At 68.7% G+C, this 57,671-nt stretch carries 47 protein-coding genes and 1 pseudogene (1 of these 48 running past the window's edge); 26 read left to right on the forward strand and 22 right to left on the reverse strand.

Annotated features, from left to right (window positions below; translation table 11 throughout):
* Nucleotides 1-55: 55 nt before the first annotated feature.
* The 6 genes and pseudogenes from ABN034_RS25935 to ABN034_RS34600 all read left to right on the forward strand — a co-directional run bounded on the left by ABN034_RS25935 (nt 56) and on the right by ABN034_RS34600 (nt 4,522).
* Nucleotides 56-232 carry a hypothetical protein gene (locus ABN034_RS25935; RefSeq protein ID WP_349693584.1) on the forward strand — a complete coding sequence of 59 codons (177 nt, stop codon included), beginning with the start codon at nt 56-58 and terminating at the stop codon, nt 230-232.
* Between the two features lie 522 nt (nt 233-754).
* The gene (locus ABN034_RS25940) at nt 755-1,522 is read left to right on the forward strand and encodes a type IV toxin-antitoxin system AbiEi family antitoxin (RefSeq protein WP_349693585.1); all 768 of its coding nucleotides are present in this window, start codon (nt 755-757) and stop codon (nt 1,520-1,522) included.
* 7 nt (nt 1,523-1,529) lie between these two features.
* The gene (locus ABN034_RS25945) at nt 1,530-2,444 is read left to right on the forward strand and encodes a nucleotidyl transferase AbiEii/AbiGii toxin family protein (RefSeq protein WP_349693586.1); all 915 of its coding nucleotides are present in this window, start codon (nt 1,530-1,532) and stop codon (nt 2,442-2,444) included.
* Nucleotides 2,445-2,595: 151 nt separating this feature from the next.
* Nucleotides 2,596-3,141, forward strand: coding sequence for an HD domain-containing protein (locus ABN034_RS25950; protein ID WP_349693587.1), 546 nt, complete (start codon nt 2,596-2,598; stop codon nt 3,139-3,141).
* Nucleotides 3,142-3,687: 546 nt separating this feature from the next.
* Nucleotides 3,688-3,879, forward strand: a pseudogene (locus tag ABN034_RS34595) (ElyC/SanA/YdcF family protein); the annotation flags it as partial.
* Nucleotides 3,869-4,522: a WbqC family protein gene (locus ABN034_RS34600; protein WP_502879099.1), complete on the forward strand. Its 654-nt coding sequence runs from the start codon at nt 3,869-3,871 to the stop codon at nt 4,520-4,522. The pseudogene ABN034_RS34595 and the gene ABN034_RS34600, both read left to right, overlap by 11 nt.
* Here ABN034_RS34600 and ABN034_RS25960 read toward each other — a convergent pair.
* The 6 genes from ABN034_RS25960 to kdpF form a co-directional block, all read right to left on the reverse strand.
* Entirely contained in the window at nt 4,485-5,159 is a 675-nt protein-coding gene (locus ABN034_RS25960; RefSeq protein ID WP_349693730.1) for a response regulator, read from the reverse strand. The genes ABN034_RS34600 and ABN034_RS25960 overlap by 38 nt on opposite strands.
* Nucleotides 5,160-5,236: 77 nt before the next feature.
* Nucleotides 5,237-7,783, reverse strand: a complete 2,547-nt coding sequence (locus tag ABN034_RS25965; RefSeq protein WP_349693588.1) for an ATP-binding protein — start codon at nt 7,781-7,783, stop codon at nt 5,237-5,239.
* A 40-nt stretch (nt 7,784-7,823) separates the two neighbouring features.
* Nucleotides 7,824-8,420 carry a potassium-transporting ATPase subunit KdpC gene (gene kdpC, locus ABN034_RS25970; RefSeq protein WP_349693731.1) on the reverse strand — a complete coding sequence of 199 codons (597 nt, stop codon included), beginning with the start codon at nt 8,418-8,420 and terminating at the stop codon, nt 7,824-7,826.
* Between the two features lie 5 nt (nt 8,421-8,425).
* Nucleotides 8,426-10,564, reverse strand: coding sequence for a potassium-transporting ATPase subunit KdpB (kdpB, locus tag ABN034_RS25975; protein WP_349693589.1), 2,139 nt, complete (start codon nt 10,562-10,564; stop codon nt 8,426-8,428).
* The gene (kdpA, locus tag ABN034_RS25980; protein ID WP_349693590.1) at nt 10,561-12,222 is read right to left on the reverse strand and encodes a potassium-transporting ATPase subunit KdpA; all 1,662 of its coding nucleotides are present in this window, start codon (nt 12,220-12,222) and stop codon (nt 10,561-10,563) included. The genes kdpB and kdpA overlap by 4 nt, the downstream gene beginning before the upstream one ends.
* A complete protein-coding gene (gene kdpF, locus ABN034_RS25985; RefSeq protein ID WP_349328917.1) occupies nt 12,223-12,312 on the reverse strand; it encodes a K(+)-transporting ATPase subunit F in 90 nt (29 codons plus the stop codon).
* A 285-nt stretch (nt 12,313-12,597) separates the two neighbouring features.
* Between kdpF and ABN034_RS25990 the strand changes: the two genes are divergently transcribed.
* Nucleotides 12,598-15,789, forward strand: a complete 3,192-nt coding sequence (locus ABN034_RS25990; protein WP_349693591.1) for an ATP-binding protein — start codon at nt 12,598-12,600, stop codon at nt 15,787-15,789.
* A 23-nt stretch (nt 15,790-15,812) separates the two neighbouring features.
* On the opposite strand, the gene ABN034_RS25995 is transcribed toward ABN034_RS25990, so the two are convergent.
* On the reverse strand, nt 15,813-16,616 hold the full coding sequence (locus tag ABN034_RS25995; RefSeq protein ID WP_349693592.1) for an ABC transporter permease: 804 nt from the start codon (nt 16,614-16,616) through the stop codon (nt 15,813-15,815).
* Complete coding sequence (locus ABN034_RS26000) at nt 16,613-17,644, reverse strand: ATP-binding cassette domain-containing protein (protein WP_349693593.1); 1,032 nt, start codon at nt 17,642-17,644, stop codon at nt 16,613-16,615. The genes ABN034_RS25995 and ABN034_RS26000 overlap by 4 nt, the downstream gene beginning before the upstream one ends.
* A gap of 151 nt (nt 17,645-17,795) precedes the next feature.
* Between ABN034_RS26000 and ABN034_RS26005 the strand changes: the two genes are divergently transcribed.
* Together ABN034_RS26005 and ABN034_RS26010 are read left to right on the forward strand one after the other, a co-directional pair.
* A complete protein-coding gene (locus ABN034_RS26005) occupies nt 17,796-18,584 on the forward strand; it encodes an EI24 domain-containing protein (RefSeq protein WP_349693594.1) in 789 nt (262 codons plus the stop codon).
* Between the two features lie 157 nt (nt 18,585-18,741).
* Nucleotides 18,742-19,017, forward strand: a complete 276-nt coding sequence (locus tag ABN034_RS26010) for a hypothetical protein (RefSeq protein WP_349693595.1) — start codon at nt 18,742-18,744, stop codon at nt 19,015-19,017.
* A 9-nt stretch (nt 19,018-19,026) separates the two neighbouring features.
* Here the strand turns inward: ABN034_RS26010 and ABN034_RS26015 are convergent, their stop codons facing one another.
* On the reverse strand, nt 19,027-21,099 hold the full coding sequence (locus ABN034_RS26015; RefSeq protein ID WP_349693596.1) for a glycosyltransferase: 2,073 nt from the start codon (nt 21,097-21,099) through the stop codon (nt 19,027-19,029).
* A 93-nt stretch (nt 21,100-21,192) separates the two neighbouring features.
* Here ABN034_RS26015 and ABN034_RS26020 point away from each other — a divergent pair, with 93 nt between their 5' ends.
* From ABN034_RS26020 to ABN034_RS26030, 3 genes are all read left to right on the forward strand, one after another.
* A complete protein-coding gene (locus tag ABN034_RS26020; RefSeq protein ID WP_349693597.1) occupies nt 21,193-21,831 on the forward strand; it encodes a GNAT family N-acetyltransferase in 639 nt (212 codons plus the stop codon).
* A 175-nt stretch (nt 21,832-22,006) separates the two neighbouring features.
* Nucleotides 22,007-22,918 carry an aminoglycoside phosphotransferase family protein gene (locus ABN034_RS26025; RefSeq protein ID WP_349693598.1) on the forward strand — a complete coding sequence of 304 codons (912 nt, stop codon included), beginning with the start codon at nt 22,007-22,009 and terminating at the stop codon, nt 22,916-22,918.
* 188 nt (nt 22,919-23,106) lie between these two features.
* Entirely contained in the window at nt 23,107-23,400 is a 294-nt protein-coding gene (locus tag ABN034_RS26030; RefSeq protein ID WP_349693599.1) for an acyl-CoA-binding protein, read from the forward strand.
* Nucleotides 23,401-23,535: 135 nt separating this feature from the next.
* Here ABN034_RS26030 and ABN034_RS26035 read toward each other — a convergent pair whose 3' ends face one another.
* Nucleotides 23,536-24,915, reverse strand: a complete 1,380-nt coding sequence (locus tag ABN034_RS26035; protein WP_349693600.1) for an FAD-binding oxidoreductase — start codon at nt 24,913-24,915, stop codon at nt 23,536-23,538.
* Nucleotides 24,916-25,071: 156 nt separating this feature from the next.
* On the opposite strand from ABN034_RS26035, the gene ABN034_RS26040 reads away from it, so the two are divergent.
* Nucleotides 25,072-26,238, forward strand: a complete 1,167-nt coding sequence (locus ABN034_RS26040; protein ID WP_349693601.1) for a LuxR C-terminal-related transcriptional regulator — start codon at nt 25,072-25,074, stop codon at nt 26,236-26,238.
* On the opposite strand, the gene ABN034_RS26045 is transcribed toward ABN034_RS26040, so the two are convergent.
* Nucleotides 26,226-27,281: a glycoside hydrolase family 113 protein gene (locus ABN034_RS26045; protein WP_349693602.1), complete on the reverse strand. Its 1,056-nt coding sequence runs from the start codon at nt 27,279-27,281 to the stop codon at nt 26,226-26,228. The two genes, ABN034_RS26040 and ABN034_RS26045, sit on opposite strands and share 13 nt — an antisense overlap.
* A gap of 159 nt (nt 27,282-27,440) precedes the next feature.
* Between ABN034_RS26045 and ABN034_RS26050 the strand changes: the two genes are divergently transcribed.
* The 4 genes from ABN034_RS26050 (at nt 27,441) to ABN034_RS26065 (ending at nt 32,590) form a co-directional block, all read left to right on the forward strand.
* Nucleotides 27,441-28,070, forward strand: a complete 630-nt coding sequence (locus ABN034_RS26050; protein WP_349693603.1) for a TetR/AcrR family transcriptional regulator — start codon at nt 27,441-27,443, stop codon at nt 28,068-28,070.
* 171 nt (nt 28,071-28,241) lie between these two features.
* Nucleotides 28,242-30,668: a glycoside hydrolase family 65 protein gene (locus ABN034_RS26055; RefSeq protein WP_349693604.1), complete on the forward strand. Its 2,427-nt coding sequence runs from the start codon at nt 28,242-28,244 to the stop codon at nt 30,666-30,668.
* Between the two features lie 32 nt (nt 30,669-30,700).
* Nucleotides 30,701-31,492, forward strand: coding sequence for an HAD family hydrolase (locus tag ABN034_RS26060; RefSeq protein WP_349693605.1), 792 nt, complete (start codon nt 30,701-30,703; stop codon nt 31,490-31,492).
* A 105-nt stretch (nt 31,493-31,597) separates the two neighbouring features.
* Nucleotides 31,598-32,590 carry a GNAT family N-acetyltransferase gene (locus ABN034_RS26065; protein WP_349693606.1) on the forward strand — a complete coding sequence of 331 codons (993 nt, stop codon included), beginning with the start codon at nt 31,598-31,600 and terminating at the stop codon, nt 32,588-32,590.
* A 38-nt stretch (nt 32,591-32,628) separates the two neighbouring features.
* Here ABN034_RS26065 and ABN034_RS26070 read toward each other — a convergent pair whose 3' ends face one another.
* Both ABN034_RS26070 and ABN034_RS26075 read right to left on the reverse strand, forming a co-directional pair.
* A complete protein-coding gene (locus ABN034_RS26070; protein WP_349693607.1) occupies nt 32,629-33,144 on the reverse strand; it encodes a SemiSWEET family sugar transporter in 516 nt (171 codons plus the stop codon).
* Nucleotides 33,145-33,391: 247 nt separating this feature from the next.
* Nucleotides 33,392-36,157, reverse strand: a complete 2,766-nt coding sequence (locus ABN034_RS26075) for a helix-turn-helix transcriptional regulator (protein ID WP_349693608.1) — start codon at nt 36,155-36,157, stop codon at nt 33,392-33,394.
* A gap of 282 nt (nt 36,158-36,439) precedes the next feature.
* On the opposite strand from ABN034_RS26075, the gene ABN034_RS26080 reads away from it, so the two are divergent.
* On the forward strand, nt 36,440-38,428 hold the full coding sequence (locus ABN034_RS26080) for an ABC transporter substrate-binding protein (RefSeq protein ID WP_349693609.1): 1,989 nt from the start codon (nt 36,440-36,442) through the stop codon (nt 38,426-38,428).
* 9 nt (nt 38,429-38,437) lie between these two features.
* Nucleotides 38,438-39,859 (forward strand): N,N-dimethylformamidase beta subunit family domain-containing protein, encoded by a 1,422-nt coding sequence (locus ABN034_RS26085; RefSeq protein WP_349693732.1) that lies wholly within the window; start codon nt 38,438-38,440, stop codon nt 39,857-39,859.
* A gap of 34 nt (nt 39,860-39,893) precedes the next feature.
* Here the strand turns inward: ABN034_RS26085 and ABN034_RS26090 are convergent, their stop codons facing one another.
* Entirely contained in the window at nt 39,894-41,096 is a 1,203-nt protein-coding gene (locus ABN034_RS26090) for an MFS transporter (protein ID WP_349693610.1), read from the reverse strand.
* A 188-nt stretch (nt 41,097-41,284) separates the two neighbouring features.
* On the opposite strand from ABN034_RS26090, the gene ABN034_RS26095 reads away from it, so the two are divergent.
* A complete protein-coding gene (locus ABN034_RS26095; RefSeq protein ID WP_349693611.1) occupies nt 41,285-42,220 on the forward strand; it encodes a tyrosine-type recombinase/integrase in 936 nt (311 codons plus the stop codon).
* A gap of 62 nt (nt 42,221-42,282) precedes the next feature.
* Here the strand turns inward: ABN034_RS26095 and ABN034_RS26100 are convergent, their stop codons facing one another.
* Together ABN034_RS26100 and ABN034_RS26105 are read right to left on the reverse strand one after the other, a co-directional pair.
* A complete protein-coding gene (locus ABN034_RS26100) occupies nt 42,283-43,269 on the reverse strand; it encodes a carbon-nitrogen hydrolase family protein (RefSeq protein WP_349693612.1) in 987 nt (328 codons plus the stop codon).
* Nucleotides 43,266-44,372: a glycoside hydrolase family 172 protein gene (locus tag ABN034_RS26105; protein WP_349693613.1), complete on the reverse strand. Its 1,107-nt coding sequence runs from the start codon at nt 44,370-44,372 to the stop codon at nt 43,266-43,268. The genes ABN034_RS26100 and ABN034_RS26105 overlap by 4 nt, the downstream gene beginning before the upstream one ends.
* Nucleotides 44,373-44,529: 157 nt before the next feature.
* Between ABN034_RS26105 and dgoD the strand changes: the two genes are divergently transcribed.
* Entirely contained in the window at nt 44,530-45,678 is a 1,149-nt protein-coding gene (gene dgoD / locus ABN034_RS26110) for a galactonate dehydratase (RefSeq protein WP_349693614.1), read from the forward strand.
* 32 nt (nt 45,679-45,710) lie between these two features.
* Here the strand turns inward: dgoD and ABN034_RS26115 are convergent, their stop codons facing one another.
* The 5 genes from ABN034_RS26115 to ABN034_RS26135 all read right to left on the reverse strand — a co-directional run bounded on the left by ABN034_RS26115 (nt 45,711) and on the right by ABN034_RS26135 (nt 51,887).
* Nucleotides 45,711-47,096: a sulfatase family protein gene (locus tag ABN034_RS26115; RefSeq protein WP_349693615.1), complete on the reverse strand. Its 1,386-nt coding sequence runs from the start codon at nt 47,094-47,096 to the stop codon at nt 45,711-45,713.
* A gap of 39 nt (nt 47,097-47,135) precedes the next feature.
* Entirely contained in the window at nt 47,136-48,035 is a 900-nt protein-coding gene (locus ABN034_RS26120) for a carbohydrate ABC transporter permease (RefSeq protein WP_349693616.1), read from the reverse strand.
* Between the two features lie 11 nt (nt 48,036-48,046).
* A complete protein-coding gene (locus ABN034_RS26125) occupies nt 48,047-49,033 on the reverse strand; it encodes a carbohydrate ABC transporter permease (protein WP_349693617.1) in 987 nt (328 codons plus the stop codon).
* 84 nt (nt 49,034-49,117) lie between these two features.
* Nucleotides 49,118-50,692, reverse strand: coding sequence for an ABC transporter substrate-binding protein (locus ABN034_RS26130; RefSeq protein WP_349693618.1), 1,575 nt, complete (start codon nt 50,690-50,692; stop codon nt 49,118-49,120).
* A gap of 166 nt (nt 50,693-50,858) precedes the next feature.
* A complete protein-coding gene (locus ABN034_RS26135; RefSeq protein ID WP_349693619.1) occupies nt 50,859-51,887 on the reverse strand; it encodes a DUF418 domain-containing protein in 1,029 nt (342 codons plus the stop codon).
* A 119-nt stretch (nt 51,888-52,006) separates the two neighbouring features.
* Between ABN034_RS26135 and ABN034_RS26140 the strand changes: the two genes are divergently transcribed.
* The gene (locus tag ABN034_RS26140) at nt 52,007-53,170 is read left to right on the forward strand and encodes a sensor histidine kinase (protein ID WP_349693620.1); all 1,164 of its coding nucleotides are present in this window, start codon (nt 52,007-52,009) and stop codon (nt 53,168-53,170) included.
* Entirely contained in the window at nt 53,167-53,856 is a 690-nt protein-coding gene (locus ABN034_RS26145) for a response regulator (RefSeq protein ID WP_349693621.1), read from the forward strand. Before ABN034_RS26140 ends, ABN034_RS26145 begins: the two co-directional genes overlap by 4 nt.
* Before the next feature lie 85 nt (nt 53,857-53,941).
* Here ABN034_RS26145 and ABN034_RS26150 read toward each other — a convergent pair whose 3' ends face one another.
* The gene (locus ABN034_RS26150; protein ID WP_349693622.1) at nt 53,942-55,123 is read right to left on the reverse strand and encodes an ArsR/SmtB family transcription factor; all 1,182 of its coding nucleotides are present in this window, start codon (nt 55,121-55,123) and stop codon (nt 53,942-53,944) included.
* Nucleotides 55,124-55,192: 69 nt separating this feature from the next.
* Between ABN034_RS26150 and ABN034_RS26155 the strand changes: the two genes are divergently transcribed.
* The 3 genes in view from ABN034_RS26155 to ABN034_RS26165 are tightly spaced (at most 1 nt apart) and all read left to right on the forward strand, a layout consistent with a single transcriptional unit that may run on beyond the window.
* Nucleotides 55,193-55,567 carry a VOC family protein gene (locus ABN034_RS26155; protein ID WP_349693623.1) on the forward strand — a complete coding sequence of 125 codons (375 nt, stop codon included), beginning with the start codon at nt 55,193-55,195 and terminating at the stop codon, nt 55,565-55,567.
* A gap of 1 nt (nt 55,568) precedes the next feature.
* Entirely contained in the window at nt 55,569-57,407 is a 1,839-nt protein-coding gene (locus tag ABN034_RS26160; RefSeq protein WP_349693624.1) for an ABC transporter ATP-binding protein, read from the forward strand.
* Nucleotides 57,404-57,671 carry the start of an ABC transporter ATP-binding protein gene (locus ABN034_RS26165; RefSeq protein ID WP_349693625.1) on the forward strand. It continues 1,529 nt past the right edge of the window, so 268 of the gene's 1,797 nt are visible here — the first part of the coding sequence; its start codon is at nt 57,404-57,406; its stop codon lies beyond the right edge, outside the window. Before ABN034_RS26160 ends, ABN034_RS26165 begins: the two co-directional genes overlap by 4 nt.

Below are 57,671 nucleotides of genomic sequence, written 5' to 3' on the forward strand. Positions count from 1 at the left end.
TCATCGCGAGAACTCCTTCAGAAGCACTGTGGAAGGTCTTCCAAAGGATCACGCGATGACCGCCCTACACGTCTACGACACGCCCATCACCGAGCGCCTGCCGTACACCACTTTGCTGGACGCCACTGTTCTGCTGCGGCTTTTGTACGCACTGCCATGTGTCGAGCACACGAGCAGTGCGACAGTAATAGCAGTCGTTGTGGTGTTAGCGGTAGAGCGGCTCGTCCGGTGAATCGAAAGTTCCCAGCGGAGCCTTCCACAAGATCTCCTCGGCGCGAACCAGAGCGATGATTACGCCGAGCAACCCTCGTCGGTGCCATCGGGGTCACCTACCGACGACTGTCTCACCGACCCAGCGGGTCTTGCTGGACGACGCCACGGACCCGCCCTGGCTGGGACGAATAGGACGCTGGGCTCGGAACGATGCCGGATAGAACTACTCTGAACCGGACATAACGACTGCCCGGTGGCCGGTGGCCAAACCCTCGGATCGCTTGGGCATTCGAAGCTCAAAGGGTCAGCGATCTCGGAACGCCGCCGAGCGCAACTGTCTTGGCTGGGGAGAAAGCTGACACCGGAGTATGGAGGTTAGCGGCCAGGTGTCAACCACGTCAGCTTCTGCTCATATGGGTATCGGTTGCATACGCGGTTGACAGCAGATAGTGTCAATGAGGTCAGTACCACGCTTGTGGAGAGTTAGTTAGAGGCGCAGGTGACACCAACTAGGGCGATTCCTCGAGCTTTAGCGCCGGTCGTGACGGAGCTGGAGCTGTCTCGCCCTGCCGTTGTCACGAGTCGCCTTCTCAGCGATCTTGCCCGCTCGGCGGGGTTGTCGATGCCGGGGGAGCAGGTTGCTGCCCGCTTGCGCGCCTTGGGCTGGCTGCTACCGCTTCGGACCCGCGGGGCCTGGGAGTTTGCCCCGGGGGATCGTGCCGGCCCGTTGTCCGGCGGCGACACGTTCATCGAGCTGCGTGCAGAGCTGGCCGTACGCCCGGATCTTCGGATTGCGGTGGGCTACGAGTCTGCGGCCTTTCTGCGAGGGCTGGCTTCGCGCCAACCGGGCCGGCAGGTGATCGTCACCGCCCCCGGCACACCACGGTTGCCGGCGCTGCGTGCCTTCCGGCGCGTTGAGCTTGACCTGCCCGACGCTGCCCATAGCCAGGCAGATGGGCTACCGGTCCAAACAGTCACCGCGGTGCTGGCCGCGATCGCGATCCGCCCGGACGGTTTTGCCGACTGGCCCGGACTCGCCGAATGGCACACCAGTGCCGCGAGTGCGATCAACGTCGCCGACCTCCAGACGTTCCTGGCAGGCCGTGGCGCAGCGGCCTGGGCGCGAGCCGTCTACCTGCTCAAAGCCGGGGGAAACCTCACCGTCGCAGAGTCCATTTCCGCCAACGCACCAGCCGGCAACGGGCCGTTCTACATCGGACCGCGACGGCCAGGTGGCCACTTCGACGCGGCAACCCGCATTATCGACACCGTGGTGGCCCGATACTCCACTGCGCACCAAGGAAGCTGACATCCCGATGGCTCTGACTCGTGGGCACCTGTTGCGTCACTTCCAAGGCCGCACCGGCGGCTTCTACCCAGCAATGCTCGACGTTGCCCAAGACCACCTGCTCGCCCATCTGTACGGCCAGGGACTGTTCGATCTTGGGCTGGTGTTCAAAGGCGGGACGTCGCTACGAAAGATGCGGTCTGGCGCCGGGGGACGATTCTCCACGGACCTGGACTTCTCCACCACCGAACCGGATGTCGCATCGCTTGTCCTCGAGGCTGTAGACGGTGCTCAAGTCGGCCCGTTCACCTTCACGGTCGCCAACCGTGACGAAGCCTCCGGTCGTGCCGACCTGCATATCGTCGCGCCTTTCGGCCCTCAACCAGCGCAAACCGATGCGACTAGCATCGACCTCCCGGCCAAGGTAGAGATATCGTCCCGTCCACCGTGGCTGCCGTTCGAAAAGATGCCGTTCCTACGCCTCCCGGTGCACGCTAGCTACGACATCGCTGACCTGCCCGCGTTGCCCGTCGTGCGGGTAGAGGAAGCCATCGCCGAAAAACTTGCACGCTATGCGCGGGTGCCACTCGCCCGAGACCTGTTCGACCTCATCTGGTACGGCCACGCCGGCGCCATGAACGAACCACTCATCCGTCGACTCTGGGTGCTGAAGGTCTACAACGACCTAGTAATCGAAGGCCGCTGGTCCAAACGACGCTTTACCCCCTCCGCCATCCTCACGCCACGTGCATCACACGACATTGACGACGAGAACATCGGCTACCTCACCCAGCCCATCGACATCGACGGCTGGGAGAGAGAATTTCGCCGCCGCTACCGGTTCCTCGTCGACGTCACTGCGGAGGAACAAGTCTGGGCTGAGTGCCATGCTGGCCGCCGCTACGAGTTCACCCAACTCATCGCCAGCCTTTCCAGCGGCTGAGAATCCACCCTCACGCCACACGGCCCGACTCCGTTCGCTTTGCTACAGAAAACACGGGGACGTCTCTGGGACGTCCTGTCCCGACCAGGACGTCTTCAGGCGGCCCGGGACGCGGTGGAACGTCCCGCATGCCGACGGTTGACTAAACGTCATGACCCTCATTACTGACGCCCAAGCCACCGCAGCACGTCTTCTGCCACCACTCGGTGACCGGTGGCTCCACGGCCAAGCCGTCGGCGCCCAGGCCGCCGCGATCGCCAAGGCCGTTCCGCCGCAAGACCGCGAACTTCTCGTCGCATCCGCCTGGCTCCACGACATCGGCTACGCCACCGACCTGATCCAAACCGGATGCCACCCGATCGACGGTGCCCGCTACCTCGAAGGCGAAGGCTTCCCACCGCGGCTCGTCGCGCTGGTGGCGCACCACTCGTGCTCCCGTATCGAGATCGGCATCCGCGGGCTAACCACGGAGCTGCGGTGGCCCCAGGAGGACAGCCCGGTCGCGGACGCTCTCGCCTATGCCGACATGACCACGGGGCCCCAGGGTCAGCGGTTGACCTTCAGTGAGCGGATAGCAGAGATCCTCACCCGCTACCCGGCCGGTAGCGAGGTGTATCAACACAATGTGGCCGCGAAGCCGCTGCTCGCCGGCCATGTCGCTCGCGTAGAAGACCGCATGGGAGCCGAGGACCAGTGAGGTGCGTGTCCGCCTCGGGTTCAGTGAATTGCATCCGCCGGGGGAGAGGTCCGAGCGGAGGCCAGGCGGATCAGTCGTGGCGGGCCGTGAGCCGCATCCCCGTCGTCAGACAAGGCCGGCACGGGTGCCACCACCGGTCCTCACCGTCGACGTCGGGATCGCCGCCGAAGGTAATGCCCTGGCCCATGCAGCGGCTGCACAGTGGTCGCGGCCACCAATCCCGGTTCGGTTTGTGCACGTCACGGAGGTCCCGGACACGATGTAGAGCGGTCTTCATCGCCTCGGTGAGGTCTGGCCATGCGTCGGCGTCGGTGGGCTCGGGAACGAGCCGCTCGAAGGCATCGAGGGCTTCGTCCAGCTGCGCCGCTGAGGTCTCCACAGAGGGGCGGTGGGCCGACCGCGGGTTCAAGATCGCCTCACAGCCGCTGGTTCTCCTCGAGAGGGGCCTGTCCACTCGGTCGCCAGGATGCTGTAAAGCACCGAGTCGCGCCAAGCCCCGCGTTCGTGAAGACATGATCGCGGATTTGGCCCTCGCGCGAGCGGGCGATTGAGCTGGGCGTGCCCGCCGATGCTGTGCTAGTCGAACCCGCGGCCACGAACACTGGGGAGAACATCACTTTGTCCCGGCAGCTCCTCGCCGACGCCAGGATCGAAGCAGCCAACGTCATGGTGATCTCCATGGCCTACATGGAACGACGTGCCTACGCCACCTGCGTCCGACCGGTGGGTGGTCCTCGACAATGTCCAGTTCGTCCGCCGGGTCTACCAGCATCGATGTCGCGTTGGCACGCCGGGTGTCCCGGAAACTCATCAGTGGCTGTCGCTGCCTGTGCACCTGCCGGACGGGAGGTCCACACCCATCGACCGCGTCACGCTTGCTGATCCGAGGACAGCTCGACGACGCCTCGAAGGCATGCTCACCCAGCACTACGGTCGCGCCCGACACTTGCCGAGAGTCCGCGATGTCGTTCACCAGCTCACAGACCTCGTCGGATCGACCGACCGACTGGCCGACATCGCTCTCGCGTCCACAACAGCAGTGCTCAACCTTCTCGACTGGCCCGGCACCGCCGTATCCAGCAGCACCTTCGACGTCAGCCAAGAACGGTCTGCCAGACTCGCTGACCTCACCCACGCAGTGGGGCAGGTGACCTACCTGTGTGGAACAGGTGGAGCTCGGTACTTGGACGAGTGGCCCTTCCACCAGCGAGGAATCCACGTCGCCTACTGGCAGCTGCCGGCGGCGGAACCTCACTCGATATGGGTCGACGGTCGCCGACTGACCAGCGTCGCTGCCATCGTCACCCATGGGATCGGCCGAGTCAAAGCCGCGATGGAAACCGCTACGGCTGGAAGCGGTAGCCCATACCCGGCTCGGTGATGAGGTACTTCGGGTGGGCGGGATCGGGTTCGAGCTTGCGACGCAGCTGCGCCATGTAGACCCGGAGGTAGTTGGTCTCGGTGGTGTATCCGGGACCCCACACCTCCTGCAGGAGCTGGCGCTGGCCGATCAGCCTGTCGGGTGCCCGGACGAGTGCCTCCAGCAGGTGCCACTCGGTGGGGGTGAGGCGTACGTCGGATCCTTCCCGGCTGACCCTCTTGGCGGCGAGGTCGACGGTGAAGGCGGCCGTCGTGATGACCGGCTCGGCGTCTTCGCCGGGCAGGCTCCTGCGTACCGCCGCCCGTAGCCGGGCTAAGAGCTCGTCCATGCCGAACGGCTTGGTGACATAGTCGTCGGCGCCGGCGTCGAGCGCGTTCACCTTCTCGGTGGAGGAGTGCCGGGCGGACAACACGAGGATCGGCACCCGCGCCCAGCCGCGCAACCCGCCGATCACCTCAACGCCGTCCATGTCCGGCAGTCCGAGGTCGAGGACGACGACGTCCGGATGCTGGCGCGCGGCGACGTCGAGGGCGGTCCGGCCGTCAGGGGCCAGGTCGACCACGTAGTCACGGGCGCGGAGGTTGATGGCGAGAGCGCGGGCGAGGTGCGGATCGTCCTCGACGACGAGCACGCGGATGGCGTGGTCGCTCACGCGGGCTCCAGCTTCGCTGCGAACTCGCGTGCCGTGCTCATCGGTTCGCTCGCTCCGCTCACTCACGTGATCACTTCCGTTGCCTCGGCTGGTTCATCGATGAGGGTGTCGGGGCTGCGCCCGGGGGCCGGGAGGGTCAGGACCAGGGTGAGGCCACCTCCTGGCGTGTCCTCAGCGTCGAGTGAGCCGCCGACGGCTTCGGCGAAGCCGCGCGCCACGGCCAGACCGAGCCCGACACCGGTGCCGGAGGGTGCGTCGCCCAGCCGCTGGAACGGCTCGAAGATGCGGTCCTTCTCCGCGTCAGGTACGCCTGGACCGCGGTCGACGACCCGGATCTCCACCCGGTCGCGGAGGACGCTGGCGGTGAGCAGGACGGGCGTACCCGCCGGGTTGTGTCGTACGGCGTTCTCGACGATGTTGGCGATCGCGCGCTCGATGAGACCGGTGTCGACCCGGACCGTGGGGAGGTCCTCGGGGAGCGTCACCTTGACCGAGTCTGGCGGTACGCCGATGAGGGCGGCCGGGACTACTTCGTCGACCCTGACCTCGCGCAGCACCGGGCGCACCGCCTCAGCCTGCACCCGGCTCATGTCGAGCAGGTTGGAGACCAGCCGGTTGAGCCGGTCGGCGGAGTCTTCGATGCCGGCGAGGAGTTCGGCCCGGTCGTCCTCGGACAGTTCGACGTCGGTCTGCCGGAGGCTGCTCACCGCCGCCTTCACGCCGGTCAGCGGTGTGCGCAGGTCGTGGGAGACAGCCGCGAGGAGGGCGGTACGGATCCGGTTGGCCTCCGCGAGCTTTCGGGCGCGGCCGGCCTCCTCGGCCAACCGGCTACGTTCGAGGACGACGGCTAGGTGGTCCGCGAAGGCCCCGAGCACCCGCCGGTCGGCGGCCGGGAGCGCCCGCCCACGCAGGGTGAGGACGAGGGAGTCGGTGAGGGCGGCGTCGGCGTCGGACTCGGCCGGGCTGCTCGCCGGGTCGGCACCGACGCTTCCCAGGCAGGTCCAGCCGTCGCCGTCGCCTGCAGAGCGTTCCAGCAGTGCCGCCGAAGTCATGCCGAAGGACTCCCGAGCCTGCTCGAGCAGTGCTTCGAGGGCGCCTTCACCACGCAGGACGTTGCCCGCCAACGTGGACAGGGTCGCCGCCTCCGCGTTGGCGCGTGCCGCCTCGGACGTCCGCCGGGCGGCGAGGCCCACGACCGAGGCCACCGCGCCGGCAACCAGCGGGAAGATCAGAACGGCGAGCAGGTGCTCCGGCCTGCTGATGATGAGCGTGTGGTACGGCTCGGTGAAGTAGAAGTTCAACAGCAGTGCGCCGACCACCGCCGCGACCAGCGAAGGAAGAACACCGCCGATCAGTGCGACACCCACGGCGAGGGTGAGGAACAGCAGCATCTCGGTGGCAAGGTCGTGCGCGTCCCTGGTGGCCGTGAGTCCGGCGGTGAGCAAAGGAGGACCGAAGACCGCGAGCAGCCAGCTGCCTACCAGTCGGCGCCGGCTGAGCTCCCTTCGCGGCGGCACCAGTCGGCCTTTACCCACGTGTTCGTGGGTCACCAGGTGGACGTCGATGTCACCCGAGCGGGGGGTCACCAGCGACGCGACATCGGGTTGGAGCAGGTGCTGGAAGCGGTTGCGACGGCTGCTGCCCAGCACCAGCTGGGTGGCGTTGACTCCGGTCGCGAAGTCGAGCAGAGCGCTGGCAACATCGTCACCGACGACCTGATGGTAGGTGCCGCCCAGGCTTTCGACGAGGGTACGCAGCCGGCCGAGAGCACTGGGTGAGGCGTCGGCGAGCCCATCGCTGCGGGCGACGTGGACGGCGAGGAGTTCGCCCCCGGCGCCGCGGGCAGCGATCCGGGCGGCACGGCGGATGACGGTCTCGCCCTCGGGTCCGCCGGTGAGGGCGACCACGACCCGCTCCCGGGCCGGCCATGGTTGCTCGATGTGATGGTCGGCGCGGTACTTCACAAGGCCCTCGTCTACCCGGTCGGCGAGCCACAGGAGGGCGAGCTCGCGCAGGGCGGTGAGATTGCCGGTACGGAAGTAGTTGCCGAGGGCGGCGTCGATCTTCTCCGGCGGGTAGACGTTGCCGTGGGCAAGTCGGCGGCGCAGCGCCTCAGGCGACATGTCCTCCAGCTCGATCTGGTCGGCCCTGCGGACAACCTCGTCGGGGATGGTCTCCTGCTGCCGGATGCCGGTGATCGACTCGACAACGTCGTTGAGCGATTCCAGATGCTGGATGTTGACCGTGGTGATGACGTCGATGCCGGCGTCGAGGATCTCCTCGACGTCCTGCCAGCGTTTGGCGTTGCGGGTTCCCGGGATGTTGGTGTGCGCGATCTCGTCGACGAGCACCTGCTCAGGCCGCCTCCGGATGATCGCGTCCACGTCCATCTCGGTGAAGATCCTGCCGCGGTAGGTGAGGTGGCGGCGGGGCACGAGTTCGAGGCCTTTGGTCATCTGTTCGGTGAGGACGCGGCCGTGGCACTCGACGTAGCCGATCACCACGTCGGTGCCTCGGTCGGCCCGCCGGTGTGCCTCACCGAGCATGGAGTAGGTCTTGCCGACACCCGGTGCCGCACCGAGGTAGACCCGGAGCCTTCCACGCGCCATACCTGTCATTGTCCGCCCCTGCCGGTGCCGGAGGTCCGGCTCAGTCCCCGCCCGTACCGGCGCGCTGCGCGAGGGCGAGGTTCAACTCGACGACGTTGACGCCGGGTTCGCCGAGAATGCCGAGGCTGCGTCCGTCGGTGTGGCGGGCTACCAGAGAACGGACGCTGGCGGTGCTGAGGCCCCGTTCGCGGGCAACCCGGTTCACCTGGATTTCGGCGTATGCGGGCGAAATATGTGGATCGAGCCCGCTCGCGCTCGCGGTGACGGCGTCGGGTGGCACCGCAGATGGCGGGACGCCGTTCTCCTTCGCCACGTGGGCTCTGCGGAGCTTGACGAGCGTGACGAGTTCGGGGTTGTTCGGGCCGAGGTTGCTGCCCGAGCTGGCGAGTCCGTCGTATCCGTCCTCGCCGGCAGCGGATGGCCGCGGGCGAAACCACTCCGGGCCGTCGAAGCTCTGCCCGATCAGCCTGGAGCCGACGACCTGGCCGTCCCGTTCCATCAGTGAACCGGCGGCCTGGTCCCGGAACGCGACCTGACCGACCGCCCACACCGCAAGCGGATAGAGCAGGCCGACGATCACGGTCATGGCGAGCAGCGTGCGGAACGCCGCACCGAGTTGTCGCAGGGTCACTACCACGAAGCTCACCCCCTTCCCGAAATGAGAGTGCCCGGAATGAGTGAGACGACGAGATCGATGAGTTTGATGCCGGCAAAGGGAACGAGGATGCCGCCGAGGCCGTAGACCGCGAGGTTGCGCCGCAGCATGGACGATGCCGACGTGGGCCGGTAGCGCACGCCACGCAGCGCGAGTGGGATCAACGCGATGATGATCAATGCGTTGAAGATCACCGCGGACAGGATCGCCGACTCTGGTGTCTCGAGCCGCATGATGTTGAGCGCGTCCAGGCCCGGATAGACGACGGCGAACATGGCAGGGATGATCGCGAAGTACTTCGCGATGTCGTTGGCGATCGAGAAGGTCGTCAACGCACCCCGCGTGATCAACAGCTGCTTGCCGATCTCCACGATCTCGATGAGCTTCGTCGGGTTGGAGTCGAGGTCGATCATGTTGCCGGCTTCCTTGGCCGCCGACGTGCCCGTGTTCATGGCGACGCCGACGTCGGCAGCCGCGAGCGCCGGAGCGTCGTTCGTACCGTCTCCGGTCATCGCCACCAGCTTGCCGCCCTGCTGCTCACGGTGGATGAGGGCCAGTTTGTCCTCGGGTTTTGCTTCGGCGAGGAAGTCATCGACGCCGGACTCGTCGGCGATCGCCTTTGCGGTGAGGGGGTTGTCGCCGGTGATCATGACGGTACGGATGCCGAGCGCCCGCAGGTCGTCGAAGCGCTCTCGCAAGCCCTCCTTGACGATGTCCTTGAGGTGGATGATGCCGAGGACCCGGGACGTGCCGTCCCCATGTCCGCTACGGCGTTCGGCGACGACGAGCGGCGTACCACCCACGCTGGCGATCTCGTCGACGACGGTCCCTGTCTCCTGAGGCACCTGCCCGCGGTCGGCCTGCACCCACGGCAGCACGGCGCTCGCCGCCCCCTTGCGGATCTGGTGCCCGTCCGGTTGGTCGACGCCACTCATCCGGGACTCGGCCGTGAACGGGATGACGGTCGCACCTGCCAGCTCCCGGCCGCGCAGACCGAACTTCTCCTTGGCCAGGACGACGATCGAACGCCCTTCCGGTGTCTCGTCGGCGAGGCTAGCCAGCTGCGCTCCGACCGCCACCTGCTCTGGGCTCGTCCCGCCTACAGGAAGGAAGTCGACGGCCTGCCGGGCACCGAGGGTGATCGTGCCCGTCTTGTCCAGCAGCAACGTCGACACGTCACCGGCGGCCTCGACCGCCCGCCCCGACATCGCGAGCACGTTACGTTGCACCAGCCGGTCCATGCCGGCAATGCCGATGGCCGACAGCAGCGCGCCGATCGTGGTCGGGATCAGACAGACCAGCAGCGCCACCAGGACGAGGATCGACTGCTGCTGGCCGGAGTAGGTGGCCATCGGCTGCAGCGCGACGACGGCGAGCAGGAAGATGACCGTGAGGCTGGCCAGCAGGATGGTCAGCGCGATCTCGTTCGGCGTCTTCTGCCGGTCCGCACCCTCGACGAGCGCGATCATCCGGTCGAGGAACGTCTCGCCTGGTTCGCTGGTGATGCGGACGACGATCCGGTCGGACAGGACTTTCGTACCCCCTGTCACGGCGGAACGGTCGCCGCCGGACTCGCGGATGACCGGAGCCGACTCGCCGGTGATCGCCGACTCGTCGACGCTGGCGATGCCGTCGATGACCTCGCCGTCGCCGGGAATGACGTCGCCGGCTTCGCACACCACGAAGTCCCCGACGTGCAGCGACGTCGCTGGTACCCGCTTCTCGGCTGCGTCGCCGTCGGCACTGAGCTTGCGGGCAAGGGTCTCTGTCTTGGCCCGCCGCAAGGTGTCGGCCTGGGCCTTGCCACGCCCTTCCGCCACCGCCTCGGCGAGGTTGGCGAACAGTACGGTGAGCCAGAGCCAGCCGACGATCAGCCAGCCGAACAAGGTCGGATCGAGGATCGTCAGCACGGTGGTGAAGGCTGCCCCGACCTCGACGACGAACATCACCGGCGACCGCACCATGAGCCGCGGATCGAGTTTGCCGAACGCATCCGGCAACGACCGCAGCAGTTGCGCGGGGGCGAACGCCCCGCCGGCGACGCGGTGCGGCGGGACCGCCGGCGCGAGCCGCTCCGGACGCAGGTGCCCACTCGCGGCGACGTGGGTGGACGGGGATGCGTTCATGACAGGCCTTCCGCGAGCGGACCGAGGGCGAGGGCGGGGAAGAAGGTCAACCCGGCGACGAGGAGCGTGACGCCGGTAAGAAGGCCGACGAACAGCGGTGACTGTGTCCGCAGGGTTCCCGCCGTCTCCGGTACCGCCCTTTGACTGGCGAGGGCGCCGGCGAGTGCCAGGACCAGCACGATCGGGATGAACCGGCCGAACAGCATGCACAGGCCGAGAGCTGTGTTGTAGAACGGCGTTCCTGCCGAGAGTCCGGCGAAGGCCGACCCGTTGTTGTTGCTGGCGGAGGCGAAGGCGTACAAAACCTCGGACAGGCCGTGCGCTCCGGGATTGAGGATCGACGAACGGCCCGCGTCCAGCGCCACGGCCACGCCGGTGCCAGCGAGCACCAGGAGTGGCATGGTGAGGATGGCGAGGGCGACGAGCTTCATTTCCCGGGCGCCGATCTTCTTGCCGAGGAATTCCGGCGTACGACCGACCATCAGCCCCGCGATGAAGACCGCGAGTACGGCGAGCACGAGCATTCCGTAGAGGCCGGCGCCGACACCACCGGGTGCGACCTCGCCGAGCAGCATCGCAAGGATCGTGACGCCTCCCCCCAACGCGGTGTACGAATCGTGCATCGAGTCGACCGAGCCCGTCGACGTGAGCGTGGTCGAGATCGCGAACACCGGTGACGACGACACCCCGAAGCGGGCCTCCTTGCCCTCCATCGCACCGCCCGCGAGCTGGAACGCTGCACCACGGTGAGCGAATTCGGCTGCGTAGATCGCCGCCACCGAGGCGATCCAGATCAGACCCATCGCCGCCAGGACGGCGTACCCCTGCCTCACATTGCCGACCATTCGGCCGTAGGTCGCCGGCATCGAGAACGGGATCACCAGCAGGAGAAAGATGGTGAACATGTTGGTGAATCCGTTGGGGTTCTCGAACGGGTGCGAGGAATTGGCGTTGAACGAGCCACCGCCATTGGTGCCGAGGTCTTTGATCGCCTCCTGTGAGGCGATGCCTCCGCCCGGCAGGTGCTGGGTGCCGCCGGCGAGGGTCTGAACCGTCGTCGGCTCGGAGAAGTTCTGGATGACGCCGTTCGCGAGGAAGATGATCGCCGCGACGAACGCGAGTGGGAGCAGGATCCGGAGCGTGCCTCGCACCAGGTCGACCCAGAAGTTGCCGAGGTCGCCGGTGCTCCGCCGGATGAGCCCGCGGACAAGTGCGATCGCCACCGCCATGCCAACGGCGGACGACACGAAGTTCTGCACGGTGAGCCCCGCCAGCTGCGTGAGGTGGCTCATCGTCGACTCGCCCGAGTACCACTGCCAGTTGGTGTTGGTGACGAACGACACCGCCGTGTTGAACGCGCCGTCGGGTGGCACCGGCGTCATGCCCATCGACAACGGCAGCCACGCCTGCAGTCGTTGCATCGCGTACAGGAACAACACCGAGACGAAGGAGAACGCCAACACACTCGCGGCGTAGACGCTCCAGCGCTGTTCGGCGTCCGGGTTGACCCGGAGCAGGCGGTACAGTCCGCGCTCGAGGCCACGGTGCCGGTCGCTGGTGTAGACGCGCGCCATGTAGTCACCCAGCGGGCGGTGCACCACGGCGAGCGAGACGATCAGGACCGCGACCAGCACGACCGCGGTGAGACCCGGGCTCATCTAGAACCTTTCCGGACGGATGAGTGCGATGACGAGGTAGATGACCAGGCCGGCGGCGATGATCAGCCCGGCGACGTTCTCGGCGCTCACAACCGGCTCACCCCGCGCAGAACGGCAGCGACCGCACCGAACGCGACGATCGTCATCACGATGAAGACCACATCAGCCATGAGCTTCCTTCCCGACGAATGGAGCCAGTACCCAGTCAAGGGCGGCGAGGGGCAGCCGACACCGGCGTTAGCGATCCCTTAGCGCGATCGCCGCCGCCTTTGACGCCCTCATGACACTCGGCCGTGAGCTCAGAGCGCGCGCGGCACGATCGTGGGGCTTGCCGGTACGAACGAGCGTGACCGCAATGACCCTTACCCTGGTCCGGTGAGTGTCGAGCTGGTCCTGTTGTCGCGGGTGGCCTTCCGCGATCAGGAGGTCAGTGGCCCAAGGCTGTGTGGCCTTCTCGCACTCCTCGCGGGCGATCTTCGGACGGGCTGCGGTACCACCCGGCTCGTGGAGGGACTCTGGCCCCACGAACGGCCCGCGAACCCGGCCAAAGCGGTCCAGATCCTGGTCTCCCGCGCCCGGGCACTACTGGGTCCGGAGGTTGTCGCCCGGACGCCGACGGGCTACCGCCTCGCACTGGGCGAGGACCAGATCGACGCCTCCGTGGTGCTGCTCTGTGCCTCGGCGGGCGCTCAGCAGGCGCGGGCCGGCCACCACGAGGCGGCACTCGCGCATGCCGAGGAAGGCCTGGCGCAGTGGAAATCCCCGCCGTCCGGGAACCACGGTGTCGACGCCCCCGGCCTCGACGACCCGGTGGCCGCCCTCCGCGTGGAGCGGGCCGTGACCTATCGGACGCTCGTACGCATCCGTGCCCTCGCCCTGGCGCGCCTGGGCCGACGTGCAGAGGCGCTCGAGCCCCTCGCCGACCTGGCCCGCGACCGGCCGCGGGACGAGGAGATCCTGCTGGAGCTGGTGCGCTGCGAGGCGGCGGTCGCGGGCACCTCCGCCGCGCTGGACCGGTACGAGGCGTACCGGCGCTCCCTTCGCGACGACCTCGGCACCGATCCGGGGCGTGCGTTGCGGGCCGAGCACCAGCAGCTCCTTCGGGGCGAGGCACCCCTGGTCCGGCACGGCGTCCCGCACGAACCCAACCCGCTGCTGGGCCGCGCCGCCGACGTCGCCGAGGTGGCGAAGCTGGTACGCACGTCCCGGGTGACGTCGATCGTCGGTCCTGGGGGACTGGGGAAGACCCGGCTCGCCTATGTCGTGGGCCGCGAGGCGGAGCAGCGGGTCGTGCACGCCGTCGCGCTCGCCGGCGTCACCGCCGCCGCCGACGTGGCCGGCGAGGTGGCATCGGCGCTCGGGGTCGGGGAGTCGCGGCGTACGACGATCAGCCACCTGTCCCGGGCGCAGGACGTGGTCACCGGGATCGTCGAGGCTCTTGGGCCCGATCCCGCGCTCCTGGTGCTGGACAACTGCGAACACGTCATCGGCGGCGTCGCCCGGCTGGTCGAGGCGTTGGTGTCGAGGACCCGGGACCTGCGCGTGCTCACGACCAGCCGCGCCCCGCTCGGCCTGTCGTCGGAGTCGGTGTACCTGCTGCCGGAGCTGGACCTCTCGGCGATCGTCGAACTCTTCGAGCAGCGCGCGAGGGCGGCGCGTCCCGGCGTCGACCTGCCGGCCGAGGCGGTGGAGGAGCTGTGTCGTCGTCTCGACGGGCTGCCCCTTGCGGCGGAGTTGGCTGCGGCACGCGTACGCGTCATGACGGTCGCCGAGATCGCCGTCGGCCTGAAGGACCGGTTCGCCCTGCTGCGGGGCGGCAGCCGGGACGCCCCGGCGCGGCATCACACCCTGCGGGCAGTCGTCGACTGGAGCTGGGACCTCCTCGGCCCTTCAGGGCGGGCAGCGATGCGCGCGTTGTCGGTCTTCCCGAATGGGTTCACCGCGGACGCCGCGCGCCACGTCCTCGGTGGGTCCGAGGGCGACGGCGACGTCCTGCAGGTGGTGGAGCACCTGGTCGACCAGTCGCTGCTCAAGGTGACGGACACCTCCGCGGGAACCCGCTTCTCGATGCTGGAGACCATGCGTGAGTTCAGCGCGGCGGAGCGGGAGTCGGCCGGCGAAACGGACCAGGCGGTCGACGGGTTCCTCGCGTGGGCGCGCCGTTTCGGCCTCACCCAGCACGACTCGGTCTTCGGGGCGGACGTGTTCACCGCCCTCGAGCGGGTCCGGGTCGAGCAGGACAACCTCGTGCAGGCACTGCGGCACGCCGTCGCCCTGCGGGATCGCGCGACGATCGCGGCGACCACAGCCGTTCTGGGCGGACTGTGGACGATCGAGGCCAACTACAAGCGGTTGAGGACGCTTTCCGAAGAGACCGCGTGGGACCTGTCGCACTACCGCCCGGAGCCTGACCTCGTCGAGGTCACGCGGACCGCCCTGACCCTGTGCTGTGCCTACACCTTCCTCGTCGAGGGGCCACGCCCGGTGCGCTCGTTGGTCGCCGCGCGTCGACTGCCGCCGGCGCCACCGGACAGCCTGGTCAGGGCCGTCGCGGTCGTACTGAGCAGCATCGAGGATCCGTCGGACCTGCACGCCCTGTGTGACAGTGCCGAGCCTTACGTCGCCGGTGTCGCCAACGCGGTCGCCACGTACGTCTGGGAGAACATGGACGACCCGGACAAGGCCCTGACCACGGCCAGACGCATGGTCGAGGCGTTCGACCGCGAGGACAGCCCGTGGCTGTGGGGGCTTGCCCATGCCCGGGTCAGCGAGCTGTGTCTCCAGGCCGAGCAGGCCGCCGAGGTCCAGCTCCACCTCAGGACGGCCATGCCCGTCGCCGAACGCATCGGGCTGTGGTCGGACGTCGTGGGGATGCGGTGGTGGATGGCGCTCGCCGCCCTGCAGCTCGGTGACCTCGACGAGGCGGAGCACTGGCTGGAGACGACGCCGCAGTGGGTCGACGCGCCTCTGGACACGCTGACGTACGGCCACGCGGTGCGCGCCGAGATCCTGCTCGCGCGAGGCGAGGTCGAGGCCGGCCTGCGGATGTGGCGGCGAACGGTCGAGCGGCTGGTCCTCGGTCAGGACCCGATGGTCTGGGTGGTGACGGGCGGCATGGACCCGTGGACCCTGGAGGCCAAGTCCGTCACCGTCGTCGCCCATGGTCAGCACGGTCGGCTGGAGCTGGTGAAGGACCTCGCCGAGGAACTCTCGCAGGTGCCGCCGGGGGCGCTCGTCCATCCGTCGTCCAACCCGTCGCCGTTCCTGGTCGAGCTGCCGATCATCGGCGCTCTGCTGGTGGCCCTGGCCGTGGTGGACTTCGACCGTGGCCGGCGTACCGGCAACGACCTCGCGACGACGTCCGGCGTTCGACTGATCGCGTTGGCGGAGCGCTTCCGGTTCCTGCGCGCCTTCGCCCCCACGATGTCGTCGGCACGGATCCGCGCGCTCGCCGAGCAGGCCGACGGATCGGCGTACGCCGACGCGGTGTCGTCGTACGCCGACCTGGATCGCGAAGGTTTGCGGGCCGCGGCTGTGGAGGTGCTGCGGGCCCGCGACCACCTCTGAGCGGCGCGCATCCGGCAGGCGGATCAGTGGGCCGGGTCGCGGTTGTACAGCTTCAGCGCCCAGAGGTATCCGAGTAGCGAGATGCCCACGCACCAGGCGACGGTCTGGACGGCGCTGCTGCCGATCGGGGTTCCCAGCAGCAGGGAGCGGATCGTCTCGATGAACGGCGTGAACGGCTGGTACTCGGCGAACCAGCGCAGTCCACTCGGCATCGAGTCGGTCGGGACGAACCCACTGCCGAGGAAGGGCAACAGGATCAGCGGCATCGGCAGGTTGCTCGCGGCCTCGACTGTCTTCGTGACCATGCCCAGGGCCGTCGACAGCCAGGTGAGGGCCAGGGCGATCAACGTGAGGACGCCGAGAAGGGCGAGCCACTCCGTCGGTCCGGTGGTGGGGCGGAACCCGACGAGCAGGGCGACACCGACGACCGCGACAAGGCCGAGCAACGTCTGGAGCACGCTGCCGATGACATGGCCGGTCATCACCGACGCCCTGGCGATGGCCATGGTGCGGAACCGGGCGATGATGCCCTCCGTCATGTCCATGGCGATCGAGATCGCCGTCCCCTGGGCGGAACCGGCGATGCCCATCATGAGGATGCCGGGAACGACGTACTCGACGTATTCCGCGCGGCCGCCCGATCCTCCCCCGGCCGCACCGCCGAGCCCGGCACCCAACGTCCCGCCGAAGACGTAGACGAACAGCAACAGGAAGATGATCGGCATCCCGGCAACCAGCAGGGTCACCGAGGGATACCGCACCATGTGCAGCAGGTTGCGGCGCAGCATCGTGGTCGAGTCGCTGACCGAATGAGAGAGGGAGCTCATCGCACGGATTCCTTTGCTGGATTGGATGCTGTGCCGGCTGCCGCGTCGGTTCCTGTGTCGGCTGATGTGTCGGCTGATGGGTCGGTTGATGGGTCGGTACGGCCGGTGAGGGCGAGAAACACGTCGTCCAGATCCGGGGTGTGGACCGACAGTTCGTCGACCTCGACCGATGCGGCGTCGAGCCGGTCGAGCAGGGCCCGCAGAGACCGGACGCCGCCGTCGCTCGGGACCTGCAGGGTGAGCGCGTCGTCATCGCGTACGACCTCGCCGATGGCGCCCGCGGCCGCCTCCAGCGCGGTCGCATCGGCGAACCGCAGGCGGATGTGTCCGCCGGGCACGAGTTTCTTGAGCTCGGCTGCCGTACCCTCGGCGACCAGCCTGCCGTGATCGAGCAGGGCGATCCGGTCGGCGAGCTCGTCCGCCTCCTCGAGGTACTGCGTGGTCAGGAAGATCGTGACGCCGCCGGCAACCAGTTCGCGGATGACCTGCCACATCGCCCGCCGGCTGCGCGGATCGAGGCCGGCGGTCGGCTCGTCCAGGAAGATGATCCGCGGGCGGCCGACCAGAGTCATCGCCAGGTCGAGTCGGCGCCGCATGCCGCCGGAGTAGGTCGAGGCCGGTTTCCTGGCCGCGTCGACGAGATCGAACCGCTCGAGGAGTTCGGAAGCGCGCCGGTCACGTTCGCGTCTGGCCAGGTGGTGCAGGTCGGCCATCAGGAGGAGGTTCTCCCGGCCGGTGAGAAGTCCGTCGACGGCGGAGAACTGACCGGTCACCCCGATCGCGGCGCGGACGCCGTCGGGATCCGTCGACAGGTCGTGGCCGGCGATCCGGGCCTTGCCACCGTCGGCGGTGATCAAGGTGGACAGGATCTGGACGGTGGTGGTCTTGCCGGCGCCGTTGGGGCCGAGCAGCGAGAAGATCGTTCCCTCGGCGACGCTCAGGTCGATGCCGTCCAGCACCACGTGGTCGCCGTAGGACTTGCGCAGCCCCGACGCCGCGATCGCCGACTCGAGAGGGGTCGTTGTCATGGGATGAGCGTGCGGCCGGAGCGGATCACCGCGGTTTCACGCCGGTTTCACCGGCAGCGTCACCAGCCAGTGCCCCTGAGCATGGGCGATACCGGCGTGGCCGGCCCGCGGCTGGAGGGCCGCACCAGATGGTCATCTAGGGTGGCGGGTCGTGAGGACACCCGCGGTCGTACCGGTCACCGGTTTCGTCGGGCAGTTCTTCACCGGGGTTGGCCTGCTGTTCCGCGGAGTTCGGATGTACGCCAGAAACCCCGGCCTGGTCCTGCTCGGCATCATCCCGGCGCTCATCACGGGTGCACTGTTTTTGGCCGGGTTCCTCGCTCTGGCGTTCGTCGTCCCCGACCTCGCGACCACCCTCACTCCGTTCGCGGAGGACTGGGCGGGCTGGGCACGCGGCGCGATCCGGGTGTCTGCCGCCCTCGCGGTGCTGGGACTCGCCGGACTCCTGGGCGTCCTCACCTTCACCGCGGTGACACTCGCCATCGGAGACCCGTTCTACGAACGGATCTCCGAACGGGTGGAGGAGTGGTACGGCGGCACCCCGAACGCGGTCGAGGTGTCCTGGGCGCGGTCGCTGCGGCGGAGCATCGCCGACTCGGCCCGGTTGGTCGCGGTCTCCCTGCTCATCGGCCTGCCGCTGTTCGTGGGCGGGTTCCTGCCGGTGGTCGGACAGACCGTCGTACCGGCGATCGGTGCGGTGGTGGGTGGGTGGGTGTTGGCGCTGGAGCTGGTCGGTTCGGCGTTCTACCGGCGTGGACTGGGCCTGCGCGACCGGCGCCGGGCGCTGCGGGCCGTCCGCCCGGTCGCCCTGGGGTTCGGCGTCGCGGTGTTCGTCTCGTTCCTCATCCCCTTTGGCGCCGTCCTGTTCACCCCCGCCGCGATCGCCGGCGCCACGCTGCTCGCCCGCCGGTCGCTCGGCGAACCCATCGAGCGCCCCTGACGCTCGCCGCGTTGCCGGCCTGGACCCGCGGGGCGGTTCAACAGCGTGGATGGGGGTAATCGGGCCCGGGACAGGGGTGATCAGGACCCTGGTGGGATCGCGATCGGGAACGACTCGCCGCGATGCGTGCACGCGGTTGGGAGCGATGATGAGTCAGATGGACGAACCGTCGGACATCGACGACATGCCCCTCGACGAAGAGGTCCTGCAGTCCGAACTCGAGGAGGAGCTGGCGGGCGAGGTCGAGGTTCCGTCGGAGTACGACGCCGTGACGACGGACGGGCTGCGGCCCGAGTCCGAGATGGAGAGCGATCCGCCGGACGCACCTGGCCACGCGAGCCGCCACGGTGTCCTCACCGAGGAGGGCCGCAACGAGGCGCTCGACGAACGACTCGCCCAGGAGGAGCCCGATCTCCCGCGCGATGCCCTGTGACGGCAGGGATCACCGCAGTTTCCGTGAGGCGGCGGCGCCGAGCCGGCGGGCGAGGTCCCGCGTCTTCTCCGACGCCGGCATGACCGCGATGGCGCGCCGGGCCTGGCGCTGCAGCCACGGGCTTCCGACCACCCGGGCCGCCGCGCGGTGCGGGATCGTGCGGTAGCTGGCGCTGAGCACGTCGACGATCCGGCCCTGTTCCACCACGACCGTGCCGATCCGTACCGGCCGCTGGCGCCCGGAGGAGTCGACCCGCACGCTGAGGGGATGCCGACCCGATGGCAGTGTCGTCACGTTGTCGAAGACGAGGGACGCCAGGTGGGGTGGTTGCAGCCGGGCCGGTAGTGCACGACTCGACCCCTCCCGGCCGAGGACGACCTCGACCTCGCGGGTCCCCGTGAACTTCGCTGTATGCATCGGCAGCGCCACGTGCAGGTCGCCGTCGCGTACGTCCAGTGGCCCGACGCCACGGGCGGCGAGGGCGGGAGCCAGGCTCGGTTGTCGTTCGTCCACATCGACAATCAGCGCTCCGTTGGGCGTCGCCCGCTGGGGCACCACGATCCGCGCCGGATCGCCGACCACGCCTGGGACGAGCACACCGCTCCACCGCTGCCCAGCCTCGATGATCACCCGCGCTGGCCGACCGAGGCCGAGCACCTGGAGCGAGACCACCACGTCGTACCGACCCGGCTCGCACGGTGCGCCACCTGCCAGCGTGTGCGGATCGATGGACGCCGTACCCGCCACAACCACCTGGAACCGTGCCTGCGGACCGGAGCCCACCGGGACCAGGGACGGCCGCAGGGTCGCCGGCGCGAACCACCAGGTGCCGGTGTCGCGGTGGCGTACGCGGATCTCGGCCTTGGCATGCTCACAGGGATCGCCGACGTCCCACGCGTCGATCGTGGGGAGGCCGGCCGCGAGCGTCGGGTCGAGCGCGTACCGCCCGTCGTTCCCGAGGACCACGACCGGGCTGCCGTCGGCGTGGACGAGGCTGGTACGGAGGTCCAGGCACAGGCGGGTGCCCTCCCACCGCACGTCGTCGACCGTGCAGGTCGCGCGGACCTGCCCACACCGCCGCGCCAGCTCCATCAGACCGTCGAGGCGTTCCCGCTCCAGCAACATCGCCCGCAGCCGCATCATCGGCGAGAGCCCGGCCACGACGTCGCCGGTCGCGAAGCCCTCGCCCCCGGAGGAGAACCGCTCCACGGCGAGCTCGCGTACGACCCGGTAGCCCAGGTTGCGGTAGCCGTCGGAGTAGCGCAGCAGTCGGGGTTCGCCGAGGCGCCGCATCATCTCGACGCGGAAGAACCGCCCCATCAGCCGGTTGCGGAGTTCGCCCGGCTCGGTGCCGGCCTCGATCGCGTCGAGGACCTCTCGGAGATTGTTGTAGTAGCCCCGCATCGTCGACGCGGTGCCGCTGCTGTTCTTGCCGTCGTCGCGGCGGTTCCAGTAGTAACACACGTAGTCGCCGACAATGGAGACCGTTCTCGCCTCGAGGTACGCCTGGACCATGAAGAGCTGATCTTCCAGGCGACGCTTCCCTTCGGGAAACCAGATGTCGTGGTCGAGCAGGAACGCCCGCCGGAACATCTTGTGCGGGCTCACGCTCTCGATCAGTGCGGTGTCCGCGATCGTGCAACGTTCCACATTCTCCCGGAACATGCTGCTCGGCCCGCCCATCGTGCCGCCCACCTTGCCCAGCACGATGTCGGAGCCGTTACGGGAGCCCATGGCGTACATGCGTTCCAGGGCCTCCGGCCCGAGCTGGTCGTCCTGGTCGACGAACTGCACGTACGCACCGCGCGCCATGGCGACGCCGACGTTGCGCGGCTTGCCGGGCCATCCGGAGTTGGCCTGGTGGTGGACGCGGACGTGTGGATACTCGGCCGCGAGCTTGTCCACTGCCGCTGGCGAGTCGTCGGTGGAGCCGTCGTCGACGAAGATGATCTCGTACTCGTCGCTGGACAGGCTCTGGGCGAGCAGCGACGCGGCGCACTCCTCGAGATAGCGGCCGGCGTTGTAGACCGGAACGACCACACTGACCTTGATCATCGGGTCTTGGCCCGTCGGCTGGCTCATTTCGTACCCCCCGTTCAGCCCGGTTGCGGTCTCCTACCCGGTCTGACACATATCGACTCCTCCGATCGGGGTGCGGCGTCTATCGTTCCTGCCATGTCCCGGCTCGACGTGGTTCCCGTCACCGCCGACCGATGGGCAGACCTCGAGACACTGTTCACGGATCCGCGATTCGGTCGGGGCGACTCCCCGCATCAGGACGCCCGTCCCGAAAGCTCGTGCTGGTGCATGTGGCCCCGGCTGCCTCGCGGCGACTTCCGGCCCTGGGATCCTTCGAACCGGGCGTCGATGCGTCAGCTCGTCGCTTCCGAGGCCATGCCGGGCCTGGTCTGCCTGGTCGGCGGTGAGCCTCAGGGTTGGTGCGCTCTGGGGCCGTGCGGCGACTTCACGCCGTACAGCTTTCCGCCCTATGTGGATCTCGTCGAACCCACGGCGTGGGCCATCCCGTGCGTCGAGGTCGTCCCGGAGGCCGGGGGATCGGGAGTCGCCGACGCGTTGGTCGAGCAGGCGAAGGCGTACGCCGCACAACGCGGCGCGACGGTCCTCTACGGCCCACCGCAGTGGTGGAAGGCGCGCGGTCAGGCCGAGTACGGCGGGGTGACGCGGCTGTTCGTTCGCCGTGGCTTCGCACAGGTGGCTCCGGGCGAGCGGGTCCCGGTCTTCCGGTGCCGGTTGGACGACCTTGCGCCAGCCGGATCGGCCGGCGAGCGCCCGGTTGGGGACTGCGGCCCATGATCATGCGCGGGTTGTCGGGTGTTTCAGCCTTGGAAAAGGGCCCGCTTCCCGCGCATGATCATGAACATCTTCCGTCCGGCCGCCCGCTCGCTTGACCGCCGCCATCTGCGCTATCTGGGAGGCAGGGCCTAAACGCTTTGCCACAGGCGGGGACCGGTCGGCCATACTTCCGAACGTGGTCGAGAGCACGCACACCGACGGCCGGGCCGGAATCGATGCCGCCCTGGTGAAGCGACTGATCGCGTCCCAGTTCCCGCAGTGGAGCGATCTTCCCGTGACGCCGGTCGAGATCGACGGGTGGGACAACCGCACCTACCGGCTCGGTGACGAGCTGACCGTGCGGCTCCCCACCGCCGAGTCCTACACTCCGGCCGTCGACAAGGAAGATCGCTGGCTGCCGATCCTCGCGCCGGCGTTGCCCGTGCCCATCCCGGTGCCGGTGGCCAAGGGGACTCCGGGCGAGGGATACCCGTTCAGCTGGTCGATCCGGCGTTGGATGGACGGCGAGACCGCGAGCCCCGACCGCATCGAGGACATGGCGACCTTCGCGACCTCCGTCGCCGAGTTCATCGTTGCGCTGCAACGCATCGACGCGACGGGCGGGCCGCTGGCGGGCGCGCACAGCTTCTACCGTGGTGCGCCGCCGGCCCACTACGACGAGGAGACCCGCCGCTCGCTCACCGCGCTGAAGGGCCGCATCGACACCGACAAGGCGGCGGCCGTGTGGGACGCCGCACTCGAAACCACCTGGGACGCCCCGCCGGTGTGGTTCCACGGCGACATCGCGAGCGGCAACCTCCTGGTCAGGAACGGAAAGCTCACGGCCGTCCTCGACTTCGGCACCTCCGGCGTCGGCGATCCCGCCTGCGACCTGGTCATCGCGTGGACGATGTTCTCGGGACAGAGCAGGGAGGCGTTCCGGCGCACGGTGGGTCAGGATCACGCGACGTGGGCGCGGGCGCGGGGGTGGGCGTTGTGGAAGGCGCTCATCACCCTCGTCAACGACATCGACACCGACGAACGGGCTGCCGCGGGCAACCGGCGCGTGATCGACGCGGTCCTGGCCGACCACGATCGCACCGGCTGACTCAGGCGTACCGGCCGCGGAACTTCTGTTCGAGGCCTCGAGGGTGTGGTGGCGACGGTCGGTGCGTCCGTCCGGTCGATGCACCACCAGTGACGACTCGCCGCGGCAGGACGGCGGTCATTGCGCTCGCCCGCGCGAACGGATAGACCGAACCGAGCCGCGAGAGCCGCGCTGACGGAAGGTGGACCATGAGTGACCTCGACAGCGACCGCGACGCCGATCTCCAGGCCGACCTCGACGCGGACTTCGATGCCGCGGTGGCGGCTGTCCGGACCCAGGACACCGACCCCGGGAACGACGTGAAGCTGCGGCTCTACGCGTTGTACAAGCAGGCGACCGTCGGCGAGGTCACGGGGAAGCGGCCGGGGTTCACCAACCCCGTGGGCCGCGCGAAGTTCGACGCGTGGGACGCCGTGCGCGGCATGTCGGCAGCGGCGGCCAAACGTGCGTACATCGCTCTCGCCGCCGACCTGCCACGGTAGGTCTCGGGTCTCAGCCGTCTCGCACAAAGTGGGTGAGCTGCGACTGCTTCACCCGGCACGGCGAGCACCACGCCACAGGAGGTCGCTGGCGCCCGCGCGGAGGACGGGCGGCGGGCGGGCGGGGCAGTTCGCGGGTCAGGGGACGACGATCGGGTGGTTCGCGACGAAGATGTTGTCGGGATCCACCTCGGCCTTGATGCGTACCAGCCGGTCGTAGGTGTCGGTAGGGAAACAGGCACGAAGGTCGACCGGCCGGCTCTCGGCGAAGTTGGCGAAGCTCCCGCCGGTGCTCCACGGCCGAAGTTTCTCCAGCAGCGCCGCGAGGCCGGCATCGATCACTGCCGTCGCGTCCGGGTTGAGGGTGATGCCGGCGGCAAAGAGGACGAACGACCCGTCGATCGTCGCGAGGGCGCCGGCATCGGGATGCGGCCGAGCCAGGGCACCGCCGAGAGCGCGCAGCTCCACCGACAACAGCGGCGAATCCGTGTCTGGTCCCGCCACCTCCAGCATCGCGTCGAGTGCCTTGTCGGGGAAGTCGGCGAGAAGCGTCTGGTCGGCGAGGAGAGGCGTGGGTCGTTCCGGATCGAGGTGCAGCCGGCTCAACGCGACCGGCGGCACCGACGCGAACGTGTCCAGCTCGGGACCGAGCGCGCGCAGGTCCTGAAGCAGTCGGGCACCGGCGTCCTCGTCGCACAACGCGGCCGCCTCGACCACCACCAGCTTCCGGCCCCGCAGCGGCTCCGGAATCGACGCGAGCGGAGGCAGTTGCAGCAACCGGGCGGCCGAGGTCACGTCCTCCGGTACGCCGGACAGCCAGTCCCGCCAGGCTTTCAGCACCTGGCTGGCCCGCTCCCACGGCCACACCAGCCAGCCGGCGTACAGGCGGGAGGCAGGGTAGAGCCGGAACTCCAGCGCGGTGACCACGCCGAAGTTCCCGCCACCACCGCGGAGAGCCCAGAACAGGTCGGGGTCCTGGGCATGGTCGACTCGCCGCAACCGACCATCGGCCGTCACGATCTCGATCGCGGTCGCGCTGTTGGCGGCCAGCCCGTACTTGCGGGCGAGCCAACTCAGGCCCCCACCGAGCGTGTAGCCGGCGACGCCGACGTCCGGCGATGAACCAGCCAGCGGCGCCAGGCCCAACCGCGAGGCGGGCCTGGTGACGTCGAGCCACACGGTTCCGCCGCCGACCCGTGCGCTGTGGGTCGCGGCGTCGAGCTCGACCGCGTTCATGCGCGAGGTTTTCAGCAGGACGCATCCCTCGAGCGAGTCATACGCGCCGGCGGCGTGACCGGTGGACTGCGTCGCGACCCGCCATCGGGCTGTCCTGGCCGCATGGACGGCCACCATCACGTCGCCGGGCGTGGCCGGGTAGGCGATGGCCGCCGGCTGCTGGCTGACGGTGAGATTCCACGCGGCACGGGCATCGTCCCAGTCCGGATCGCCAGGCAGGATGAAGAAATCAGGGAGCCGGCCTCGGAGCACGTCGGGTGCCGAGCCGGGTTCGGTAGACACAGGCGGTCGTCTCCTTATCGATTGCCCCGGTTGTTACGTGCAGCGCTGGGGGAGGGTCTCCTTTCGTAGGACGACGTTCGTCGATCCAGGCGCTCGCACCAACCCCCCGATCGAGGGGATTGCGGGCAGTGGCGACGTCCCCGACCATGGTGAACTGTGGCGGCGACCCTCCAGACCGGCGACCGGCGGCGGCGTGATGAGCTGGTGCTCCGCGTCCAGCACATGGACGATCCGGCTGCCGTCTTCGCGGAAGCGTCGGCGCGGCTGCGCCGGCTGGTCCCCTTCGACCTGTCCGGGTGGATGGCAACGGACCCGGGCACCGGACTGCCCGTTGCCCCGACGTTGTTCGACGGGCCCATGTACAGCTCGGACGACTACTGCATCGACTACTGGCGTCAGGAGTTCTGTGTCGGTGACGTCAACCTGTTCCGTGACATCGCGCGGGCGCCCACGCCCGCGGCCTCCCTGCGCGCCGCCGTCGACGATCCCCGGCGAAGTGCCCGCTACCGCAACGTCCTGCAGCCGTTGGGCGTCGACGACGAGCTGCGGCTGGTGCTCCGGGTCGGCGAAAGCCAGTGGGGTGCCGTCAGTCTGTGGCGCAGGCCGGGTCAGCCTCCGTTCACCGAACGGGAGATCATGCTGGTCGCGAGCCTGTCCGAACCGCTCGGAGAGACCCTGCGGCTGCGGGCACGTCCGGCGGACACGATCACCGAGCACCCTCTCCAAGACCAGCCCGGCCTGCTGCTCTTCGACCCGAGCGGCGCACTGATCTCGGCCAATGACCAGGCCAAGTGGTGGCTGGACGAGTTGCACCCGTGCCGGCTCACCCGCGCAACCGACCTGGGCGTCACCATTCCCCTGTGGCTGATGGGTGTGGTGTTCCACGCCAGTGCGGTCGCGCTGGGGACCGGCAACGGCACCGCGCGGGCGCGCGTACGTACCCGCCGCGGCCAGTGGCTGGTGTGCCACGCGTCCTGCATGCGTGACGCGGGCGGCTCCGTGACCGCGATCGCCACCGTCATCGAGCCGGCGAAGCGGGCGGAGATCGCGCCGGTCCTCGTCGAGGCGTACGACCTGTCGCTGCGCGAGCAGGAGATCACCGGCCTGATCGTCCGGGGTGCGGGGACAGCCGACATCGCCGACGAGCTGTCGCTGTCCGTCCACACTGTCCGCGACTACATCAAGGCGATCTTCGGCAAGGTCAACGTCTCCAGCCGCGGAGAACTCGTGGGCAGACTCTTTGCCGAGCACTACCTGCCGATGCACACCAGAGAACTCGCCCACATCGACGAGAGCGTCAAGGGAACGACCTATCTGACGTGACCGGTCGCGGGCCCCGGCGGCCTGCCGCGGTAGTAGTCGGCGAGCGCGGCGAACGCGGCCTTGGGTTCCCACGCCATGCCGGGGTAGGTGTCGCCGGTGCGGTCCTGGAAGACCTTGACGATGCCGTACGACGCCCTGTCCAGGTCGTCGGCGGGGTCTGCGTCGGGGCGGTGCGGAAGCTGGTAGCCGGCGAACGTGTAGACGAATGCCGCGTCGACCCCCTCGGCATCGAAGATGTCCAGCAGTTCGCGCAGGTAGGTGGCCTGTTCGGTTTCGTCGCGAAGGTGGTCGCCGGTAAGCCGGACCGGCGTGACGGTCTCCTTGTCCCACTCGATGATCTCGCCGCCACGGGCGCCCATGTCCGCGGCACCGCGATACGTCGCGCAACCGAACTCGGTGATCGCGACGGGCTTTCCCTGCGCGACAAGGGCACGGATGCCCTCGCGGTAGCTGGCGGCGACCTCGACCGATCGGTAGGCGTCGACGGAGATGATGTCGAACGGCGTCCAGTCGACGTTCTCGAACGGGATGGCGGCGTAGCTGACCCTGCCGCCGAAGCTCTCGCGGACCGCCGCGACGGCCGCGGCGAGGAATTCGTTGATACGTACGGGAACGTCCGGCAGTACCTCGCGCAGGCGATGGGGCGCGGCCAGCAGCTCCATGCGTTCGGCGAGCGTCTCGCCGGGCAGAAAGCCCTTGTTCAACAGGCTCAGTTCCGCGCCGGTGACGAACACGACCTCGGCTCCGGCGCGGCGCAACCGCTCGGCACGGTCTGCGCAGTCCGCGAGCAGGGCGAGCATCTCGTCGGTGGTCAGGTCGCACGTGAACGGTGAGTACCAGATCTCCAGGCCGAGCTCGGCGGCAATCGTGGCAGCGATGTCCAGCCGGTCTGGATCGCCGCCGATGACGCGGACCGCGTTGCAGTGCAGGTCGTCGCGGATGACGCGCAACTCGCGCTTCACCACGTCGACGTCGAACTTTTCGCGGGAGCTCACTCCGGAGTTGAGGAAGCCGGTGTCGTAGCTGATGCCATTGGCTCGCATCTGGATGCCTCTCACTGCAGGGATCGGGATCGGCGCCTTCGGATTTCACGCCGACCGGTTCTCACTATAGGGTACTGAGAGTACCTTACGTGAGATCCAGTCAGCGTGCTAGCCCGAGGAGGCGTAGGGTACGTCTCGTGCCGGAAGGTGGAGGTGTCGATGGCCGATGACCCGTCGGCGAGGGCGGGCGCCACGCCGTCGAGGCGGCGGGGAACAGCCCTCGAGGAGGCGATCCTCCACGCTGCCGCGCAGGAGCTCGCCGAGGCCGGATACGTCGGCCTGACCATGGATCGGGTCGCCAGGCGGGCCGGCACCAACAAGAACGCGATCTACCGCCGCTGGCCCAACCGTGCCGCGCTCGGCGTCGCGGCGTACCGGCATCTGGCGATCGACGAACTGGAGCTTCCCGACACCGGCGAGCTGCGCGCCGACGTGCTGGAGTTGATGCGGGGAGCAAACCGGCACTGGTCCTCGCCTCTGGGCGAGATCCTTCGTGGCCTCCTGTCCCACGTCGGCGACGACCCGGCCGTGCGCACGGAGCTGCAGGAACGGTTCAGCGACGGCGGCAGCGCCATCTGGCTGACCGTGCTGGGACGGGCCGTGGCTCGAGGTGAGGCCGCCCCGGAGGTCCTCCATCCGCGAGTGGCCACCGTGGCGGTCGTGCTGCTTCGCAACGAGTTCGTCACCCGTGGAGTCACCACGGTCCCCGACGACGTGCTGGTCGAGATCGTCGACGAGGTGTATCTGCCACTGGTCAGCGGGCGCGGGCGCGCAGCGGCGCCAGAGTGATCATCGTGACCCTGGGAATTGCGAAGCCAGGGGACGTGACGCACGCGAGGTAGCCTGAATTCGACGGCGCCGGAACGGTCACACTGCGGGAATTCCAGAACTTTTCGCCTCATTCGCCATTGCGGAAATCCGCGGCAGGGCCGAGTGCGGTTTCGGCGCGAGGGGGCTTTGGTGAAGGGCTTTTCGCTGACCTACGACGGATTCGACCCTCCCGGAGAAGGTTTGCGGGAGGCGTTGACCTCCACCGGCAACGGCTACCTGTGTACGCGCGGTGCCGCCGAGTGGGAGGACGCCGACGGCGTGCACTACCCCGCTACGTACGCCCATGGTGGTTACAACCGCGAAACGACAATCATGGGTGGGTTGCCGGTTCTCAACGAGGACCTGGTAAATCTGCCCAACTGGCTCGTGCTCAAGCTGCGCATCGAGGGCGGCGATGCCATCAGGCTGGCCGACGTCGAGCTGATCAACTATCGGCACGAACTCGACATTCGCCACACCATGGTCATCCGTGAGTTGCGGTTCCGCGACCATGACGGCCGGGTGACGAGCCTGCGCAGCCGGCGGTTCGTCAGCATGGCCGACGTTCACCACGCGGGCATCGAGTGGACGCTCACGCCGGAGAACTGGTCCGGCCGGGTCGAGGTCGTCTCGGCCCTCGACGGACGCGTGACCAACCATGGTGTGGCCCGCTACCAACAACTCGAGGGCCGCCACCTCGACCCCGTGTCGCCACGTACGTTCGGGCCTGAGGTGATCGCGCTGAAGGTCCAGACGCGCCAGTCGAACCTGTACGTCAGTGAGGGCGCGCGGACACGGGTCTTCGACGACAGCGGCGAGCCGATCAGCGTCGAGCGGAGCCTTTACCAGATGGAGGACTACATCCAGCAGGTGCTGGGCTTCGATGTCCAGCAGGGTTCGCCGACGCGGCTCGAGAAGATGGTGACCTTCTTCAACTCCCGCGACCCCGCGACCAGTGACACGCTCGAACGCGCGGGAACCTCGGCCCGGCGCTACAAGGACTTCGGCGAGGCGTTGGAACGCCACACCTCGGCGGTAACCGAGCTGTGGTGTGCCTGCGACCTCGACGTGCCGGGTGACGATCGGGTGCAGTTCCTGCTGCGGCTGCACATCGGGCATGTCTTCCAGGTCTGCTCCCATCACACCGCCGACCTGGACGCCGGCGTGCCGGCCCGTGGGCTCAACGGCGAGGCGTACCGCGGACACGTGTTCTGGGACGAGCTGTATGTCTATCCGTTCCTGAACTACCGGATGCCCGAGGTCACCCGGTCGCTGCTGATGTACCGCTACCGGCGCCTGGGCGAGGCCCAGGCCGCCGCGCGGGAGTCCGGGCTGCGGGGTGCGATGTATCCGTGGCAGAGCGGGAGCGACGGCAAGGAGGAGACGCAGCGGATCCACCTCAATCCGCTGTCGGGACGATGGGAGCCCGATCTCAGCCACAACCAGCGCCACGTCAACGCCGCGATCTTCTACAACGTATGGCACTACTTCCTGGCCACGGGCGATCGGGCGTTCCTCGGCGACTACGGCGCGGAGATGATGCTGGAGATCGCGCGGTTCTGGGCATCGATGGCGCAGTTCAACCCTGAACGTGGACGCTATGAGATCCACGGGGTGATGGGTCCTGACGAGTTCCATGAGAAGTATCCCGGTGCCCACGAAGGTGGTCTGCGCAACAACGCCTACACCAACGTGATGGTGGCGTGGCTGTGTCGGCTGGCCCAGGAGGTGCTCTCTCTCCTTCCCGCGAGTCGGGTCGACGCGCTCCGCGGTCGACTCGGGATTCGCGACGAGGAGCTCAGCAGGTGGGAGGACATGAGTCGGCGGATGTTCGTACCGTTCCACGATGACGGGATCATCAGCCAGTTCGAAGGATATGAGCACCTGGAGGAACTCGACTGGGACGCCTATCGCGCGAAGTACACCAACATCCAACGGATGGACCGGATCCTGCGTGCCGAGGGCGATGACCCGAACCGCTACAAGGTAGCGAAGCAGGCCGACACGGTGATGCTCTTCTTCCTCTTCTCCGCTGAGGAGTTGAAGGCGATCTTCGACCGACTCGGATATCCGTACGCCGAGGAGACCGCGCACCGGAACATCGTCTACTACGACCAGCGCACGTCGCACGGTTCCACGCTCAGTTACGTCACGCACGCGGGTGTCCTGGCCGAGTACGACCCGGTGAGTTCGTGGGAGCGGTTCCGGGTGGCGCTGGAAAGTGACGTCTGCGATGTCCAGGGTGGCACCACCCAGGAGGGCATCCACATGGGTGTCATGTCCGGCACGCTCGACCTCGTCCAGCGGGGGTACGCGGGGACCCAGATCCGCAACGGCGTTCTGTACTTCGCTCCACGGCTTCCTCGGCAGCTGGAACGGTTGCGGTTCTCGATGCAGTTCCGGGGGACCCCGCTCAGGGTGGAGTTCGCCGAGGGTCACCTCACGCTGTCGGTCCATTCCGAGGGCGTCAGCAGGCCGATCAGGGTCGGCGTCGGTGACGTGATCCACGAGCTCTGTCCCGGGGACCAGCGCACGTTCGCGCTCTCCACCGACAACGATCTCGTGCACGACGTCTGAGGACCGCAGCAGGACCAAAGGGGGAAGCAGACATGGCGAAACGCTTCGAGGGAGGGATCTTCGACGTCGACGGCGTTCTTGTCGACTCGCCGCACGAGAAGTCGTGGCGTGAGTCGCTGCGCGAGCTGATGGAATCGGAGTGGCGCGACATCCGCGACCAGACCACCTGGTCGCCGGACGCGTTCACCTCCCAGGTCTACCAGCAGGAGTTGTCGGGCAAGCCCCGCATGGCCGGTGCGCACGCGGCACTCACCTACTTCCACGTGCCGGACGAGGAGGGCAAACGGCTCGAGGAGTACGCACAACGCAAGCAGGACACGCTGATCCGGCTCATCGACGCCGGCGACTTCCACGCCTACCCGGACGCTCTGCGATACATCATCGCGGTGAAGGACGCGGGCATCGGCACCGTGGCCGCCTCTTCTTCGAAGAACGCCAACCTCTTCCTCAGGCAGATCCGACTGGACACCTTCGCTGCTGAGCAGGGAATCTCCTCGCCGTCGGTCCACCCTGGCCTCACCCTGCTGGACTACTTCGACGCCAACGTGTCGGGTCGAGACTTCACGCACGGCAAGCCGCACCCGGAGATGTTCCTCGCCGCGGCCCACGAACTCGGCGTGGCGCCGGAGAACGCGGTCGTGATGGAGGATGCCGCGGCGGGGGTCGAGGCCGCGAAGGCCGGCGGGATGGCCGCGATCGGGATCGCCCGCGCAGACGACGTCGAACTGCTGGAGAAGGCCCACGCCGACCTCGTGGTGACCTCACTCGACGAGGTCGATGTCACCGCACTGGCCCAGGGGCGCCTGGAAGTGCGGCGCGGCTAGGGATTCGTGTCGCCGAGGCGTACGACGCCCTGGGTACGTGCCATATGCCGGCCCGGTCACACCGCTGTGGCGGCCTCGGCCCCTGGTCGGGCTAACGTTCGGCGTATGCGTCCACGCGTGCCGACGGCGCGGGAGTTGGCCGGCTACTTCCTGACCGCCCAACACCCGTTGACCCGCTTGTGGGTCGATGACGGCGTGCGGATGGAGCTGCTGACCGCGCAGCGGGTCGACGACGTGGCCCTGGCAACGGACCTGGAGTTCGCAGCACAACGGGCGCGGCGGTTCGCGCCCGCTCAACCTCCCGAGACACTCCTCAACCGATGGGTGAGCGCTGGCGAGGATCTCTTCGCGATGGCGAGCATGAGGTACGAGGGCGGCGACCCGACCAGGCCGTTCGTGGACGCGACGGTGACGAGTCGACCGGGAAGGGCCGATGACCTGCCGGCGTTGGCCCGGGCATGCGCGCAGCCCTTCGCGCCGCTGCGACCGCGCTATCTGCGGCTGTGGAGTGCCGAGCCGGCCGACTACTTCCCGGGAACTGCGCGGGACCGGCGGTCTGTCGCCGCGCCGGTGCGGGACCTCCGCGTCGGGACGGGCCGGGTGGTACCAGACGAGCTGGCCCTCACACCGGCCTCGTCCCTGGCGTACTACGACGAGGCCCGGGTGGCGTACGACGACGTGGACTCCGAGCACCACGCGCATGCGCACCAGGCGGTGCTCTCGGACCGCGACGATCTCGAGGAGTACTTCGCGGCCGGCACGTTGTTCGACGTCACGGTCGGGGGTGAGTGGGCCGGCTACGTCGCGGTGAGCACCGAGGGGGAAACGCTCGGCATGCCGGCGTACGTCGTCAAGGAACTCGTCCTCGCGACGAGGTTCCGCGGGCGCGGCTACGGAGCACACCTCGCCACGTTGCTCGCCCGTGCCGTGCCGGACGAGACCCGCGTCCTGATCGGCAGGATCCACGCCGACAATCGCGGCGCCCGGCAAGCCGCCGAACGGGCTGGCCGCGTCGACGTCGGAGGATGGCTCCAGGTGCCCTACCTGTTCCATGATCATGAAGGAAAGGCGGCGTATACGCCCCAAGAACCTTCATGATCACGATCATGATCACGGGGTGCTCATTGACCGTCGGATCAGTTCAGCATGGCCAGATCGCGATGCCGCCCCACCGCAGGTGAGAGCCGGATGTGCTCGACGCGAGGGGGTGCCAGCGTGCGATGGTGCACAGGTCCGGCAGGAAGCGTGGAAACACGCTGGGCAGCTGGATCGGTCCCCTCCGGATGAGAGAGCGCCTCAGACTCCATGCCCGGCGCCAGGTCCGTACCGGGCGGCACGTCCATGCCCGGAGCGGCCCGCATACCCGTGTCGGTCGTCGCGGCCGGACGACCGCGACGCAAGCGCAGTGCGGTCACGAGTGTCGCACTCGCCCCGAAGAGCCCCGCGGAGTTGACGATCAACAGCGCAGGGTCGATCCGGAGCAGGCCGTAGGCCAACCAGATCACGCTGCCGGTCAGGGATGCCGCCAGGAAGGTGACGGAGACCTCGCGCGCGGAACCCGCGCGCCGCAGCTTGCGGGTCTGGTCGAGGAGGGCGAGCGCCTGAGCCAGTCCGACGGACGTCGCGACGGCGGTCAGGACACCAACGATCATGAGCGTTGCCTTCGTGGTCGTGGAGGGGGCCCCGGTTTTGTGACTTAGGTCCTTCGGTCGGTGCGGACATTCGCGCCGCATCACAAGAGTTCAGCCCGAAGGCGCTTCGTCGGATCGCAGATTCGCACCAGATGCATGAGGGCGTACGCGCGGCAGAGCACCGGCAACGTGCAGCGACCTCACCTGAACAGGTGAGTGGTTCACGTCGGGACGGCGGCGAGGCGTCGGCCTTGTGGCGATTCAGCCTTTACGCGTGTTCCAGGACCACCCTGGTCAGCTGCACCCGCGAGTTGACCCGGAGCTTGCCGAAGATCGACCGCAGGTGCGTGCCGACGGTGTTCGGCGAGAGGAAGAGCGCCTGGGCGACCGCACGGTTCGTACGCCCCTCGGCGATGAGCACGGCGACCCGGCGTTCGGTCTCGGTCAGCGCCGGCCAGCCCGACCGCGGCCGGGACGCCGTGGTGAGCCAACGCCGCCGCCGTACGCCCGCGGTCTGAAGGCGGCGCTGGACCCGGCGGGCCTCACCGGTCGCGCCGAGACCGACGAAGGTGTCCCAGGCGAGATCGAGTTGCTCGACCGCCACGTCCCGGTGGCCGTGCGCGAGCAGGACCCGGCCGTGGTCCTCGACGGCCATGGCGCGACTCAAGGGACGCGGGCTGTCGCGCAGAAGCGTGGCGGCCCGGTCGAGGAGCTCCACGTCGTCGGCGACCAGACCCCGCGCGTGCGCCGCGGCTCCCTGGATGGTGGGCACCTCCGGGTTGCGCTCGGCGTACAGCTCGGCCAACCGAGCGGCCCGCCGGGCGAGTTCGGGATCGTCGGCGTTCCTCGCGATCCGGACGATGATGGGCAGTTCCGCGTGATACCCGCTGTAGGTGTGACGGGTCAGTGCCGCCGGCGAGTCCGCCGCGGCGGCGAGCAGGTGGGCGGCACCCGCCGGGTTTCCCGAGGCGTCGAGAAAGAGCGCCTCGGCAAGTGCGCCCTGCGCCGAACCCAACCGGACCTCCGACCTCCGCCACCGTCTGACCTCGTGCAGATGGCGGTCGGCCTGACGATGATCGCCACGCAGCAGCGCGATGCGGGCGAGCAGGGAGTACGCCTGTACGCGATAGCTGTACTCCTGCAGGTCCTCGGCCAGTCCCACGATGGTGAGCGCTCCGGCTTCGGCCTCGTCCAGCCGCCCCGCCGCGAGGTCAAGTGCGGCCTGCCACCAGCCGAAGGCCGGCACCTCCCAGGCCCCTCCGTGCTCCTCGGCCTGGCGACGCGCGTCGGCGAGGCCCCACCGCGCTTCTTCGTACCGGTCGAGGTGTCCCAGCGCCACCAGCTCCCCTGCCTGGGAAAGACCGCCGAGTAACGCCCGAACCTGCTGAAAGTGGTCCAGCGCCGCGGCGAACCGTCCATCGGTGGTCGCGGCATGTCCGAGTGCGCGCAGGGCGGTCGCCCGAGCGTCGCGGTGCCCGAGCTGTTCGGCTTCCATGAGGGCGGCGCTGCCGGCTTCCCTGGCAGTCTCGGGATCGTCGCCGCGCGCCAGTGCGAGGGCGCGCTGGGCCAGCAGCAGCGCGTGCACCGGCGCCGACACCCCGTCGAGGCGAAGTGCCGCGTCGACGCGGGCGAGAAGTTCCTCGTCGACGCCGAGATCCCACAGTGGCCGGGCGAGTTGGGACTGGATACGTGCGGCCGTCTCGTTGTCCGGGGCGGAGTGGAGCAGCTCGTCAGCGGCGGAGATCGCATCCTGCACCCGCCGCGCGTGGACGAAGACGTCCACGACATCCTGGCCCACCTCCAGCTTCAGCGGATCCCGCGGATTGAGGAGTTTGTACGCACGGGTGATCAGGTTGACGGCGGTCGTGGGCGTCCGCGGCACGACGTCGGCCGCGGCATGCCTGAGCACCCCGGCCGCCTGCCGATCTCCCGCCGTTGCGCCCACCATGAGATGGTGCGCGGCCTCGACGGCAGAGCGTCCCGTCGCCAGCAGGTGCTCGGCCGCCGACCGGTGAAGGACACGGCGTGCCGACGGCGCCAGGTCCTCATAGGCCGCCTCGCGGATCAGGTCGTGGCGGAACGCCACCTGGTGTCCGTCGTCGAGCAGGAGTCCGTCTCGTACCGAATCCTCGAGCTTGGGCAGGAGCGTGGTGGTCGGCTCGCGGAGCAGTGCGGCGGCATCCTCGACGTTGAACGTGTCGCCAAGGACCGCGCCCACACGGAGCAGCTCCCATGCGCCCGTACGCGATCCGTGCATCCGTCCCCGGAGCGCGTGACGGAGGCGGGTCGGCACCTTCTGACCGGTGGGCGCGAGATCCTCCCCATCGACCAGGGCCTCGTTCACCAGGCCTTCGACCAGCTCCACGGCCAGGAAGGGATTGCCGCCGGCTCCCTCGAGCAGGCGCGTCAGCCGCGGCCCAGGGTGCCGGTCGAGCCGGTCCTCGGCGAGAGCCAGCATCGCCTCGCGGGACAGCGGTCCGAGCTCGATGTGGCGTACGGGCACGTCGCGGCCCACTGCCGCGGCCAGCTCGCTCACTCCCGGACTGTCCGGACGAACAGTGAGGAGCCAGACGATCGGCGAGGTGGCCACGCGGCGCGGAAGGAGCCGCAGGGCGAAGAGCGTCAACGGATCCGCCCACTGCACGTCGTCGACCGCGACGAGGAGCGGAGCGTCCTGGGAACGGTCCTCGAGGGTCGCCGCGAGCCGATCCACCAGCCACAGCTGCTGGTCGAACAGGGGGCCCAGGGCGGCGAAGTCGTCCGCCGAGAGCAGCGGCGCGCGGCAGGACCGCAGCGCGAGCAGCAAGGGCGCCATCGGCGAGATCTGGTCCAGTTCCTCGGCCTTCCCCGCTCCCACCACATATCCGGTGCGCTCAGCCTGGGCCACCATCGACTCCAGCAGGGCGGTCTTGCCCATGCCCGGCTCGCCACTGACGACGACGACCGTGCACTGTCGCGCCGCGGCAGCGTCGGCGAGTACCTGGTGAGCCGTGCCCACTTCTGCTGAACGTCCTCGCAGAAGGGTTCGGATCATGAGTGTTCCCCGTACGGATCGAAGCTGGGCCGGAGTCGGATCGCAGGTGGGTCGAAGACCGATCGTGGAGCGTGGCGTACCACCTGCCACCAGCGTTGCACGCGCCCCAAAATGTGTGCGCCGTGCGTGACTGCTGTCCCGGTGATGTATCGGCCGAGTTGGCCGATTTGGACTGGAGAAGCAGGATCTCGGGGTCCCCGGCTGAACTGTCCTTGACAGGCGGCTCCCCAGGCAGTGTCGTACCGCGCACGAACTGGTGGACTCATGCCCTGAGGAGGCACCGTGTTCCAGAACGCGTTCACTCGTCGCAATCTGCTCGGCCTCGCACTGATGTCAACGGGCGCGGTCGCGACCGCCTGCTCAGGAGACGGCTCCAACCGGGCACCGTCGGACGCCGCGCCGAGCCGGAAGATGCCCGGTGAGTTCCGCGAGTCCCCGCTCCTGGCCCAGCAGGTGAAGTCGGGTGAGTTGCCCGCGCTGAAGGAGCGGCTGCCGAAGAAGCCGTACGTCGTGAATCCCGGCATTCTGGTGGACGACAAGTTCACGCGGATGCAGCCCGGAAAGTTCGGCGGGACCTTCCAGCTGGCCCAGGAGTCGCCGGCGGGCGATCCGATCATCTTCATCGGGATCAACGAGCCGCTGATCTGGGCGCCCAGCGGTCTGGACTTCGACGAGAAGCCGGGGATCCACGGGAACGTCGTCGAGGAATGGGAGGCCAACACCGACGACTCGGTCTACACCTTCCACCTGCGGCAGGGGTTGCGCTGGTCCGACGGTGAGCCGGTCACCATGGACGACGTGAGGTTTGCCTTCGAGGACGTGCTCCACAACGAGGACATCACGCCGATCTTCCCCGACTACCTGCAGGCGGGTAAGCGCGCGGACGCCGCGCCGGCGAAGCTCGAGGTGATCGACGACTGGACGTTCAGCCTCACGTTCGACAAGAGCTACGGCACCTTCCCCATGCAGCTGGCGATCTTCGGCTGGCGAGGGTACGGCGACATCATCAAGCCGCGGCACTATCTCGAACAGTTCCACGTGAAGTACGCGTCGAAGGCGAAGCTGGCCGACCTGGTGAAGGAGGCCTCCCTTCCAGAGGGTGAATGGTTCAACCTGTTCAACGCCAAGCAGCTGACCAGCTGGCTGTGGAACGCCACGACCGAGCAGGGGCTCGGGCACCCGACACTGCTGCCGTGGGTGCTCAAGGAGGTCAACGGCGGGACCTTCAACTACGAGCGCAACCCGTACTACTTCAAGGTCGACTCCGAGGGCAACCAGCTGCCGTACATGGACGCCATCCGCTCGCAGGTCGTCCAGAACAAGGAAACCCTGACCTCGCGCGCCCTCTTCGGCGAGTTCGACTACCTCGGTGAGCGGGCGACCTTCCGCAAGCTCGAGCTGTTCGCCGAGAAGGCCGACAGCGGCGACATCAACATCCTCATCCCGAACCAGCACGTCATCCCGACGACGATCTTCCTGAACCTCACCCATCCCGACAAGGTGTGGCGACAGGTCACCGGTGACGTGCGCTTCCGGCGTGCGCTGAGCCTTGCCATGAACCGCGAGGAGCTGATCGAGAACTTCTACCTGGGCGAGTTCGCCAAGCTGCCGGAGGAGACCAACTCCGGAGAGTTCAACCCGGCCGAGGCGAATCGGCTGCTCGACGAGATGGGGTTGGACCAGAAGGACAGCGAGGGTTGGCGACTGGGTCCGGACGGCGAGCGGTTCCGCATCCCGTTCGAGGTGGCGGACCTGTCGGAGAACCACATACCGCTGGCCGAACTCGTGGCCGAGTACTGGAAGGAGGTCGGGGTCTACACCACACTCCGCAAGATCGACGCCACGGTGCTCGGTGAGCGGCAGGAGCTCAACGAGCTCAAGGCCACGGCCATCTGGGTGCACCATCCGATCTGGCGGTCGGCCGGGATGGACGACTACCTCCCCTTCAACAACTGGGGTCCACAGTGGCAGCTGTGGCACGCCACCAAGGGTGAGGAGGGCGAGGAGCCCCCTGCCGAGGTGCGCGAGTTGTTCGAGCTGCACACCGAGTTCACGTCGGCCCGGCTGGGCACGCCCGAGAGTGATGCGGCGATCGACGGCATCATCAGGAGCATTCGCGACAACGTGTGGATGCTGAACCCGTTCGAGCAGGCGGACTGGCCGACGTTCTTCACCAAGCGGGTCAAGAACGTCGCGACGGGCGTGAAGAGGGACGTCTACGGCATCATCGTGACCTACAGCATGGAGCAGTGGTACCTCGACGGGGAGTAGGCGTTGTCCGTGGAAGCCACCGCGTCAGACGTCATCCGGGCCGAGAACGCCAAGCCTGGCACGACCGACTGGATCCTCACGAAGGTCACCCGCGACGCCGACGAACCCTACGCTGCCGGCTGGCGTGTCCGGACCGGAATCCAGGGGTACGTCTCGCGCCCCAGCGTCCGGCCGGGGCAGACATTGACGATCCACGTGAGTGCCGACCCCGAGGACCGTTTCCAGCTCGACATCTTCCGCATGGGTTACTACGGCGGCACCGGTGGGCGGCTCGTCAGGAGGTTGAGCCCTCTCGACCTCGGGCACCGCATCGCCACACCGCAGCCGACGCCCGCCGACGGTGCGAACCACCTCGTCGAGTGCCGGTGGGAGGAGACCGTCCGCCTGGAGATTCCGTCCGACTGGGTGAGTGGTGTCTACCTCGGCAAGTTGAGCACCTGGCGAAACTCCGAGTCCGAGGCGTACATCATCTTCGTGGTGCGTGACGACCGTCCGGCGGACGTGATGTTCCAGGTCTCCGACTTCACCTGGACCGCCTACAACCGTTGGCCGCAGTGGCGATCGTTGTACGACACGCCGACCAGCCCGTGGGACCCCGGGAGCGAGGAGGCCTATGACGCCGGCTTCTTCCGGCCGTACGCGGTGTACTGGAACGGCATCCCGGCCGGGTTCGAACCGTTGACCAACGGGTCGGGGGAGTTCCTGATGACGGAGTTCCCACTGGCGTACTGGCTGGAGAAGGAAGGCTACGACCTCACCTACGTCTCCAACCTCGACACCCACGAGGACGGCGCGGGACTGCTGCGGAGCAAGGCGTTCCTCTCGGTGGGCCACGACGAGTACTGGACGCGGGAGATGTTCGGCAACGTCACCGCGGCGAGGGACGCCGGTGTCGGTCTCGCGTTCCTGTCCGGCAACTCGGTCTCAGGTCGGATCGAGCTGCTGCCCGGTGCCGATGGCCGTTCCCCTCGTGGAATGACGTTGGTCGACCGCGGATTCGACGAGGCCGAGCTGATGGGGTCGACGTCGCGCGGTGTCGGGCTGGCCGACTGGACCTGTGTCGCCCCGGACCACTGGGTGTTCGACGGTACGGGGATGAAGCACGGCGACAGCATTCCCCACCTCGTGGGATGGGAGTACCACGGTCATCCGGTCGCCACGGGACACGACTCGCTTGTCGTCCTCGCCGAGGGCCAGGTGACGAGCGACGTCGGGGAGCCGAGCGATCGCCGTTATGCCGCGACCCTCTACACCGCGGCGAAGGGCAACTACGTGTTCAATGCCGCGACGTGCTGGTGGTGCAAGGCGCTGTCGGCCCCGCCGGCGGCGTCGAGTCCGCCGTACCTCGATTTCGGCGACGGCGACGACCGGGTCCGGCAGATCACCAGGAACGTCCTCGACCGGATGATCCACGCCGAGATTCCGCGCTGAGGGGTCCGGTCATCGTGGTCCCGGAGTGAACGCCTCACCGGCGCAGGGCGACGTAGCCGTAGGCCGCGCCGAGAGCGAGGAGCGGTACGCCGAGCAGGAAGGGCGCGCGGAGTCCCAGCGCGTTCGCGGCGAGGCCACCAAGAAGGGCGCCGAGTGGCGAGGCGCTGAGGATGGCCGTCCGGTCCGCGCTGGTGACCCTGCCGAGGAGGTCGGAGGGGGTCAGTTTCTGTCGCAGCGTGGTCGTGACGACGTTCCAGACGCCGAACGCGAAGCTGCTCACGGAGAGCATCAGGACGGTCAGGACGGTGTGTGAGGTGAGTCCGAGTGCAACCTGTGCGGCGGCCGCGGAGACGAGCAGGCTGGCGAGCAGCACACCGGTCGAGCCGACGGTGCGGGAGATCCGCGCCGCGCTGAAACCGCCGGCGAGTCCGCCGACGGCGCCGATGCCGAGAAGGACACCGTAGGCGCTCGCGGGCAGGTGCAGGATGTCTCGCACGTACAAGACCATGAGGGCGAACCACGCGCTGTCGGTGAGCGCGAAGACGACGCTGAGGACGGTGACGGCTCGCAGTTTCCGGTGGCGGGCCAGCCAGCGTGCGCCGTCGGTGACGTCGCGCCAGAGCCGTCGCGGGCGAGCGCCGACGGATTCCACGGTGGCGTGGCGGAACACGCTCGGCAGGGAGAAGACGAGGGCCGCCGCAAGTGCCGCGGTGCCGGCGTTGACCGCGAACGGGATCGCCGCGACCAGCCCGAACAGGTAGCCGCCGAGCGGCGGTCCGATCAGCTCCGACCCGGCGGAGCCCGCCGTGACAAGTCGGGAGTTGGCCCGGTCCAGCTGCTGATGATCGACGAGCTTCGGCGTCATCGTCGTCACGGCGGTGCTGCCCAGCGTCCCGCACGTGCCGCAGGCGAAGGCGATCGACAACAGGAGCGGCAGGCTGGCCCGGTCCAGGGCGACCATGGCGGCAAGGATCGCCACCAGCAGGGCGTTGGCGACGCCGGCCCAGGCCGCGAGGCGCCGGGAGTCGACGCGGTCGACGATGGCACCGGCCGGGAGGCCGAACACCAGCCAGGGCAGCTCCACGGCCGCCGCCGCGGCCGCGACCATGGCGGGGCTCGAGGTGAGTGAGGCCGCCAGAAGTGGGAGGGCCGCACCGTGGATCCCACCTCCGAACTGCGACAGCGTCGACGCGGACCACAGCCGGCCGAACTGCTTCCCGAGCCCCCGCGATCCCATCCCCTGCCTCCCGGTAGCCGTTCTGTCGTGGCCGTTGTGTCGGCTCGCCACTTGCCTTGCTTGGCCGACACTGCTCGGCCGATACTGCGGAATATCGGAAGTAACGTACCTGGTGACTTCTGATATCGGAAGCGCCTGGGAGGCTAGAATCGCCAGCGGATCTCGAGGGGAGAGGTGGTCGATCGCAGGTGGCGCTGATCAGCGCGGACCAGGCGCACGCCGCCCTCGAGTCCTACGACGCGCATCTCACGGCCACCGGTCTCGCCGACCAGTCCCGCCGCGCCTACCGGTCCCGGGTCGCGGGCTACCTGTCCTGGCTGTCCGGCGGCGACGTCGGTGGTTCCGATCTCGGCGGCGGCGACCCCTTGGCCGACCGGCAGGCCCGCGACCGCGCCGTGCGGGAGTACCGCGCCTGGGTGACGAGCGAACGCCGCGCGCGCCCCTCCACTGTCAACGCGATGTTGACAGCGGTGGACCACTTCTACAGCCACCTGGGGCTCGGCCCGGCGGAGGTCGTGCGGGAGGAGCTGCCGGATCCCGCACCACGCATCCTGGACGAGGACCAGCAGCGCAGGTTCCTCGACGCCGTCGCCGAGCGGGAGTCCGTGCGCGACCGGGCCATCGCGTACGCCCTCTTCTACACCGGCGTACGCGTGGCCGAACTCGTCTCGCTCGACCTTCCCGACGTGGTGGTCGGCCGGCAGAAGTCCCGCCTCGTCGTCCGCGGCTCCGGTGGTAGCAGCCTTCGCGAGGTCCCGCTGCGGGCCGAGCCGGTCGAACTGCTGCGGGGATGGATCCGCGAACGGCGTACGTGGCGAGGTGCCGACGATCTCCAGGCGTTCTTCCTCAACCGTCGCGGCGGTCGGTTGACCTCCCGATCCGTCGACGATCTGGTCGTACGCCTCGGCCGCGAAGCGGGCATCGGCGGCGAGGCCGACGCGCCACCGGTCACGCCGCACGTCCTCCGGCACACGTTCGGGGCTCGGCTGCTCCGCGGCGGCGCCTCGCTCGTCGCCGTCGCCGAGTTGATGGGCCACAAGCGGCTCGACACGACGCGTCGCTACACCCCACCCGACGCCGCGGGCCGGGAGCACGCCATCGACCTGCTCCTGGCCGAGCGCTGAGCCGGTAACCCGCGCGCCGGCTTCGTGGCGGTCGCCGACCTGCTGGCTCCAACTACCCGCCGCTACGCGCCATGAGGCGCGCGCCGCAGGCGGAGATTGCGGGCGATCTGTGCGTCGATCTGCTCAGCACCGATCGTGGCGACCATCGACTCGACGGTCGTGGTGTCGTCCTCGGACCAGAACAGGCCGATGTCCTCGCGCTCGTCGTAGTGGAACCCCACCCGGTCGCCGAACCTCTCCCGGAGTGCGTTGCCCTCGCGCAGGGCGGGCGACCAGCCGAGGATGGCGTGGCTGAGGTCGAGCCGGTGGACCAGCACGGCGCCGTGGTCGTGGATCCGGGCGGCGACGAGACCGGTCGGTTCGTACACCGTGGCGTTGTCGCGCGGGGTGCTCGACACCACGAAGTACCGGTGCCGGGCCGCGTGCGCGGCCGTGCGGACCGTGGCGGGTGAGGCGCTGGGGAACGCGACGATCTCCGCCCCTGCCGCGCCGAGTGCGGCCCAGCCGTCGTCGTAGACCACGTCCCAGCAGATCTGGACGCCAAGTGTCCCGAAGTCGCACGCGAAGACCGGGAAGTCGGCGCCTGGTGTCACGCCGCCCTCGTTGTCGGGACAGCCGACGACACTGACTGGATGCGCCTTCCGGTAGATCCCCGCGACCTCGCCGCGCCGGTCGAGGAGCACGGCGGCATTGGCGTACGACGGACCGGCCGGGCCGTCCTCGGCGAGGTCCAGCGGGAGCAGGAGGTAGGTCCGGTGCCGACGGGCGAGGCCGCGGAGTCGGTCGACGGCGGGATCATCGAGCCGGACGGACCGGTCCGACGCCTGGTCGGCGTTCGGTGTGAGGACGGCCTCCGGGAGGACGGCGAGGTCGAGGCCGCGTTTCGGCCACGCCTCGACCGCGCGGGCGGCCATCTCGTCCACCAGCGCGGCAAGCTCCTCCGCCCGGCCGGCGAGGCCGGGATAGGGTGCCGCCGCTCCGAAGACGGTCGTTCCGACGACCACCTTGCGCGGAAGGTCGCCCGCCGTCGACCGGCGCCCGGCGCTCATGCGTCGGACCGTGCCGGCGTGTCGGCGTCCGCCGGTGCGAGGTCGGCCAGTCGCGCCGCCCGGTCGGGCAACCGCGGGAACGGCCGGGAGGGAAGGGACTGGTACCAGTACGCCACGCTGCAGTAGTCGTCGGAGAGGTCGAACATGCCGCGCGGGTCACCGTCGGGGGCCCCCGCCGCCCGGTAGCCGGTGAAGTCGTCCCCGAAGTGTTCCCTTGCCTTCTCGTAGTCTCCGTACCCGATCTGCTGGATCGTCACCGCGAGGCGCTGCCGGAAGTGGATCGGGTCGGCGACGTGCAGGCGGTAGATCGAGTAGAGACCGGTGTCGCCGTCGACCAGGGGTGCACCTTGGTATGGCGTGGAGACCCTCCCGAGGCCCCAGGCCGAGCCCATGTAGTCCTCGGCTCCGGTGCCGCAGATCGTGGGGTGCTCGCGGTCGTCGTCGAGGAAGAACTTCACCTCGCCCTCGCCCCACCAGCAGTCCCGGTAGATGCTGCGGACGCCGAGAACGGTGCCGAGGTAGACGCCGCGCCCCTCCACTCCGTCGAGGATCACGAAGTCCTGGTGCAGCGGGCACGGGTTGCTCCGCCTGAACTGCGCGTGGAACGCCCCCGCGGTCTCGTCCAGGTCGTCGCCGACGGTGAAGTCGATCTGGTAGAAGAACATCGGGACGTCGGAGCCGGAGTCGTTCTCCACCGTGATGCGCGCGTGCTCGCGGAACGGCATCGGGATCCAGCAGTTGAAGCCCTTGCCGCCCTGCATGGACAGCAGGGTCGAACCCATTTCGACCTGCCGGCCGTGTGCCACGCCGAAGAAGTCGCCGAGCGGCACCTCGACACTGGGGTGTGCCTGCCCGTCCCAGTACATCCGCAGGATCGTGTTGCGCAGGTGATCGACGTTGCCGGGTGGGATCGTGCACCAGATGTGGCGGACGACGCCCGGCCCGGTGTGGTCGAGCAGGGTCGCCGTCTCTCCCCGCGCCAGCGGGGACAGGCACGGTGACCCCTTCCGCCCGCCGCCCGCCTGGCCGCCGGCGCCCGGAGCGGCGGTCCGGTTCTCCGCCGTCGCCGCCCGGCTCCGCAGGTCCTTCAGTTCGTACAGCATGGACGGTTCCATGTCCCTTCGTGGCCGAGACTTCCCGGAGGAGAACGCTACGCGACGCTGCTGCGGTTCGGCGCGAATCTTGTCGCCGTAGTCTCGACTTCCAGCTCTTCACCGGATCCATCCGAAACTCGCAACCAGACAAGGCGGTTCACCCCTGATGAAGATCACCCGGGTCGAGACGTTCCTCGTACCACCGCGCTGGTTGTTCCTGCGGGTGGAGACCGACGACGGCGTCGTCGGATGGGGTGAGCCTGTCCTCGAAGGTCGGACCGAGACCGTACGCACGGCCGTGCACCAGCTGGCGGAGCTGCTGGTCGGTGCCGATCCGTTGCGTACGGAGGATCACTGGCAGGTCCTGTCGAAAGGCGGGTTCTATCGCGGTGGCCCGGTCCTGTCGAGTGCGGTCGCGGGGGTCGACCAGGCGCTGTGGGACATCGCCGGCAAGGTGCGTGGCGCGCCTGTTCACGAGCTGCTCGGTGGGCCGGTCCGCGACCGCGTACGCGTGTACGGCTGGATCGCCGGTGCAGACCCTGACGCGATCGCCGAACGTGCCGTGGCCGCTGCCGAGGCGGGACTCACGGCCGTCAAGATGCTCGGCGCACCACACACTCCCGGTGCGGTGGACACCCCGGGCCAGACCCGGCTCATCGTCGCGCGGGTCGCGGCCGTCCGCGAGGCGCTCGGCGACGACCGCGACCTGGCTGTCGACTTCCACGGCCGGTTCTCGCCGGCGATGGCGCGCAGGGTCCTCGCCCGCCTGGAGCCCTACGACCCGTTGTTCGTCGAGGAGCCGGTGCTGCCCGAGCACGGTCAGGTGCTGCCGCGGATCGTGGCGGGCACCGTCATCCCCCTCGCGACCGGCGAACGGCTGTTCTCCCGCGCGGAGTTCCTGCCGGTGCTCGAGGCCGGCGTCACCGTGGTGCAGCCCGATCTCTCACATGCGGGCGGCATCTCGGAGGTACGCCGCATCGCCAGTCTCGCGGAGATCTTCGGCGCTACGCTTGCCCCGCACTGTCCACTCGGACCGATCGCCCTGGCGTCCTCACTCCAGGTCGACTTCGCGACGCCGAACTTCCTGATCCAGGAACAGGCCCTCGGGATCGAACACGACGGCGGACGGGAGGCCCTGGCGGACTTCGTCGACTGCGAGGTCTTCCGGCTGGTCGACGGGCACATCCCCAGGCCGACCGCACCGGGGCTGGGCATCGAGGTGGACGAGGACGCCGTGCGCCGCGCGGACAGGGAGGGTCACAGGTACCGGATCGCTCCCTGGCGCCACCCGGACGGTTCGTTCGCCGAGCTCTGAGTCTCGTTGGCCGAGCGCTGGTCGGGCGGCGATCAGGATCCGGTGGGAACCCGGCTACGAGGGGTGGAGCCGCTGTTTCCCAGGGCGGCGAGCTGACGCTGGATGAACGCCTCCGCCCGATCCTGCTCGAGATCCGGGTCGCAGAACTCCTCGCGCAGGCGTTCGGTCAACGTACGCACCACATCCGGTACGTCCGTGGCGAGGTTCTGCAACTCGAACGGATCGTCGTCGAGGTCGAACAACTGGTGCGGTGCCCTGGCATTGTGGAGGAACTTCCAGCGCCCCTGACGGATCATGAAGGAGCTGCCCCGGGTGCCGTGGCCGTGGTACTCGGCGAAGACCGCCCGCTCCGGATCGTCCGGATGCACTTGCTGCAAGGGGGTTCCCGAGAGGTCCGGCGGTCGAGCTGCCCCGACCGAGGCGAAGGCGGCGGCGTTGAGGTCCAGCTGGGACACGGGAGTGCGCACGCGTACGCCCGACGGGAAACCGGGTCCGGCGACGACCAGTGGCACGCGTACGGAGTCGTCGTACATGCTGCACTTCCACCACATGCCGAACAGCCCGAGCATCTCGCCGTGGTCGGAGGTGAACGCCACGACGGTCCGGTCGAGCTGGCCGGTGCGTTCGAGTGTGTCGAGGAGAATCCCCAGCTGCCGGTCGACCCAGGTGACCCGTCCGTAGTAGGCGCGGCGGTGCGCCCGCGTCACCTCCTCGGTGAACACGTCCGTACCGAAGTGCTTCCGCAGGTCTTCGGCGTACGGATGCTGGGCGGACGCGGCCGTCACGTCGTACTCCGGCAGGTCGTCATGACCGGCGTAGAGATCCCACAGCTCCTGGGTGACGCGGTGCGGGAAGTGCGGCGCGATCAGGTTGACCTCCATCGTCCACGGCTTACCGAGGTCGGTGGACCGGTCGAGGAAGTCGAGCGCGTCTGCCATCCGTCGGCTGTCGGCGCGGAACGGGTCGTCGACGATGCCGACGCCACGCGCGCGCTGGCGTGCATCGCCCCGCAGGGCAAGGGGTTCGCGGCTGATCTCACCGTCGCCGTCGGCGCGGTAGTCGGCGCCGAGCATCTCGCTGAACCCGAGCTCGTGCGGCGGGCGGTAGGCGTCGACCTTGCCGGCGTGGACGGTGTGCACGCCGGCTTCATCGAGCAGTCGCCCGTAGGACGGGTAGTTGGGTCGGTCGATGACCATCGAGTTGTTGTAGGCCTGGATCTCGTGCACCGGCCGACCCGAGATGAACGACGACCGCGACGGACAGCACAGCGGAGACGGGCAGTAGGCGTTCTCGAAGACCACCCCACGCGCCGCCAGGCGATCCAGGTTCGGCGTCTGGACGAACGGATGCCCAGCGGTGGAAGCGATTCTGGGACCGTGCTCGTCGTCTTTGAGGATGAGCACGTTCGTTCCCGTCATGTGGTCAGGCACCTCCGCTGTGCCCACTGTGGGATGGGCTCACTGTTTGACGGCTCCCGCGACGCCCTCGACGAAGTAGCGCTGCAGGAAGAGGAACAGCACGATGATAGGCAGCAGGCTGATCGTGGCGGCGGCGGCCATGCCGCTCCAGTCGGTGAAGTACTCACCCTGGAAGGAATAGATTCCCACCGACAAGGTACGCAGCTCCGGCTGGTTGAGCGTGAGCACCAGGGGGAGCAGGAAGTCGTTCCACGAGTGCATGAACTGCAGGATGACCGCGGTCGCGACCACCGGCTTGGCCAGTGGAAGGTAGACCTGCCAGAAGATCCGGAAGAAACCGGCGCCGTCCATCATCGCGGCCTCCTCGAGCTCTTTCGGCAGCTGACTGAAGAAGCCGGCGAAGAGCAGCGTCGCGACCACGTGTGCCCCGCCCGCTTCGGCCAGCGTGATGCCCCAGAGCGAGTCCTGCAAACCTAGCTTGTTGATCAGGTCGAAGACCGGAATGATCGTGTAACCCTCTGGCAGGAAGATGGCGGCAGCGAGCAGGCCGATGACGACTCTCTTGCCAGGAAAGCGGTAGCGCCCCAGCACGTAGCCCATCATCGAGACGGCAAGCACGGAGATGATGATGGACATGACCGTCACGAAGACCGTGTTGAAGAAGTAGTCCCCGATGTGGGCGTCATTCCACGCACGGACGTAGTTGTCGAGCCGGATCGCCTTGGGAAACAGGCTCAGTCCGGCGAAGATCTCGGCGTTGGTCTTGATCGAGGAGGAAACCATCCACAGGAACGGATAGATCCAGACGAAGCAGACCGCGAACAGCACCGCGGAGATGAGGGTCGTGCGAAGCCAGGTGGTCATGCGCCCGCGGGTCCGCCTCGGGTGGCGCGGCGTGGTCGGCGCACGCTGGCCGGCCTGGCTGTCGAGGGTCACCATGTGTCCTCCTCTCACCCGCCGCCCACCAGTTGGGATCTGGCCTGCGCGGCCCTGCGGGCGACGTAGACCTGGAGGATCGCGATCAGCATGACGACGACGCCGAAGAGACAGCCGGCTGCTGAGGCGTAACCCAACCGGGGCACGCCGCCGGCCTGGTCGGCGGCAAAGGCGGTCTGGTAGATGTAGACCTCGATCACCTGCGTCGAGAAGTACGGCCCGCCCTTGGTCATCGCCTGCACGATCGCGAAGACGTGCAACGTGGCGTTGGCGGTGAGCAGGGTGATGATCGCGGCGAAGGGCAGCAGCACCGGAACGGTGATGTAACGCACCAGCTGGAACCTGCTGGCACCGTCGACCTTCGCCGCCTCGTAGTAGATCTTCGGCACGGTCTGCAGCGCGGCCAGCCAGTAGATCATCGTGATACCGAAGTTCTTCCACACCTCCACGGCCATGACCGACCACAACGCGGTGTCGGGGTTGCCGAGGAAGTCGACGGGTGCTGGCACGATCCCGAGTCCGGTCAGCGCCTGGTTCATCGGACCCTGGAAGGGACTCAGCACGAACGTCATCACGATGCCGACGATCGCTGCCGTGGTGATGACGGGCAGGAAGAAGAACGTACGAAAGACCGGAGCGAGCCTGAGCATCTGGTTGTTGAGCAGGATGGCGACGAGGAGCGACAACACCAGCCGGACCGGAACCGCGACCAGGACGAACAGGAACGACCTGCCGAAGGCATCCCAGAACAGCGGGTCGTCGACCAGCTCGCGGTAGTTGTCGAGTCCGACGAAGGTCTTGTCCGCGGTGAACCCGGTCCAGTTCAGGAACGAGAAGTACCACGACATCACCATCGGATAGAACGTGAACATCCCCGCCAGCACCAGCGACGGGACCATGAACAGATAGCACCAACGGGACTTGAGGACCTGCTGCCAGGTCCCGCTCGAGCTGCCGCGTCCCGCGCGGGCGAGCTCACGGGTGTCGCGCGTGACCGCCATCGCTCACCTCCGGGCCGGAGCTGGCGGGTCGCGCACGCCGCACGCCGCTCACGCGCCGCACGCCGCTCACGCGCCGCACGTCGCTCACGCCAACTCGTCGTACATCTCGGTGGTGTAGTCCTTCGTGGGATCCCAGTTGGGGAACACCCAGTCGTCGCGGGAGACTTCCGCACCCTTGGCCTGCGCGGCCTCGATCGCGTCGTCGAGTGCCTTGTTGCTGCGGTCGTACAGGTCGCGCAAGGCCGCCTTGACGTCATCGACCTGGCCACTGAAGATGCCCTGGGCGATGTCGACCAACGCTGGTTGCACCGGCTTCTGTTCCAGGATCACCTGGACGGTGTCGGGATTGCGTACCGCCACCATCGGTGCGGCGTGGAGCAGCCGGTTGGCGACATCCCAACCTGCCTTGGCGCGGCCGGTGAGCAGGTTGGTCTGCCGGGCCCGCTCGTTGGCCTCCGGCATCAACGAGCTCAGGTTGCCCTCGGACGCAGTGACGATGTTCGTCTGACCCTCGAGGCTGCCCATGTAGGAGAACAGGTCGCCCGCGATCTCCTTGTGCTTGCCGTCGGCGAACACGAACGCCTGGTTGGAGCCGACCTCCTGGTACGACGCCGGCGCCCACTCACCCGCGGTGGGGCTCGGCGGCATGGCGACACCGAAGTCGTAGTCAGGGTTGATCGCCGGCCACTCCGGGATGTCCCACGGACCGTCGAAGATCATGCCCGCGACCCGCTGGGGCATCCGCGCGCGTGAGTCGGCGTCGGCCAGGCTGAGGAAGCCGGGGAAGATGCTGCCGTCGGACTTGATCGCCAAGAGGAGTTCGAAGGCGTCGAGAAGCTCCGGAGCCGTGAAGGTGAACTCGCCGGTCTTCCAGTCGATCCCCGAACCCGCATCGCCGCGGAGCCCGGCCAACTCGGCCAGGCGGGTCGCGACACCGCTGATCGCCGTACCGGCGAGCATCAGACCGTAGTAGTCGCCTCCGCCCTGCTGGGTGACCTTCTTCGCCGCCGCGCGGAAGTCGTCCCAGCTGAGTGGCTGGCTCTCCGGGTCGTAGCCGGCCTGGTCGAGATACTCCCGGTCGTACATCAGCAGGTGTCCCCAGCGCTTGCTCGAGGTCACCGGCCAGGCGTAGGTGCGGTCGTTGAAGATGTGCACGCCCGAGATGAAGGCGTTGTCCGGGAATCCCTTCTTCCAGGTCTCGAAGTCCGGGATGAGGTCGTCGATGGGGGCGACCCATCCTTCGTTCACCATCACCTGCACGGGAACGTTGTTCGGCTGCGCGAACACGTCGGGTGCGGTGCCGTTGCGGACGCCGAGTGGCACCACCTCATTGATCCGCTCCCAGGGTGAGTCCTGGTAGTCGATCGTGATGTTGGGGTGCTTCTTCTCGTACGCCCGGAACAACGGCTCTTCGAACATCGCCTTCAGGTCACCGCTGTCCATCCACTGGAACGTGACCTCGCCGGTCGGCAGCTTCGCACCGCTGTCGGGGATGTTGTACCTTCGCGCCGGCTTCTTGCGTTGCGGGCCGCCGCCGGCATTCGGATCGGTGACGACCTCGCACCCCATCAGGCCGATTCCCAGGCCTGCACCACCCAGGGCGACGAGCACGTCCCGCCGCGAGAGTCTGCCACCAATCGGCTGTCCGTTCCTGCCCATCGCCCACTCCTGGTCCGTTGAGGCTGCCGCTGGCCCTTCGAGGCTTGGGCGACCCGACAGCTTGGAACGATCGAGGTCTTCCAGGTACGTACGACACCTGAGGTTATACGATTAACCTCGCACTTGACTGCGTCGATTTGTGGACCTGTCAGGGTCCGGCCAAACCTCATTGCCCCGCAGTCGCCGGAGTCCGGGCCGCGGCCGTGTTTGCCCGGCGAAGTGGTGGGCGGTGGGCCCAGGTAGCCCAGCGCCAGAGCCACTCGAGCGGACCATGGCGGTATCGGCGCAGCCACAGCGTCGACCACAGCCACTGGATGGTGAGGACCGCACCGGCGACCAGGAGCATCGTCGTCACCGACCAACTCTCCGGCTGTCCGTCCCAGAGGATCCGACTGGCCGCCAGGACGAGGACCGTGGCCGTCAGATAGTTGGTCAGTGCCATCCGGCCCAGCGGTACGAACACGGCCCGTAAGGCCGGTCGGAGCGGCGTCCGGAGCAGGACCAGCAGGGCACAGACGTACAGCCCTGCGACCAGCAAGCCGGAAACGGCGGACAGCACCCTGGTGCCCCAGTCGCTCGGGTCGGCGGCCTGCGTCTCGACCTGCCACCACAGGACCGGTGCGGCCCCTGCCGCGAAGACCAGCGCGAGCAGAGCGGGCGTCTGGATGGACCGCTCGACCCGGTCGATCACCCCGGCGCGGACCAGCGTCGAACCGACCAGGAACAGCCCCGGAACCAGCGTGATCCCGCCGTCGCCGGTGAGCAGGGCGGCGACGACGAGCGCGACGGCGAGACCGGCCACAACCCATCGCGGCAACCAGGTCGAGGGCAGCAGCACCAGCAGGCCGACGAGCGCGTAGGCAGTCAGGATGTCGCCCGGCCACAGCAGCAACAGGTGCATCAGGCCGAACGCCAGCAACACGAGCAGCCGGCGCAACAGGACCACCCGTGGGCGAGTTACCCGGTCCGCGGCGGTGTCCAGAAGGAGCGAGAACCCGATACCGAACAGCAGGGAGAAGATCGGGAAGAAGCGGTGGACGACGAACAGCCCCATCCAGTCCTCGGCGCGGCCGGTGGATGAAGGGCGTAGGTCGATCTGGGCGATGGACGGGATGTTGACCAGCAGGATTCCGCACAGTGCGAACCCGCGCAGGACGTCGAGCGCGGCGAGTCGTGGGCGGCCGGAGAGGATCATGCGCCACATCCTGTGGGCGTGGCCTCGGGCGGGGAACCGGTCGGAAGTACGGTGCGCGCGCTGAACGTCGTACTTTCGGCCGGTTCGGCAGGCCGGGGCGGTCTCGTAACCTGAGCGGCGTGAACGTTCGGGACCGGCAGGCCCAGCGGGCCCGGATCGCCGCCGATGTCGGGCTCGGGGCGGTGTTCGCCGTGGCGCTTGTCGGTGCCGCCGTCGCCGTCGCCACGACGTGGGGCGGAGGCTACTGGCAGTTCGGGTGCGCCGCCGGAGCGGTGGTGTGCGTGACCGCCCTGCTGCGCAGACGCCACCGCACGTGGGCGGCGGTCGCCGGTCTGGCGGTCGCAGGGGTCGCGATCCTGGTCGCCCGGCTGGCCGAGCTGCCCGCCGAACCCGGCCCTGCCATGGCACTGGCCCTGTCCGTCCTCGTCGGCTCCGCAGTCAGAGCACTGCCTGCCCGGGTCGCCGGCGTTGTCGCTGCCGGAGGGTTCGCCGTGGTCGCCGGTAGTGGGGTGGCCGCCCTTCCGGCGCCCGGAGTCCCGGCCGTGACGGTGCTCAACCTGACGGCCTGGCTCGCCGCGCTCGCTGTCGCGCTGCTCCTCCGGCGGATCGCCGCCCGCCGCCGGGCCATCGCCGAGAACGTACGACGTGACGAACGCCTGGACCTCGCGCGGGAGCTCCACGACGTGGTCGCCCACCACATCACCGGCATCGTGGTCCAGGCGCAGGCCGCCCAGCTCGTCGCGCGCAAGCATCCGGATCGGCTGGACGGCTCCCTGGCCGGGATCGAGGCAGCTGGCTCGGACGCCCTGGCGGCGATGCGCCGCGTGGTCGGTCTGCTCCGCGACACCGACGACGTGGCGCCGGCCATGTCGCCCGGACTCGAGCAGCTCAGCGATCTGGTGCGACGTTTCGGCGGCCACGGGCCCGACGTGCGCCTGCACCTGCCCGATGACGATGACGATGACGCAGCAGCGTGGCCGCCTGAGGTGACAAGCACCGTCTACCGGGTCGTCCAGGAGTCGCTGACCAACATCTCGCGCCACGCCCGGCACGCCCATGCGGTCACGGTCGGCATCAGCCAGGACCGGGACGCGGTGACGGTCGAGGTCACCGACGATGCCGCTCCGGCGTCGGCCCGCCGCAACCTCCGCCGCGGCTATGGCCTGGTGGGCATGCGCGAACGCGTCGAGGCCCTGGGCGGCGCGCTCCACGCCGGACCGCAGGAGGCCGGCGGCTGGTCCGTACGCGCCACGATGCCGATCCCCGCAGGGGAGCGCCGATGACCATCCGGGTCCTGCTCGCCGACGACCAGGCGATGGTTCGCGGAGGACTGCGGCTCATCCTCGAGGACCAGCCCGACATCACAGTGGTCGCGGAGGCCTCGGACGGTGCCGAGGCGGTCGCCCTGGCTCGGCACCTGCGACCGGACGTGTGCCTTGTGGACATCCGGATGCCCCGACTCGACGGCATCGAGGTCACCCGCGCCCTGGCCGGCCCGGACGTACGCGAACCGCTGCGGGTGGTCGTGGTCACCACCTTCGACCTCGACGAGTACGTCTACGGGGCGTTGCGCGGTGGGGCGGTCGGCTTCGTCCTGAAGGACGCCGGCCCGGCACTGCTCGTCGAGGCGGTCCGGGCCGCGACCGCCGGGGATGCCCTGATCTCACCCTCGATCACCCTCCGGTTGCTGCGTCACCTCGCGGGCACCATCACACCGACGGCCGGAGCCGGAGCGACCGGAGTGGGTACGACCGGCACACCACCCGGGAAGCCGCTGTCCGAACGAGAGGCCGAGGTCGTCCGCGCCATCTCCCGAGGACGTACCAACCAGGAGATCGCCGCAGAGCTGTTCATCTCGCTGAGCACGGTCAAGAGTCACGTCTCCGGAATCCAGACCAAGCTCGGCGTACGCAACCGCGTCGAGATCGCCGCCTGGGCCTGGGAGAACCGCATCGCCGGCCGCCCCTAGCGCCGGCCGCCCCTAGCGCCGGCCGCCCCTAGCGCCGGCCGCCCCTAACGGTGGGCCGCCATCGGCGGGTCCGGGCGCCGGGCTTTCAGTCCAGGGCGGTGAGCAGGGTCTGGCACGTTTGGCGGATCGCGTCGCGGTCGACGGCGATGCGCCGGTCATCCTGGACGGTGACCATTCCGGCCCGCCGCAGGGCGGTGACCTGGCGCGAGATCGTGCTCTGGTGCACCTCCAGCGTGTCGGCGAGCTGCTGCATGGTGAGTGGCCCGTTGTCGAGCAGGTGCAGGGTGATGGCCAGCCGGGTCCGGTCGCCGAGCGCGTGCATGGTCGGCGCCAACGCGGCCAGCCGGCCGACGGAGATGCCGGTCCGTTCGCCTCCGTTCGTACGCACGGTCGTACCAGCGGATCGACCCGACGATGGGGTGGTCGTCGACCACCAGGGCGGTTCGCGGTGTGGGGTGAAGAGCACCCATGTGGTCTGGTCGGCGAAGAGCGACAGGCTCCGGCCCAGGCCGGGTGAGGGCATCACGACCAGCTCGGTCGCGGCCTCCGCTGCGGCGGCGTACTGCTCGTCGGGCCGCAGCCCGGTGACCATGCTGATCCACTGCGCGCCGCCGCAGCCCGGCGGCGGGGAGGGTGTCGACGCGACCGCTGTACGCATCGCGTCGAGTGACTCGCGCCAGACCCGGTCGAGCCAGCCGTCCCAGATGACGTCGAGCAGGTTGAGCAGGGCAGATCGAAACGTCGTGGCGTCGAGCAACTCGTTCGCTCGCTCGGCGGCGTTAGGAACATTCCACGCGCGAAGGACCTCGGCAGCGTCCCGGCGCATCGCCGGCGAGGGCGCAGACAGGAAGGTGATTCTCGCCGCCGTCGGCGCCGGATCGCGCGGTGGTTTGCCGTAGTGCATCACCGAGTCCACGCCCCAGTCGATCAGGCCGAGCACGAACTCGTCCGGCCACTCGGCGATCCAGCGTCGCAGCGACGGCCAGTCGGTGTGCCCGGCGTGCTCGGCAGGAAGGTGGTGGAGGAGTACCGCGCGCAGGACGGCGCCGTGCGCCAGCGCCGCCCGGACCGGCCAGCTCTCCTCGACGATGTCGGCCGGCACCTGCTCTGCCAGGGCCTGCAACTCCGGCGTGGGCATGGCTTTCCAGGCCAGCGCGTAGTCGACCAGCAGCATCGCGGTCGGCATGGTCGCGGCGAGGGTCGGTTCCGCGACCCGCAGGAGTGGAGCTGGCCGCGCATCGGCGAGATCTGGCACCGGTCCACTCATGTGCCTATTATGCGCATTGCGCAACTCGCACGCCACGGTGGCGTCGGCGTACGGCGAAAGGAGGCCGCAGTGGGCACTCTGGCGTTCGACGGACTGGTGATCTTCTGCGCCGACCTGGAGAGATCGGCGCAGTTCTACGAAGACGCGCTCGGGCTGAAGCGGCGGTCCTCCGAAGGCGACATCGCCCTGCACCTGCCCACCAAGGGCGATCCCGAGGGTGCGTGGCTGCTCCTGCACCAGCGCCACGACCTGTCGCCGCCGCACTACCTTGGCTACTTCGCTGTCGACGACGTCGACGGCATGGTCGAGCGTCTGAGGTCGGCCGGGTACCGGATCAGCACCGAGCCGAACGACCAGCCGTGGGGCGTCCGGGAGGCCGGGGTTCTCGACCCCGACGGTTACGGCCTGACGCTGAGCGCGCCGCTGCCACCGTCGGGTTCCTGAGGTGGCGGTCGCGGCTCAGCCGACCGGCGCGGTCCGGGCCTCGTGGTGGGCTCGGCTCCGTGACTCGGCCGAGTGTCAACTGCTCTTCCGCGCCATCTGGCAGGCGGACCGCCGGCTGGCCGCCGCGTGGTGGGCGCTGATCGTCGTCCGCGCGGCACTGCCCCCGGCGCTGGCGGTCTCCATCGGCTGGCTGGTCGGATCGGTCGCCGGCGCCCGATCGATCGAGGGAAGCAGCGCGTTGGGGCTGCCGCTGGCGGCGGTGGGGGCACTCTTCGCGCTACTCCAGGTTCTCGGCCCGTTGCACACCGAACTCGCGACCAACCTCGGGGACCGGACCGCCGCCGCGCTCCAGGACCGCCTGGCGACCGCGGCGGTGAGTCCGGTCGGCATCGCGCACCTGGAGGACCCCGACCTGGCGAGTGACTTCAGCCTCGCCGGTGACTTCGACCTGGGAATCACCTCGCCCGCGCTGCCCGTCTGCATGGGTTACATCGGGTCAGGATTCGTCAGTTTCGGCGCCGGCATCGTCTCGGCGCTCGTCCTGTGTGGGTTCCGCTGGTGGGCCGGCCTGGTCCTGCTCGTCGTCTGGCTTTCACCGCACATCCTGCTGCGCGACAGTTTGGCGTGGAGCGACTGGCGCTCCGACGAGGTGAGGGAGCACCAGCGGCACGCCGACTACGCGTACCGGATGGCGGTGGACTCCCCGGCGGCCAAGGAAATAAGGCTGTTCGGGCTGGCCGAATGGACGGCGACCCGGTTCACCGACCGGCGCAGGGCACTGCTCGAGATCTCGCTGCAGGCCACCCGCCTCAAGGAGCGTTCGGTCAGCCTCACACTGCTCGTTCTCATGATCGGCAACGGCATCGTCGCGTGGGCGCTGGCGCGGGCCGCGTCGAGCGGTGACCTCAGCCTGTCGCGGCTCGTTGCGTACGCGGGGACGGCGATCGGGGTCAGCGCCCTGGCCACGCTGGAGTTCGACTGGTGGCTCGCGGACGGGTCGCGTCCGGTGCCGGTCGTCGCCGGGCTGGAGCCGGCCATGCGTGAGGTTGGCGACCTGCCGGCGGGAACCGCTTCCGCACAAGGGCTGCCGGCCCGACAGATCCGGTTCGACGACGTGTCGTTCGCCTACCGGGCGGACTCCCGGCCGATCCTCGACGGTCTCGACCTGACGATCGAGGCTGGGACGTCGCTCGCGATCGTCGGCCAGAACGGCGCGGGCAAGACCACGCTGGTGAAGTTGCTCGCCCGCCTCTACGACCCGACGTCAGGAACGGTGAGTGCCGACGGCATCGACCTGCGGACGTTCGCGCCCGACTCGTGGCGGGCCCAGATCGCTGCGGCGTTTCAGGACTTCGTGCGCTACCAGCTCACGTTGCGCGAGAACGTCGCACCATCTGGCGCCCCGGATGAGGTCGTACGCACGGCCTTGGCGCAGGCTGGCGCTGCGGACCTGGCCGAGCTCGACACCGCCCTGTCGAAGCAGTACGCAGGTGGCACCGACCTCTCCGGCGGTCAGTGGCAGCGCGTCGCCCTCGCCCGCGCGCTCGCCGCCGTGGCGCAGGGAGCCCGGGTGGTGATCCTGGACGAGCCGACCGCGCAGCTCGACGTACGCGGTGAGGCGGAGGTCTTCGACCGCATCCTCTCGGCCACCCGAGGGCTGACGACGATCCTCGTCTCCCACCGGTTCTCGACCGTGCGCCACGCCGACCGCATCTGCGTGCTCGAAGGCGGTCGCGTCGTCGAGTTGGGCTCACACGAGGAGCTGATGGCCGCTGGCGGGCGATACCGGACGATGTTCGACCTGCAGGCGGCCCGCTTCGCCGAGGGGGAGGACGCGTGACCGCCACCACCGAGCCGCAGGCGCTCCCGCGCACGCTGCCGACGCTGTGGCGTTCGATGCGTCTGGCGTACGAAGCCGAACCGAAGCTGATCGCACTGTCGTTCGGGATGGCGCTGCTGGAAGCGGTGCCGGACAGCCTGTTCGCGGTCTGGCTGCTGTTGCTCGCCGATGGATTCTCGCAGGGTAGCCAGGGCAAGATCCTTGCCGGCTGCGTCGGCTTGGCCGCATCGGGCGTCGGATCGTGGGCGTTGCAGACGTTGGCGG

It is taken from the genome of Actinopolymorpha sp. B11F2 (assembly GCF_040195635.1).
Taxonomy (GTDB): domain Bacteria; phylum Actinomycetota; class Actinomycetes; order Propionibacteriales; family Actinopolymorphaceae; genus Thermasporomyces.

Bases quoted from the DNA above. Each gene is read 5' to 3' on its own strand.
- ABN034_RS25935 (WP_349693584.1), top strand. From the start codon at position 56: ATGACCGCCCTACACGTCTACGACACGCCCATCACCGAGCGCCTGCCG.
- ABN034_RS25945 (WP_349693586.1), top strand. From the start codon at position 1,530: ATGGCTCTGACTCGTGGGCACCTGTTGCGTCACTTCCAAGGCCGCACC.
- ABN034_RS25950 (WP_349693587.1), top strand. From the start codon at position 2,596: ATGACCCTCATTACTGACGCCCAAGCCACCGCAGCACGTCTTCTGCCA.
- ABN034_RS25965 (WP_349693588.1), bottom strand. From the start codon at position 7,783: ATGGCGCGTGGAAGGCTCCGGGTCTACCTCGGTGCGGCACCGGGTGTC.
- kdpB (WP_349693589.1), bottom strand. From the start codon at position 10,564: ATGAACGCATCCCCGTCCACCCACGTCGCCGCGAGTGGGCACCTGCGT.
- kdpA (WP_349693590.1), bottom strand. From the start codon at position 12,222: ATGAGCCCGGGTCTCACCGCGGTCGTGCTGGTCGCGGTCCTGATCGTC.
- ABN034_RS25995 (WP_349693592.1), bottom strand. From the start codon at position 16,616: ATGAGCTCCCTCTCTCATTCGGTCAGCGACTCGACCACGATGCTGCGC.
- ABN034_RS26000 (WP_349693593.1), bottom strand. From the start codon at position 17,644: ATGACAACGACCCCTCTCGAGTCGGCGATCGCGGCGTCGGGGCTGCGC.
- ABN034_RS26010 (WP_349693595.1), top strand. From the start codon at position 18,742: ATGGACGAACCGTCGGACATCGACGACATGCCCCTCGACGAAGAGGTC.
- ABN034_RS26015 (WP_349693596.1), bottom strand. From the start codon at position 21,099: ATGAGCCAGCCGACGGGCCAAGACCCGATGATCAAGGTCAGTGTGGTC.
- ABN034_RS26020 (WP_349693597.1), top strand. From the start codon at position 21,193: ATGTCCCGGCTCGACGTGGTTCCCGTCACCGCCGACCGATGGGCAGAC.
- ABN034_RS26030 (WP_349693599.1), top strand. From the start codon at position 23,107: ATGAGTGACCTCGACAGCGACCGCGACGCCGATCTCCAGGCCGACCTC.
- ABN034_RS26045 (WP_349693602.1), bottom strand. From the start codon at position 27,281: ATGCGAGCCAATGGCATCAGCTACGACACCGGCTTCCTCAACTCCGGA.
- ABN034_RS26050 (WP_349693603.1), top strand. From the start codon at position 27,441: ATGGCCGATGACCCGTCGGCGAGGGCGGGCGCCACGCCGTCGAGGCGG.
- ABN034_RS26060 (WP_349693605.1), top strand. From the start codon at position 30,701: ATGGCGAAACGCTTCGAGGGAGGGATCTTCGACGTCGACGGCGTTCTT.
- ABN034_RS26065 (WP_349693606.1), top strand. From the start codon at position 31,598: ATGCGTCCACGCGTGCCGACGGCGCGGGAGTTGGCCGGCTACTTCCTG.
- ABN034_RS26070 (WP_349693607.1), bottom strand. From the start codon at position 33,144: ATGATCGTTGGTGTCCTGACCGCCGTCGCGACGTCCGTCGGACTGGCT.
- ABN034_RS26075 (WP_349693608.1), bottom strand. From the start codon at position 36,157: ATGATCCGAACCCTTCTGCGAGGACGTTCAGCAGAAGTGGGCACGGCT.
- ABN034_RS26090 (WP_349693610.1), bottom strand. From the start codon at position 41,096: ATGGGATCGCGGGGGCTCGGGAAGCAGTTCGGCCGGCTGTGGTCCGCG.
- ABN034_RS26100 (WP_349693612.1), bottom strand. From the start codon at position 43,269: ATGAGCGCCGGGCGCCGGTCGACGGCGGGCGACCTTCCGCGCAAGGTG.
- ABN034_RS26105 (WP_349693613.1), bottom strand. From the start codon at position 44,372: ATGCTGTACGAACTGAAGGACCTGCGGAGCCGGGCGGCGACGGCGGAG.
- dgoD (WP_349693614.1), top strand. From the start codon at position 44,530: ATGAAGATCACCCGGGTCGAGACGTTCCTCGTACCACCGCGCTGGTTG.
- ABN034_RS26115 (WP_349693615.1), bottom strand. From the start codon at position 47,096: ATGACGGGAACGAACGTGCTCATCCTCAAAGACGACGAGCACGGTCCC.
- ABN034_RS26120 (WP_349693616.1), bottom strand. From the start codon at position 48,035: ATGGTGACCCTCGACAGCCAGGCCGGCCAGCGTGCGCCGACCACGCCG.
- ABN034_RS26125 (WP_349693617.1), bottom strand. From the start codon at position 49,033: ATGGCGGTCACGCGCGACACCCGTGAGCTCGCCCGCGCGGGACGCGGC.
- ABN034_RS26130 (WP_349693618.1), bottom strand. From the start codon at position 50,692: ATGGGCAGGAACGGACAGCCGATTGGTGGCAGACTCTCGCGGCGGGAC.
- ABN034_RS26135 (WP_349693619.1), bottom strand. From the start codon at position 51,887: ATGATCCTCTCCGGCCGCCCACGACTCGCCGCGCTCGACGTCCTGCGC.
- ABN034_RS26145 (WP_349693621.1), top strand. From the start codon at position 53,167: ATGACCATCCGGGTCCTGCTCGCCGACGACCAGGCGATGGTTCGCGGA.
- ABN034_RS26150 (WP_349693622.1), bottom strand. From the start codon at position 55,123: ATGAGTGGACCGGTGCCAGATCTCGCCGATGCGCGGCCAGCTCCACTC.